General features: G+C 73.2%; 45 protein-coding genes, 1 tRNA gene and 2 pseudogenes (2 of these 48 cut by a window edge). 18 read left to right on the plus strand and 30 right to left on the minus strand.

Annotation, left to right across the window (positions count from 1 at the left end; all coding sequences use genetic code 11):
* Positions 1-1342, plus strand: the final stretch of a protein-coding gene (locus tag HDA43_RS09080) for a discoidin domain-containing protein (protein ID WP_179819296.1). The gene continues 2240 nt to the left of window position 1, outside the view; 1342 of the gene's 3582 nt are visible here — the last part of the coding sequence; its start codon lies beyond the left edge, outside the window; its stop codon occupies positions 1340-1342.
* 317 nt (positions 1343-1659) lie between these two features.
* Positions 1660-4017 (plus strand): DUF4132 domain-containing protein, encoded by a 2358-nt coding sequence (locus tag HDA43_RS09085; protein ID WP_179819297.1) that lies wholly within the window; start codon positions 1660-1662, stop codon positions 4015-4017.
* Positions 4018-4059: 42 nt separating this feature from the next.
* Here the strand turns inward: HDA43_RS09085 and HDA43_RS09090 are convergent, their stop codons facing one another.
* The 8 genes and pseudogenes from HDA43_RS09090 to HDA43_RS09125 all read right to left on the minus strand — a co-directional run bounded on the left by HDA43_RS09090 (position 4060) and on the right by HDA43_RS09125 (position 11455).
* On the minus strand, positions 4060-5040 hold the full coding sequence (locus HDA43_RS09090) for a carbohydrate kinase family protein (protein ID WP_179819298.1): 981 nt from the start codon (positions 5038-5040) through the stop codon (positions 4060-4062).
* Between the two features lie 70 nt (positions 5041-5110).
* On the minus strand, positions 5111-5653 hold the full coding sequence (locus HDA43_RS09095; RefSeq protein WP_179819299.1) for an RNA 2'-phosphotransferase: 543 nt from the start codon (positions 5651-5653) through the stop codon (positions 5111-5113).
* A 339-nt stretch (positions 5654-5992) separates the two neighbouring features.
* Positions 5993-7396, minus strand: coding sequence for an alkaline phosphatase PhoX (locus HDA43_RS09100; RefSeq protein WP_179819300.1), 1404 nt, complete (start codon positions 7394-7396; stop codon positions 5993-5995).
* 184 nt (positions 7397-7580) lie between these two features.
* Positions 7581-8054 carry a nuclear transport factor 2 family protein gene (locus tag HDA43_RS09105; protein WP_179819301.1) on the minus strand — a complete coding sequence of 158 codons (474 nt, stop codon included), beginning with the start codon at positions 8052-8054 and terminating at the stop codon, positions 7581-7583.
* A gap of 158 nt (positions 8055-8212) precedes the next feature.
* Positions 8213-8866: an NUDIX domain-containing protein gene (locus HDA43_RS09110; protein ID WP_179819302.1), complete on the minus strand. Its 654-nt coding sequence runs from the start codon at positions 8864-8866 to the stop codon at positions 8213-8215.
* A gap of 78 nt (positions 8867-8944) precedes the next feature.
* A pseudogene (locus HDA43_RS09115) lies at positions 8945-9712 on the minus strand (epoxide hydrolase family protein); the annotation flags it as partial.
* Positions 9713-9740: 28 nt separating this feature from the next.
* Positions 9741-10970: an MFS transporter gene (locus HDA43_RS09120; protein ID WP_179819303.1), complete on the minus strand. Its 1230-nt coding sequence runs from the start codon at positions 10968-10970 to the stop codon at positions 9741-9743.
* 155 nt (positions 10971-11125) lie between these two features.
* Positions 11126-11455 (minus strand): HAD family hydrolase, encoded by a 330-nt coding sequence (locus tag HDA43_RS09125; protein WP_179819304.1) that lies wholly within the window; start codon positions 11453-11455, stop codon positions 11126-11128.
* Between the two features lie 52 nt (positions 11456-11507).
* Between HDA43_RS09125 and HDA43_RS09130 the strand changes: the two genes are divergently transcribed.
* From HDA43_RS09130 to HDA43_RS09140, 3 genes are all read left to right on the plus strand, one after another.
* Positions 11508-12716 carry an ROK family transcriptional regulator gene (locus tag HDA43_RS09130; protein ID WP_218911659.1) on the plus strand — a complete coding sequence of 403 codons (1209 nt, stop codon included), beginning with the start codon at positions 11508-11510 and terminating at the stop codon, positions 12714-12716.
* Positions 12717-12817: 101 nt separating this feature from the next.
* Positions 12818-13519, plus strand: coding sequence for a hypothetical protein (locus HDA43_RS09135; RefSeq protein ID WP_179819305.1), 702 nt, complete (start codon positions 12818-12820; stop codon positions 13517-13519).
* Positions 13520-13626: 107 nt separating this feature from the next.
* Positions 13627-13971 carry a hypothetical protein gene (locus HDA43_RS09140; protein WP_179817690.1) on the plus strand — a complete coding sequence of 115 codons (345 nt, stop codon included), beginning with the start codon at positions 13627-13629 and terminating at the stop codon, positions 13969-13971.
* A gap of 270 nt (positions 13972-14241) precedes the next feature.
* On the opposite strand, the gene HDA43_RS09145 is transcribed toward HDA43_RS09140, so the two are convergent.
* Positions 14242-15339 (minus strand): ImmA/IrrE family metallo-endopeptidase, encoded by a 1098-nt coding sequence (locus HDA43_RS09145; protein ID WP_179819306.1) that lies wholly within the window; start codon positions 15337-15339, stop codon positions 14242-14244.
* Between the two features lie 28 nt (positions 15340-15367).
* Positions 15368-15691 carry a type II toxin-antitoxin system RelE/ParE family toxin gene (locus HDA43_RS09150; protein WP_179819307.1) on the minus strand — a complete coding sequence of 108 codons (324 nt, stop codon included), beginning with the start codon at positions 15689-15691 and terminating at the stop codon, positions 15368-15370.
* 132 nt (positions 15692-15823) lie between these two features.
* Here HDA43_RS09150 and HDA43_RS09155 point away from each other — a divergent pair, with 132 nt between their 5' ends.
* Positions 15824-16468, plus strand: coding sequence for an ATP-binding protein (locus HDA43_RS09155; protein ID WP_179819308.1), 645 nt, complete (start codon positions 15824-15826; stop codon positions 16466-16468).
* Positions 16469-16702: 234 nt separating this feature from the next.
* Here the strand turns inward: HDA43_RS09155 and HDA43_RS09160 are convergent, their stop codons facing one another.
* The 6 genes from HDA43_RS09160 to HDA43_RS36645 all read right to left on the minus strand — a co-directional run bounded on the left by HDA43_RS09160 (position 16703) and on the right by HDA43_RS36645 (position 27263).
* Positions 16703-17500 carry an endo alpha-1,4 polygalactosaminidase gene (locus HDA43_RS09160; protein ID WP_179819309.1) on the minus strand — a complete coding sequence of 266 codons (798 nt, stop codon included), beginning with the start codon at positions 17498-17500 and terminating at the stop codon, positions 16703-16705.
* Between the two features lie 102 nt (positions 17501-17602).
* Positions 17603-18655 (minus strand): aldo/keto reductase, encoded by a 1053-nt coding sequence (locus HDA43_RS09165; protein ID WP_179819310.1) that lies wholly within the window; start codon positions 18653-18655, stop codon positions 17603-17605.
* Between the two features lie 221 nt (positions 18656-18876).
* Positions 18877-24399, minus strand: coding sequence for a metallophosphoesterase (locus HDA43_RS09170; protein ID WP_179819311.1), 5523 nt, complete (start codon positions 24397-24399; stop codon positions 18877-18879).
* A gap of 898 nt (positions 24400-25297) precedes the next feature.
* The gene (locus HDA43_RS09175; RefSeq protein WP_179819312.1) at positions 25298-26038 is read right to left on the minus strand and encodes a lytic polysaccharide monooxygenase; all 741 of its coding nucleotides are present in this window, start codon (positions 26036-26038) and stop codon (positions 25298-25300) included.
* A gap of 340 nt (positions 26039-26378) precedes the next feature.
* Positions 26379-26819, minus strand: coding sequence for a hypothetical protein (locus HDA43_RS09180; protein WP_179819313.1), 441 nt, complete (start codon positions 26817-26819; stop codon positions 26379-26381).
* A gap of 156 nt (positions 26820-26975) precedes the next feature.
* Complete coding sequence (locus tag HDA43_RS36645) at positions 26976-27263, minus strand: helix-turn-helix domain-containing protein (RefSeq protein ID WP_376770463.1); 288 nt, start codon at positions 27261-27263, stop codon at positions 26976-26978.
* Positions 27264-27529: 266 nt separating this feature from the next.
* Between HDA43_RS36645 and HDA43_RS09190 the strand changes: the two genes are divergently transcribed.
* Both HDA43_RS09190 and HDA43_RS09195 read left to right on the plus strand, forming a co-directional pair.
* Positions 27530-27772 (plus strand): hypothetical protein, encoded by a 243-nt coding sequence (locus tag HDA43_RS09190; RefSeq protein WP_179819315.1) that lies wholly within the window; start codon positions 27530-27532, stop codon positions 27770-27772.
* A 7-nt stretch (positions 27773-27779) separates the two neighbouring features.
* Positions 27780-28208: a site-specific integrase gene (locus tag HDA43_RS09195; protein WP_179819316.1), complete on the plus strand. Its 429-nt coding sequence runs from the start codon at positions 27780-27782 to the stop codon at positions 28206-28208.
* 390 nt (positions 28209-28598) lie between these two features.
* On the opposite strand, the gene HDA43_RS09200 is transcribed toward HDA43_RS09195, so the two are convergent.
* Both HDA43_RS09200 and HDA43_RS09205 read right to left on the minus strand, forming a co-directional pair.
* Positions 28599-28868, minus strand: a complete 270-nt coding sequence (locus HDA43_RS09200; protein ID WP_179819317.1) for a hypothetical protein — start codon at positions 28866-28868, stop codon at positions 28599-28601.
* A 133-nt stretch (positions 28869-29001) separates the two neighbouring features.
* Positions 29002-31032: a heavy metal translocating P-type ATPase gene (locus HDA43_RS09205; protein ID WP_376770465.1), complete on the minus strand. Its 2031-nt coding sequence runs from the start codon at positions 31030-31032 to the stop codon at positions 29002-29004.
* A gap of 65 nt (positions 31033-31097) precedes the next feature.
* Here HDA43_RS09205 and HDA43_RS09210 point away from each other — a divergent pair, with 65 nt between their 5' ends.
* Positions 31098-31499, plus strand: coding sequence for an ArsR/SmtB family transcription factor (locus tag HDA43_RS09210; protein ID WP_179819318.1), 402 nt, complete (start codon positions 31098-31100; stop codon positions 31497-31499).
* Between the two features lie 437 nt (positions 31500-31936).
* Entirely contained in the window at positions 31937-32314 is a 378-nt protein-coding gene (locus tag HDA43_RS09215; RefSeq protein ID WP_179819319.1) for a nuclear transport factor 2 family protein, read from the plus strand.
* 71 nt (positions 32315-32385) lie between these two features.
* On the opposite strand, the pseudogene HDA43_RS09220 reads toward HDA43_RS09215, so the two are convergent.
* Positions 32386-33110 (minus strand): annotated as a pseudogene (locus tag HDA43_RS09220) (helix-turn-helix domain-containing protein).
* Between the two features lie 381 nt (positions 33111-33491).
* Here HDA43_RS09220 and HDA43_RS36650 point away from each other — a divergent pair.
* Positions 33492-33746: a GNAT family protein gene (locus HDA43_RS36650; protein WP_376770496.1), complete on the plus strand. Its 255-nt coding sequence runs from the start codon at positions 33492-33494 to the stop codon at positions 33744-33746.
* Between the two features lie 156 nt (positions 33747-33902).
* On the opposite strand, the gene HDA43_RS09230 is transcribed toward HDA43_RS36650, so the two are convergent.
* Positions 33903-33977, minus strand: a tRNA-Arg gene (locus HDA43_RS09230).
* Between the two features lie 102 nt (positions 33978-34079).
* A complete protein-coding gene (locus tag HDA43_RS36355; RefSeq protein WP_218911660.1) occupies positions 34080-34454 on the minus strand; it encodes a C40 family peptidase in 375 nt (124 codons plus the stop codon).
* An 894-nt stretch (positions 34455-35348) separates the two neighbouring features.
* Here HDA43_RS36355 and HDA43_RS09240 point away from each other — a divergent pair.
* Entirely contained in the window at positions 35349-35738 is a 390-nt protein-coding gene (locus HDA43_RS09240; protein WP_312873134.1) for a response regulator transcription factor, read from the plus strand.
* 41 nt (positions 35739-35779) lie between these two features.
* Here the strand turns inward: HDA43_RS09240 and HDA43_RS35845 are convergent, their stop codons facing one another.
* Positions 35780-38704 carry a helix-turn-helix transcriptional regulator gene (locus tag HDA43_RS35845; protein WP_312873135.1) on the minus strand — a complete coding sequence of 975 codons (2925 nt, stop codon included), beginning with the start codon at positions 38702-38704 and terminating at the stop codon, positions 35780-35782.
* 13 nt (positions 38705-38717) lie between these two features.
* Positions 38718-39479, minus strand: coding sequence for an alpha/beta fold hydrolase (locus tag HDA43_RS09250; RefSeq protein WP_179819322.1), 762 nt, complete (start codon positions 39477-39479; stop codon positions 38718-38720).
* A 274-nt stretch (positions 39480-39753) separates the two neighbouring features.
* Between HDA43_RS09250 and HDA43_RS09255 the strand changes: the two genes are divergently transcribed.
* A complete protein-coding gene (locus HDA43_RS09255) occupies positions 39754-40323 on the plus strand; it encodes a TetR/AcrR family transcriptional regulator (RefSeq protein ID WP_179819323.1) in 570 nt (189 codons plus the stop codon).
* Positions 40324-40364: 41 nt separating this feature from the next.
* Here HDA43_RS09255 and HDA43_RS09260 read toward each other — a convergent pair whose 3' ends face one another.
* The 4 genes from HDA43_RS09260 to HDA43_RS09275 form a co-directional block, all read right to left on the minus strand.
* Positions 40365-41603 (minus strand): hypothetical protein, encoded by a 1239-nt coding sequence (locus tag HDA43_RS09260; protein ID WP_179819324.1) that lies wholly within the window; start codon positions 41601-41603, stop codon positions 40365-40367.
* Positions 41604-41653: 50 nt separating this feature from the next.
* A complete protein-coding gene (locus HDA43_RS09265; protein ID WP_179819325.1) occupies positions 41654-42040 on the minus strand; it encodes a Rid family detoxifying hydrolase in 387 nt (128 codons plus the stop codon).
* 151 nt (positions 42041-42191) lie between these two features.
* On the minus strand, positions 42192-43313 hold the full coding sequence (locus tag HDA43_RS09270) for an alanine racemase (protein ID WP_312873136.1): 1122 nt from the start codon (positions 43311-43313) through the stop codon (positions 42192-42194).
* Positions 43314-43544: 231 nt separating this feature from the next.
* Positions 43545-45068, minus strand: a complete 1524-nt coding sequence (locus HDA43_RS09275) for an N-acyl-D-amino-acid deacylase family protein (RefSeq protein ID WP_179819326.1) — start codon at positions 45066-45068, stop codon at positions 43545-43547.
* A gap of 259 nt (positions 45069-45327) precedes the next feature.
* Here HDA43_RS09275 and HDA43_RS09280 point away from each other — a divergent pair, with 259 nt between their 5' ends.
* Positions 45328-46713: a family 8 glycosyl hydrolase gene (locus HDA43_RS09280; protein ID WP_312873137.1), complete on the plus strand. Its 1386-nt coding sequence runs from the start codon at positions 45328-45330 to the stop codon at positions 46711-46713.
* Here HDA43_RS09280 and HDA43_RS09285 read toward each other — a convergent pair.
* From HDA43_RS09285 to HDA43_RS09295, 3 genes are all read right to left on the minus strand, one after another.
* A complete protein-coding gene (locus HDA43_RS09285; RefSeq protein WP_179819327.1) occupies positions 46682-49420 on the minus strand; it encodes a DUF4153 domain-containing protein in 2739 nt (912 codons plus the stop codon). The two genes, HDA43_RS09280 and HDA43_RS09285, sit on opposite strands and share 32 nt — an antisense overlap.
* Positions 49421-49496: 76 nt before the next feature.
* Positions 49497-50186, minus strand: a complete 690-nt coding sequence (locus tag HDA43_RS09290; protein WP_179819328.1) for a response regulator transcription factor — start codon at positions 50184-50186, stop codon at positions 49497-49499.
* A gap of 100 nt (positions 50187-50286) precedes the next feature.
* Positions 50287-51231 carry a GNAT family N-acetyltransferase gene (locus HDA43_RS09295; RefSeq protein ID WP_179819329.1) on the minus strand — a complete coding sequence of 315 codons (945 nt, stop codon included), beginning with the start codon at positions 51229-51231 and terminating at the stop codon, positions 50287-50289.
* A gap of 393 nt (positions 51232-51624) precedes the next feature.
* Between HDA43_RS09295 and HDA43_RS09300 the strand changes: the two genes are divergently transcribed.
* The 4 genes in view from HDA43_RS09300 to HDA43_RS09315 are tightly spaced (each overlapping or abutting the next) and all read left to right on the plus strand, a layout consistent with a single transcriptional unit that may run on beyond the window.
* Complete coding sequence (locus tag HDA43_RS09300; RefSeq protein WP_179819330.1) at positions 51625-53259, plus strand: serine/threonine-protein kinase; 1635 nt, start codon at positions 51625-51627, stop codon at positions 53257-53259.
* Complete coding sequence (locus HDA43_RS09305) at positions 53256-54860, plus strand: serine/threonine-protein kinase (RefSeq protein WP_179819331.1); 1605 nt, start codon at positions 53256-53258, stop codon at positions 54858-54860. Before HDA43_RS09300 ends, HDA43_RS09305 begins: the two co-directional genes overlap by 4 nt.
* Positions 54853-56352, plus strand: a complete 1500-nt coding sequence (locus HDA43_RS34315) for a serine/threonine-protein kinase (protein WP_218911661.1) — start codon at positions 54853-54855, stop codon at positions 56350-56352. Before HDA43_RS09305 ends, HDA43_RS34315 begins: the two co-directional genes overlap by 8 nt.
* A protein-coding gene (locus HDA43_RS09315) for a serine/threonine-protein kinase (protein ID WP_179819332.1) crosses the window boundary here: on the plus strand, positions 56345-57671 show its 5' portion. The gene runs 8 nt beyond the window's last position; the window shows 1327 of its 1335 coding nt (coding positions 1-1327); the start codon lies at positions 56345-56347; the stop codon falls past the right edge of the window. The genes HDA43_RS34315 and HDA43_RS09315 overlap by 8 nt, the downstream gene beginning before the upstream one ends.

The raw sequence follows: 57671 nt of genomic DNA on the forward strand, positions 1-57671 counted from the left end.
GAACTCCCCGTCCATGGGCGGCCCCCGGCACATCTACGACGAGGCCAACATGATGCTCAACTCGACCGTCCCGAAGGGCAGCAGGATCAGGCTGCAGAAGGGCACGGCCAACACCACCACCTACGCGATCGACTTCATCGACACCGAGCAGGTCACGCCGGTCCCCAACCCCGACCCCGCGCGGTACGTCGTCCCGTCCGGATTCACCCACCAGGACGTGCAGAACGCCCTGGACAGGGCGCGGATGGAGAACGGGTGGCTGGGCGTCTACCTGCCGCCGGGCGACTACCAGACCGCGCAGAAGTTCCAGGTGTACGGCAAGCCCGTCAAGGTCGTCGGCGCGGGCCCCTGGTACACCCGGTTCCGCGCCCCCGTCACGCAGGAGAACACCGACGTCGGCTTCCGCGCCGAGTCCTCCGCCAACGGCTCGGCCTTCACCGGCTTCGCCTACTTCGGCAACTACACCTCCCGCATCGACGGCCCCGGCAAGGTGTTCGACTTCCAGAACGTCGCCGACATCGTCATCGACGGCATCTGGAGCGAGCACCTGGTCTGCCTCTACTGGGGCGCCAACACCGACCGGATGACGATCAGGAACTCCCGCATCCGCGACATGTTCGCCGACGGCGTCAACATGACCAACGGCAGCACGGACAACCTCGTCAGCAACAACGCGGCCCGCTCCACCGGTGACGACAGCTTCGCCCTCTTCTCGGCCATCGACGCGGGCGGGGCCGACATGAAGGGCAACGTCTACGAGAACCTGACCGCGATCCTCCCCTGGCGCGCCGCCGGCATCGCGGTGTACGGGGGCTACGACAACGTCTTCCGCAACATCTACATCGCCGACACGCTCGTCTACTCCGGCATCACGATCAGCTCGCTCGACTTCGGCTACCCGATGAACGGCTTCGGGGCCGACCCGCCCACCAGGTTCGACAACATCTCGATCGTCCGGGCCGGCGGCCACTTCTGGGGGGCGCAGACCTTCCCCGGCATCTGGGTCTTCTCCGCCTCGAAGGTGTTCCAGGGCATCCGGGTCAGCAACGTCGACATCGTCGACCCCACCTACCACGGCATCATGTTCCAGACCGGCTACTCGGGAGGCAGGCCGCTGAACCCGGTCAAGGACACCGTCTTCACGAACATCTCGATCACCGGCGCCCACCGGAGCGGTGACGCCTACGACGCCAAGTCCGGCTTCGCCATCTGGGCCAACGAGCTGCCCGAACCCGACCAGGGACCGGCCGTGGGGTCGGTGACCTTCAACAACCTGAGGATGAGCGACAACTCCGTGAACATCAGGAACACGACCTCGACGTTCACCATCACCGTCAACTGATCCACCGAACCGGTTCATCGGACCGGTTCATCGGACCGGCCCACCGGCCCCGGCGGCCTTCCGCCGGGGCCGGTCCCCGCCGGCCCTCCGGCGGTCCTCCCCGGTGCTCCGGCGGCCCCCGCCGGTTTTCTGTCGGTGGGACCCGGCAGGATCGCGGCACGCGCGAACCCGCCGCGGACCGGGCGGCCGCGGACGCCCCGGCGGTCACCCGACCGCCGGGGGCCGGACGCGACCGCCCGGCCCCGGTGCGGCCGCGCGTCCCCGGCCGCCCGCGCCGGGGTCACCGGCCCCCACCATCAGACCGAGGATCGCCCCGGATGGAGCTCTCCCCCGCCGCCCGCCGGCTGCTCGCACTCATGACCGACCCGGCCGCGGAGTACCCGGCCACCTGGCCCGGCCGCGCCGAGCTCGGCCCCCACGACCTGGGGGCCCTGCTGCCCTTCGCCTACCGCGCCCCCGCGACCCCCGCCGGGACGTCGGCGAGGTTCATGGTGGAGGACGAGGCCCGGGAGCGCCAGCCGGCGTTCACCCCCGAGTCCTGCGCCGAGCTGTTCGCGGCGCTGGTCGACGGGCTGGCCACCCGCAAATGGGCCGACCTGCACCTCGGCGCCGCCTCGCTGGTGCGCTGCCCGGACGGACCGCCCCTCGCCGCGCTCGCGGCCCCCGCACGGACGCTGGTGCGGTTCCTGCTGGACACCGGCCGGACCGACCAGCCGTACGCGCTGCTGGCCGTCGCGGGGCTCGCCGGATGTGACGGGCGAGATGACGACGGACTCGGCGCGGAGGTGACCGGGACGATCGAAGCGGGCCGGGGCCCGATCGGCGCCGACGAACTCCGCCTGCTCGCGAGCTGGGACGCCGGACACCGGGCGCTGTTCCTGGAAACCCTGCGGAACAGGTCGTACGGCTCCCCGCCGCCGCTGCCCGGCGTCTGGGAACGGCTGGCGGACATCCCCGGGTACACCGCCTTCGCCCGCGCGGCCCTGGAGACCGCCGCCGCCCGGGTCGCCGCGATCCACGCGGGCGAGATCCCCTACCGCGCCGACCGCGCGTTCGAGGCGTCGGAGACCGAGGCGCTCGGCCGCGCCGTACGGCTGGCCCTGGCCCGTGACGAGGAGTGGCTGCCCGGCCTGCTCACCCCGCTGCTGACCGGGGTCGCGGTCGCCCCCGGCCCGGCGCGGACCCTGCCGTCGCAGGCGCTGCTGTACGAGATCGCCCGGGCCGTCGAGGACTTCCCGACCCCCGAGGCGGTCACCGCGCTGCGCGCCGCGCGCGGGGCGACGCGGCACGCGGGCGTGCCCAGGCAGCTCGACCGCATGCTCAAGCGGATCGACCACGCGCTGGCCGACCGGGTCGAGGTGGCCTTCCGGATGCCGGACCTCGGCTTCGGACCCGGCGGTGTGCTCCGCGTGCCGGCCGGCGAGCACACGGGCGTGATCACGATCGGCGACGACGTCGAGCTGACCTGGCAGCGGGGCGAGAAGCGGTTCAGGAGCGTCCCGGCGGCGGTCCGCCGCGACCACCCCGGCGAGGTGAAGCACCTGCGCCAGCAGGTCCAGCAGGTCCGGCGGCAGCTGACCACCCTCGTCCGCGCGCTGGAGGGCGGCTACCCCGGCGAGACCGTCCACCCCTACGCCAGGTGGCGGGCCGAGATCGCCGACCATCCGATCACCGGGGCCGTCGCCGGCCGCCTCATCTGGGAGTTCGAGCACTCCCCCGGGCGGTGGCGGAGCATGATGGGCGCCGAGCCCCGCGACGCGGCGGGAGAGCCGGTGGCCGCGCCGCCGCCCGACGCCCCGGTGCGGCTGTGGCACCCGGCCCGCGCCCCGCTCGCGGAGGTGACGGCCTGGCGCGACCGGGTGACCGGGGAGAGGATCCGCCAGCCGTTCAAGCAGGCGTTCCGCGAGGTCTACCTGCTCACCCCCGCCGAGGAGGCCGCCCGCTTCCACTCCGCCCGCTTCGCGGCCCACGTCGTGGCGTACCGCACGCTGTACGCCCTGTTCAGGCAGCGCGGCTGGACGTCGTCCATGCTCGGCCCCTGGGACGGCGGCGGGGAGGACGAGGCCCGGCGGGTGCTCGCCGGGGGCCGGTGGCGGGTCTCCCTCCTCCACTCCTACCTCTACGGGGAGACCGAGGAGCGCGCGGTCACCGGCCGGATCCGCTTCCACCGGAAGGTCTCCGGCGAGTGGTGCGAGGCGCCGCTCCCCGAGGTGCCGCCGCTGGTGTTCAGCGAGGCCATGCGCGACGTGGACCTGTTCGTCGCCCTGACCTCGATCGCCACCGACCCCGCCTGGACCGGCGACGACGACGGGCACCGCGACTACCGCCACGCGGCGTCCTCGGCTCCCCTGTCCCCGTCCGCGGAGGTCCGCCGCGACGCCCTCGCCCGCCTGCTCCCCCGCACCGCCATCGCCGGCCGCTGCACCCTCACCGACCGCCACCTCGTCGTCCGCGGCGACCTGCGCACCTACCGGATCCACCTCGGCAGCGCCAACGTCCTCATGGAACCCGGCGACGTCTACCTGTGCGTCGTCGCCGCGCCCGCCGCCGGGAAGGGTCTGTTCCTGCCCTTCGAGGACGACGGCCGCCTCGCCCTCATCCTCAGCAAGGCGTTCCTCCTGGCCCACGACACCGACATCACCGACGAGTCGATCCTCCGCCAGCTCAAGGGCTGAACCCGTACCGGCCCGCTCGGCGGCCGGGGCGTCCCGGTTCGGTTACGGGGTGAGCGGTGCGAGGTCGCCGAGCTGGTGGTGCCAGGGCGGGTTGGCGCCCGCGACCTCGCAGGTGAGGGCGGCGACGCGGACCGCGAAGGCGAGGGCGTCGGACAGGTCGCCGGCGGTGAGGCCGGTCAGGCGTCCGCCGAGGAGGCCCCGGGCGCCCAGCCGGTGCAGCAGGCCGGCCGTGAAGGCGTCCCCCGCCCCGACGGTGTCGGCCACGTTCACCGCGGGGGCGGGGGACGCGAGCCGTACGCCGTCGAAGGAGGCGGTCACGCCGTCCGCGCCCCGGGTGAGCAGGACGAGCCTTGCGCCGGCCGCGTGGCACTCCTCGCGGAACCCGTCGAAGTCGCCGAGGTGGTCGAGGTCCTCCTCGCTCACCTTGACGATGTCGGCGAGCGCCGCCCAGCGGGGCAGGCGGGCCCGGTAGACCGCCGGATCGACGAGCCCGGGACGGACGTTCGGGTCGATGGAGATCGTGGCTCCGGCGCGGGCGCCGACCAGGAACTCCTCGATCCGCGCGGCGCCGGGCGCCATGACCAGGGCCAGGGAGCCGGTGTGCACCGCCGCGACCCCGCCGAGGTCGCGGGTGGCGAGCTCCTCCGCCGTCCACTGCCAGTCGGCGGTGCCCTCGGCGTGGAAGGAGTACTCGGCCCGGCCCTCCGTGTCGAGCGTCGCCACCGCCAGCGTGCTGGGCTCGGCGGCGCGCACGACGCCGGACAGGTCGACGCCGGAGGCGGTCAGGCGCTCGTGGAAGAGGCGGCCGAACGGGTCCGCGGAGATCCTGCCCAGGTAGCGGGCGGGGGTGCCGAGCCGGGCGAGCGCGACCGCGGCGTTGGCCGGGCCGCCGCCGGGGATGACGCGCAGCGCGAGCTCTCCCCGCCGGGACGCCCCGGGGTCGGCGAAGGCGTCGGCGACGCACTCGCCGACGACGGCCACGGCCGGGCCGGTCGTCCTCGTCCCCTCGGCTGGGGTGGTCATGTGCCTCCTCTTCGGTCGGGCCTCTCGGTCTCCGGAACTCCGGCGGTCCTCACGGGAGAAGGGCCGCAGGTCATCCGGGGAGGCGGATGAAGGCCGGCGGGACGTGCCCGGCCAGCCAGACGCCGTTGGCGCTGAGGTGGAAGACGTGCCCGGCGGCGTGCATGGCGGCGGCGTCCACGACGAGGACGACCGGCCTGCCGCGCCGGGCCCCCACCTTCTCCGCCGTCCGGCGGTCGGGTGACAGGTGGACGTGGTGGCGGCCCATCGGCCGCAGCCCCTCGGCGCGGATCGCGGCGAGGTTCGCCCCCACGGTGCCGTGGTAGAGGATAGGGGGCGGCTCCACCTCGGGCAGACCGAGGTCCACCGGCACCGAGTGGCCCTGGCTGGCGCGGATCCGTCCGCCCTCGATCGCGTACCGGCGTTTGTCGTTGTCCGCGACGACCTGCTCCAGCTCCGCCCGGGAGATCGGGAAGCCGTGCCCGGCCGCGGCGGCCAGCAGCGTCTCGATCTCCACCCAGCCGTGCTCGTCCAGCTTGATGCCGATCCGCTCGGGCCGGTGCCGCAGGTGCTTGGCGAGGTATTTGGAAACGCGCACCATCCGGCTCTCGTCCATCGCGTCCCTTCCCGGCCGCCCGTGGCCGTCACACGACTGGAAGATCCGCTCTCCTCCGGGCCGTCTGTGCTCACTGTTTCACGATCCGCCCGGGATCGAGGAACGGGGATTCCCGCCTGGCGGGAGCCGCCGGAGGCCGCAGGACGCCGCCGGACGCCGCTGGACGTGCCGGACGCCACCGGAACCAGAAGCCGCTGGAGGTCGCAGGACGCCGCCGGACGCCGGAACGGCCCGCCGCGCCTTCCGAGGAGGACGCGGCGGGCCGTTCCGCCTCACCGTCGAACACCGCGCGGCCGGCCGGCGTCCCGGTGGACGGCGCCGCCCGGCTCTCGCCGTGCGTCAGTGCGCGCCGTTGCCGGGGCGGCCCCACGGGCCGGTGATCGAGAAGACGTGGCCCGGGGTCTGGATGCAGGCGAACAGGATCCTGCCGTCCTGGCTGAAGGTCGGGCCGGTGAACTCGCTGTCGTTGAGATCGTTGCGGGCCATCGGGTAGGACTTGCCCTGGTCGGTGACGCCCACCAGGTGCTGGACGCCCTCGCCGTCCTCGGCCAGGATGACCCCGCCGTACGGCGAGACCGTGATGTTGTCCGGCCCGTCGAAGGCGCCGTCCTCGTCGGGGTCGGTGTTGACGCCGAAGATGGTCTTCAGCGTGACCGTCTGGCTCTTGGGGTCGTAGAACCACACCTGGCCGTCGTGCTCGTTGAGGCTGCCGTCGCTGTGCCGGGCGAAGCTGGCCACGAAGTACGCGCCGCCGTCGGCCCACCAGGCGCCCTCCAGCTTGCGGCTGCGGGTGACCTGGTCGTCGGCGAACTGCTTGCGCGTCGAGACGCTGCGGGCGTCGCGGTCGGGCACCGGGACCCACCGGACCCGGTAGCGGGTGCCCGGCCGGGTGGCCTGCGACAGGTCCTGGATGTGCTCGGAGCCGTGGTAGCAGCTCATCGCCTCCAGGGTGCCCGCGGTGTCGCCGCCCTCACTCTGGGCCAGGGCCTTGAGCGCGCCCTTGCCGCCCCGGAAGCGCGCGGGCGGGGTCCAGCGGTAGTACAGGCCGTTGGGACCGGAGGCGTCCTCGGTCTCGTAGATCGTGAAGTTCCGCGGATCGACGGCGACGGCCTCGTGCGAGTAGCGGCCGAGGAACTTCAGCGGCACCGGGTTCTGGTTGGCGTCGCGGTCGAAGGGGTCGACCTCGAAGACGTAGCCGTGGTCCTTCTGGTACTGCCCGCCGGCCCTCTGCTCGGTCTCCTCGCAGGTCAGCCAGGTGTTCCACGGGGTCTTGCCGCCGGCGCAGTTGTTGTGCGTGCCGGCCAGGCTGACGTACTCCCGGACGCGGTCGCCCCGGACGTCCACGTCGATGTTGGTCGTGCCGCCGCCGGCGCCCGGGTCGTAGGTGAGGCCGGGCAGGGCCGGCACCCGGTACGGCTCGCCGCCGCCGACCTCGTGGTTGTTCACCAGGGTGGTGCCGCGGCCGTGGGGGAAGGCTCCGGTGCCGTCGGGGTCGCTGGGCGTCGGCTCACCCGTCTCCAGCCTCGTCACACCGGCCTGAGCGACGATCTTGTAGGAGAAGCCCGCGGGCAGGGCCAGCAGACCGGCCGGGTCGTCGGCGAGCGGGCCGTACCCCAGCGCGGGCCGCGTCGCCGCGAACGCCGCGGGGCCGGCGATCGCCTCGATGCTGCCGGCGAACACGATGCCGAGGCCGCCTGCGGCGCTGCTACGAAGGAAGTTGCGGCGGGAAACGGGTGAGGACACGGATATCGCCTCCAGTTTGGAACGCTGACACCGATAGACCCAACTATGTGCAGGAAACACCCTTGTTGTCCCATTGTGTTCGCCGGATGAATCCCCGATGAACACTCCGTCCTGTGTACGGCCCGCCTCTGTCCGCCTTCGCGCACCGCCGCCCCGGCCCCCGCCCCGGCGGCCGCGGCGGATGTCAGGCGGTCTCCACGGGCGTTCGGACGCCCAGCGCCTCCGCGACCGCGATCGTGTCCAGGTAGAAGGGGCGGATCTCGGTGATCAGGCCGTTCCCGAAGGTGATGAGCTGCATGACCGCCGTGTCGAGGACCCGGCCGGTGGCGCGCGCCCGCAGCCGGCCGAGGTTGAAGACGGCGACCCTGTCGCCGTCGACCACGTAGCGCTGCTCCATGAATTCCAGCGAGTCCCATGCCTCGCTCATCGCGGCCATGAACCCTTCGATGCCCTCCGGTCCGCGCCACGTGCCACCGTACGGAAGCCCCTCGGCCTGGTACATGATCACCTCGGGATCGAGGCAGGCCGCCATCTCCGAGAAGTCCGCCTTACCGGGTCCACCGGCGGCGATGTACCGCGCCTCGGCGGCGTAGAACCGCTCCAGCAGCGCCCGGGCCGTCCGCCCGCCGCCGTTGTCGTTGTCGTCGTTCAGCGTCATACGGGCAATCGTGCCGGGCCGGGGACGGCGGGATATGGCGGTGACCGGACCTCGCACTCACGAACCGGCGGTCACCCGTACGGGCGCGCCGCCGCGGGCCGGCGACGGCACGCCCCGGGACCGGCCTTTCCGGACGGGGGCGGCCGGTTCCACGTCCCCTAAAGGGGAGGCTCCGGGTGGTGCCAGGGCAGGATCAGCGGCTCCGCCGGGAGGTCGCCGGTCAGCAGCCTGTCGAGCAGACCGGGGAGGCCGGACGGGATGACGTGGTCACCGGTCGCCCGCAGTTCGGGAAGCGGCCACCAGCGGAAGGTGTCCAGCAGGGAGCGTTCGAGGTCCTCCATGCCGGAGAGGTCCACCGTCGGCTCGGGGACGCGCAGCAGGAAGTAGTGATCCCAGGCGTAGAACAGCCGGTCGTCGTTGTCGGCCCAGTGGCCCCGGGAGACGGCGACGACCTGGCCGAAGTCCTCCGGGGGGACTACCTGGCCCGTCTCCTCGCGCAGCTCGCGGGCGGCGGCCTCGGCCAGTTCCTCGCCGGGGTCGACACCGCCGCCCGGGGTGAACCAGGCGAGGCCGGAGTTCTTGACCAGGCCGCGGCCCCGGAACAGCAGGACCCGGTCGTGGCCGTCGAGGAGCAGGACGCGGGCGGAGGGACGCACGACGACGCCGGGCAGCGGGTCGCGGGGAACCGCTCCGGGCGCGGAACCGCCGGCCGCCGTTCCGGGGAGGGGGCCGCCGGGCGCCGCGCCGGGACCGCCGGGTGTCTCTTCGGGCAGGGGACCGCCGGGCACGGCGCCGGGATTCGCTTCGGGCATGGTGGCGAGCATAGGAGGCCGCCCTCCCTTTCCGCGATCTTCAGCGCCTCCGGCCCGGCCGGCGTCGGCCCGTCGCCGTCAGCGGACCAGGCGGAAGAACGCGCGGACCTCTTCGACGAACAGTCCGGGCTGCTCCATCGCGGCGAAGTGGCCGCCTCGGTCCGGTTCGCCCCAGTGCCGGATGTCGGTGAAGCGTCTGGCGGCCCATCGCCGTGAGGGCCGCGGGTTCTCCTTCGGGAAGATCGAGCATCCGGCCGGCACCGCCACGGTGTCGGTCACCTCGTCCGTGAAGACGCGCCGGATCCGCTCGAAGCTCTCCCAGTAAAGCCGCGCCGCGGAGGCCCCGGTTCCCGGCAGCCAGTAGAACATGAGGTTGTCGATCAACTCGATCCACGCCGCGGCGATCCGCTCGACGTCCCAGCCCCGGCCGGCCGGTTTGTCACTGAAGCCGTAGCCGGGCGGTGACGGGCACACGACGTGGAAGGCGTCGCGGGCGTCGCCACCGTGGGCCGGCGGATCGGTCAGCGGGCCGATCACCTTCAGGAACTCCACGACGGAGCCGGGCCAGCCGTGCGTGAGGACGACCGGCAACGCGTCGTCGTACGGCGAGCGGACGTGGAGGAAGTGGACGCCGAGCCCGGCGATCACGGTACGGAAATGCGGCAGGGCGTTCAGACGCCTCTCGGTGACCCGCCAGTCGTACTCTCCGGCCCAGTAGCGGCACAGGTCCCGCAGGTAGCCGAGGGGAACGCCCTGCGACCAGTCGTCGACGGTCTCCTTCTCCGGCCATCTGGTGCGCGTCAGGCGCTCGCGCAGGTCGCGCAGGTCGGACTCGGGGATGTCGAGGCGGAACGGGGTCGCCGGTGGGCGGGGGTCACGTTCGTGAACGCGCGAGAAGAGGGGGAAGCGCGGTGGCCGCGGCCAGACCGGCCGCCAGGGGAAGGACCGCGATGAGGAGGGCGGCCCTCAGCTCCAGGGCCGCTCCGAGCACGGCGATGCCCGTGGGCGCCGCCAGGATCGCGGTGCCGGAGGCGAGCGCGCCGTACGCCGCCGACCTGGCCGCCGTGAGACCGGGGACGCCGACGAGCCTGGCGAGCGTGACCGGGTAGAGCGGCGCGACGCCGAGCCCGGCCAGCGTGAGCCCCGCGGCGACCGGGGCGGGAGCACCGGGCAGCGCGACGAGGAGCGTTCCGGCGGCGGCGAGCCCGCACCCCACGGGGATGACCGGGAACCCCCGGCCGACCAGCCTCGCCGCCGCCAGACGGCCCGCCGCCATCCCGACGAGGAACGCCGTGGCCGCCGCGGCGGACCCGCCGTCGGACAGCCCTGTGTCCCGCAACCGCGCCGTGGCCCAGATCGTGAAGCAGAACTCGATGGACACGGCGGCCACGATCGCCGCCCACGCACCCGCGGTCCGTCGCGTCCGGCCGCGCGTCCCCGCGTCCGCCGCCGGAGCCGGCGCACCGGACGGGTCTTTCCCCGCCGGGGACGTGTCACCTGACCGGTCTTCCCCGGCCGGGGACGTGTCACCGGGCCGGTCGACCACGGAGAAGGGCGCCGGAGTGGAGCCTTCGGCGTCCACTGGGGACGCCGCACGCGGGCGGGTGTCGGCCGCGAGGAAGAGCAGCGGCGGAACGGCCAGCAGGAGGGCGAGCCGTCCGTCGGCCCCGGCGGTCTCCAGAGCGCCGATGGCGGGCGGGCCGAGCATCGCGCTGACGCTCCCGACGGCGTTGGCGCGGGCCAGGCCGGCGGCCGCGCCCGGACCGCGGAGCAGGGCCGGGGTCACCAGGACGATGCCGGCCGCGCCCAGCCCCAGCAGCAGCGCCCCGGCCGCCGCGACGGCCGCGGCCGCTCCGGTCGCCAGGAGGACGGCTCCGGCGGCGGTGACGAGGGCCGCGGCGAAGAGGGCCGGCCGGCTGCCGGAGCGCAGGAGCATGCTCCCGGCGGCCCCGACGGCGAGCAGGCCGGCTCCGAAGGACGACGCCAGCCACGCCAGGTTCTCCGGCGGAGTGCCCAGATCACCGGCGAGCAGCACCAGGCACGCGCCGAGACTGTTGACGCTGAAACCCAGCGCCGCCTGCGCGACTCCGACCTGCCGGGTCACGCTCCGCTCCCCCGCCGGGACCCGCCGGCCCGTCCGCCGCTCTCCGGTCCCGGAAGCACCGGCCCCGCCCTTCCGGGTCTCCCGCGCCGCTCCGGCCGCCGAGGGCCCGGCGCCGGGACGCCCCGTGCCGTCCGGACCGGCCGGCTCGTTCCCGCTCACAGCGCCGCCGGCAGAAGCGCCTGGCCGCGCCGGGCCGCCGGCAACCGGATGACGGCGTTCAGGTGCGAAGCGGGATCACCCGCCTGTCCCTCGACGGTGCCGTCGCCGAACGACGGCAGATAGACCTGGTGGCCGACGGCGGCGTCGTCCAGTCCGGGCAGCAGCAGGCGCACGGTGCGATCCGCCGGATCGCCGTGGGCGTGCGCGAGCACCGCCTCGGCGGGCACGCCGTACTCGCGCGCCCAGGTCCTCCAGGCTCGCTCGACCAGGGTGCCGTCCATGTCCAGGAGCACCGTCCCGACCGTCCGCAGGTCCAACCGCGGCATGGGCCCTACCCCCTTCCTATAAACTCGCCTCACGAGAATAAAGGGGGAGACAGTGTCGACCGCAAGCCCCGCGAGCCGATCTCTTTCGTTCCGCACCCGCGACTCCCGCTGGCGCGGCGCGCTGGCCGTACTCCAGGAGATGCGGCGCGAGCCCGGTGTCACCCGGGCCGCCGTGGCACAGCGGCTCGGCCTGAGCAGCGGCTCGGCCACCGAGATCACCGCCAGGCTGCGCGAACTCGCGCTGCTCGCCGAGACGCCCGCCGCGGCGTCGGGGCGCGGCCGGCCGACCACCGTGCTCGGCCCGCACCCGGACGGCCCCGTCGTCGTCGCGGTGGACCTGCGGCAGGAGGACTACCGATGCGCCGTCGCGGCGCTCGACGGCAGACCCGAGGTGCTGGAGGCCGAGGCCCACGCCGACCGCGCCGCCGGCCGCGCCGTCGGCACGGTCGCGCGGGCGGTGCGCCACGCCTGCGACCGCTACGGCGACCGCGTCCGGTTCGTCTCGGTGGCGGTCGCCGCGACCGTGCGGCACGGGAGGATCGCACAGTCCGCGGCCCTCGGCTGGGACGCCGTGGACCTTGGCGCCCTCGCCCCGCACCCGGGCGTGCCGCTGCTGGTCGGCAACGACGCGACGCTCGCCGGCGTCGCGGAGTCCCGGTACGGCGCCGCCGCCGGCACCGCCGTGGCCCTGCACGTCACGATCGAGGTGGGTGTCGGCGGCACATTGATCGTCGACGGCCGCCCCGTCGAGGGGATGACGGGCGCCGGCGGCGAGTTCGGTCACCTCCCGTTCGGCGACCGGGGGCTGCGCTGCCCGTGCGGAGCCCGGGGCTGCTGGGACCTCGCCGTCGACGGCCGGGCCATCGCCCGCCACCTGGGCGACCCCCCGCCCCGCGACCCGCGCACCTACGCCCGGACGGCTCTGGACAGGATGGCGGAGGACGCCGCCGTCCGGTCCGCGGTGAACCGTGTCGCGGGTGACTTCGCCTCCGGCCTGGCCGGGCTGGTCAACGCCCTCGACCCCGGCGTCGTCACGCTCGGCGGTCTCGCGGAGCCGCTCCGGGCGGCGGCCGCGCCGAGGTTCGCCGCCGCCCTGCGGGACGGGCTCATGAGGTTCCGCCGAGCGGATCCGCCACCCGTGGTCGCCGCCGCTCTCGGTGAGGACGGCGCGCTGCACGGGGCCGCGGCCGTCGCGCTGGACCGATTCCTCACCGAGGAGGGCCTGGCCGCGTGGGCGTCCGCACGCGCCGGCCGCGGGTGAGGCCGGTGGCCGCGGGACCGGCCGGGGTGGTGCCAGGACCACCCCGGGGTCTCCACTCCGCGCCAGTGCGCGGCGGATGCCGCGCCGGTTGGGTCGACGGTATGACAACGACCTCGTTCGACTTCCCGGGCCGCTGGGTGGAGGGTGCCGGGCTCGTCCTCGGGCCTTCCCTGATGCTCGCCGGCGTGCTGCTCCGCGCCGGCTTCGACGGCTTCTTCCCAGAGCAGCTCGCGGCGTTCGCCGAGAATCCCGTCCTGATGACCGCCTCCTACGGCGCCTTCGCCGTGGGGAACGTCCTGCTGTGGCCCGCCGTCATCGCGCTGGTCCGGCGGGTGTGGGCGGTACGGCCGCGGTGGGCGCTGTGGGGCGGCGTGATGGTCATGTCCGGCCTGCTCGCCCGCTCCTTCCACTCCGGGGTCAGCCACCTGGCCTTCCAGCTCGTCGACGTCCAGGGGATCGGGGCGGCCCAGAGGGCGGTGGCCGACTCCTACGGCGCCTTCCACCCGTTCCACCCGCTGTCTCCCGCGATCTTCTTCGGCTGGATCGTGCTGGCCGTCGGGGCGTGGCGGGCGGGTGTGCTCGGGATCGCCAGGTCCGTCGCCCTGGCCTTGACGAGCGCGCTGCCGATCGGCGTGCTGAAGGGGACGGGGCCGATGTCGGTGGTCGCCGTCCTCGGCCTGTGCGCGGCGCTGGTACCGCTGGGGATCGGCGTCCTGCGGAACGGCCCCGCACCCAGGTGGTGGGCCTACCCGCTGGCGCTGGGGGTGGGCGCCGCCGCCGTTCTCCTCGGCATGGCCGGTTGACGCCACCTCTTAGCGCCGAATGATGGTATTGCCGATTTATGGGGTTACGTGGCCGGTCATCCGGCATGGAGCGGGTAAGGAGGGGTGGCCGGAGGAAGGGGGACCCGATGAGCGAGCAGGACGACCGGAGAGAGCGCCTGGAGAAGATCGCGCACGAGCACGTGGAACACCTGTCGGGCGAGACCGCGCTGGGTCACACCGACCCGGCGGCGCGAGGAGAACGCGTCACCGAGGAGACTCCGGGCGCGACGGGGGGCGGCGAGGGCCAGGTCCAGGGCATCGGCGACATGGCGGGGACCGGCACCCGCGCTCCCCTGGGCGATGAGAGCACCGGGGGAGAGGCCGCCCGCGAGGCGATCGGCGCCGAACCCGGCGAGTCCGGCGAGGTCGAGGACCGCAGCACCGGGGAGGCGTCCCGGGAAGAGGTGACCGGAGACCAGGGCGGCGGCTGACGGGCCGGGCACGTCGGCGGATCGTCCGCCGGGCGAGAAGCGGCGACCATGGTCACGGCCGCGGCGCCAGGACGGCGTCCGCGGCCGTGACGGCGGGGCCGGAGCGACGGTGTCGATCGCGGCGGTACCGGCCGGGCCCCGAGACGGGCATGATCTTCGACGCCCGAACCGCCACGGGCGTGGTCCCGGCATCCGGTTCGCCAGGGCGTGGTTCCCGGCACAGCGCTCCGGTCCGCGTGGCGAACCGCAGCCACCGAGACCCGAGGATCGTCAAAGGCCGGTCTCCAGATCGACCCTCTCCTTCAGGTCATCGCCGTAGCCGGCGGGCCAGATGCCGTCGTGCTGGAGCCGCCCCGCGACGATGCCGGGTGACACTCCGATCTCATGGGCGAACGCGCGGGCGGAATCCGGAGATGTGATCGTGCGCAACCGTGAGGAGTGCTCTTCGGGAATCAGCAGGTCACACGCGAACCGATCGGCCTCCCCTTCCCTCGGGTCGTCGGCGGATCCACCATCGTCGATCCACGTGTCGCCCTTCCCGTGCAGCAGGATGTGGCCGATCTCGTGGAAGAAGGTGAACCAAAGGTGATCGTCTGTTCTGCGGCGAAGACTCAACAGGAGTGTGACCTTGTCACCGGACACCCATCTTGTCGCTCCGCTGACGCGCGCGCCGTCGAACTCCCTGACGAAAACCATCGCGACCCCGTACCGCGCGCAGACGTCCCGCATCATCGACGCGGCGAGTTCGGGGGGCTGAGAGGTCAGCCGCCGCAGACGAGGCAGCGCACGCCGAAGACCCGGACCGTCGAACGGCCCGCACTCGATGTCGCGTGCCGCGAGCTCTCCCAGCCGAAGCCAGGCGGCGACCGCACCGGGGCGGGTCACGGACGGCTCCGCCCTGCGGAAGGCGGCGGCCGGTCGCTCGTACAGTTCACGCCATGTCGCCAGATGCGCGACCCCGAAGAAGGCGAGAAGCTGCTGCACCCGGGAGATGTCATCCGTCGGCTCCTCGGGGAGGATCCCCCGGACCACCAGTTCGCGAACCGGTATCTCATCCAGCCACGGAACCGCTTCCAGCAGCTCCTTTTCCAGCCTGAGCCGTTGCAGGGCGGACCGGTAGTCCGCTTCCAGGCGGTTCCAGAGCCTGGCGGGCATACCGGTCACGAGTTCCAGCCGCTGCGCGATCTCGTGACTCAGCGGTACCAATCCCTGGACCAGCCTGTTGAGATGCTTCGCGCTGAGTCCCAGCCTGGTCGCCAGCTCACGCTGGGTCATGCCGAGTTCGTCGAGGTACTCGCGGATCGTCTCCCCCGGCGGCACGGCGTAGTCGGGGGCGCCAGAAGGATGGAACTCGGTCGCCGGCATCATCTTCCACGCTCCTTTCTCGCTTGGCGGTTCATCCGTGGTAGTCGACGATCTCTATGACCAGCGCGGCTTCTTCCTCCGCCAGCCCCTGGTCGGCCTTCTCCTTGGGCGTCATGAGCCGGAACACGAGACGCCAGCCCCGGTGAAGGTCCATCGCGTGGCAGCCCGAGTAGTTCCCGCGCAGGGGGTGGCAGCGCCCCGGCATGCAGAAGAGGTCGTCAAGGGTGTTCGCGACACGGAGGGCCTGCAGCCGCTGCCCGAGCTTCCGGGCCCCCTCGGCACCATAGGCCGCGCGCATCTCCCGGTCCGACTGGCAGACGAGCTGGAGACGACGGTCCGCATAGAACACCTCCAACTCGCCGGCCTCCTCTGAGTATTAACCAGATTGGTAAACGAGGAACTCCCCTTGCGGACAAGATAACGTCACCGGACGTGCTCGGCGACCCGTTCGCCCAGGGCGGAGAGTTCCCGGCCCGTCCTGAGATTCATGGAACAGGCACACCTCACCGGCTGGACAGCCGACCGGCCCGCGACCGGCTCAGGAGCGCCCGTATGTGACGTACCGTGCCGCGGGGGAAGGCTGCAGGAAAGGGCGGATCTCGGGCCGCGGTGCCGGCTGCCGTCCTCGGACCGGGGAGGCATCACGGACCTGGAGGTCGCCGTCCTCGTCGGGCTGCAGGCGTCGGGCAAGTCCACCTTCTACCGCCGCTGCCTGGCGGCGACGCACGTCCATGTGAGCAAGGACGCCTTCCCCACCGCCCGCCACCGGCAGCGCCGCCAGCTCCGGCTGATCGTCGAGGCGCTGGAGGAGGGGCGGCACGTGGCGGTGGACAACACCAATCCCTCCGCCGAGGAGTGGAGTCCGCTCATCGTGACGGCCAGGGAGTACGGCGCCAACCCGGTGGCCTACTGGTTCCCTCCCGACCTCGCCGCGTCCCTGGACCGCAACGCCGTACGGCTCGGCCGCGCGCGGGTACCCGAGGTCGGCGTCCACGCCACCTTCAAACGGCTCCGCCGCCCCCGCCTGTCGTACGGGTTCGACGTGGTCCACATCGTGACCTTCGACGGCCACGGCGGCTTCACCGTGCGAACCCTGGAAGATCCGCCTGATCCTCCCCTGCGCCTGCGATGATCCGAGGTGGTACTCACGAGGTCGGATCGGCGCTCCCGCGGCTCCGCCACCGTGAAGTGCCCGTTCATCGTGCTCTTCCTGTCACGCGGGACAGGATGGCCGGTCGCGGGAGGTGCTCTCGGAGCCGAACCGCGTTCTGTGGATGACTTCCGTCACCGCCCGCAAAAGTGCCGATGCCCTTACGCCGGCGTGTGGGGGCCACGGCTCACGACGGTCGGCGTGGCCCCGCCGAGATCAGGCGGGGCAGGTCCCGCGCTTGGCGGTGAGGTCGAGGGTCTTCTTGATGGAGCTCAGACCGAGCCGCTTGGACTCCGGGCAGAACTTGCCGAGCGCCACGGAGTACTCGGCGTGGAAGACCGGCTTGCCCGCCTTGATGAACGGGGTCAGCGCGGAGCACTCGCGATACTCGGCGCACTGCTCGTTCACCGCGAAGTCGAAGTCTCCGACCAACTGCGGGATCTGGTCGAGATCGTTCTTCAGCCCGATCGCGAGGCCGCGCTCGTGCGCGACCTCGGCGAGCATCCGGTTGAAGGCGAGCTGGTGCTTGGCGGTGACCGGGAAACCGGAGTCCTGCTGGTAGGCGTCCACCAGGTCGGCCTCGACGCCGTCGAAACCCTTGGCCTTGCACTGGTCGAGCCGGGCCGACCAGATGCGCTTGACGACGTCGACCTGCCGGATGTCGACCCACCGCTCCTGCGGCCAGCCGTCGACCGGCTTTCCGAGGACCGACTTCGGGAAGTTCTTGAAGTCGGGACGCCCCTGCTCGGCCGCCCCGATGTCGATGTAACAGACGACCTTGCGTCCCATGCCGTGCAGGGCGGTCACCGTCGAGGCAGGTGTGTCGAACATGTCGACGTCGTACACGTCGGCCTTCACCGAGGTGTCGATCTTTCCGGAGAGCTGCCACTGCCAGGTCAGCCCGGCCTTGGGTTGCCATCGATCGCCGGGGGCGGCGTGCGCCGGGGCCTGGAGGGCGGCGACGCCGACCGCGGCCAGGGCCAGGGCCAGGATTCGAGGGGTCTTGATGATCATGAAACGGGACTATAGCCGGGCGGCGATGGCGAATCCCCCGGAACCGAGAGGTTCGCCGTCACCCCGCCGGCCGTCCACCCGTCGACCGTCGCGAATCAGGGGTCACTGAGCGGCGGCACGGTCCGCGAGCGGGCGACGGCGCCGCGCGGCGTCGGTCAGCGCGACCGGGCGCCAGGCGCCGTCCGGCTGGTAGACGTCGGTCCCCGGCGGGACGATCTCGTCGATCCGGTCGAGGGTCGCGTCGTCGAGCGTGAGCGTGGCGCCCTTCAGTGACGCCTCCAACTGCTCCATCGTCCGCGGCCCGAGGATCACCGAGGTGACGCCGGGATGTGCCGCGGCGAATGCCACGGCCAGCTCCGGCAGTGAGCAGCCGATGTCGTCGGCGACCTCGATGAGCCGTTCCACGACGGCCAGCTTGGCGGCGTTCACCGGAAGCGAGGGGTCGAAGCGTGCCGGCATCAGCGCCGCACGGCCGGTGGTGAGGTCGATGGGCCGGCCCGCGCGGTACCTTCCGGTCAGGAACCCCGAGGCCAGCGGACTCCACGTCAGCACGCCCATCCCCAGCCGCCGGCAGACCGGCAGCACGGAGGTCTCCACGCCCCGGGCCAGCAGCGAGTACGGCGGCTGCTCGGTCCTGAAGCGCAGCAGGCCCCGGCGCTCGGCCACGTGGTACGCCTCGACGATCTCGTCGGCCGGGAACGTGGAGCAGCCGAAGGCGCGGATCTTCCCCTGATGGACGAGGTCGCTCAGCGCGGAGAGCGTCTCCTCGACGTCGGTCGCGTGGTCGGGGCGGTGGATCTGGTAGAGATCGATCCAGTCGGTCCCCAGACGCCTGAGGCTGTCCTCGACCGCCCTGATGATCCACCGCCGGGAGTTGCCGCCCCGGTTGGGGCCCTCACCCATCGGGAAGTGCACCTTGGTGGCGAGCACGACGTCGTCACGACGGCCGCGCAGCGCCTTCCCGACGATCTCCTCCGACTCCCCCGCCGAGTACATGTCCGCGGTGTCGACGAAGTTGATCCCCCGGTCGAGGGCCGCGTGGACGATGCGGACGCACTCGTCGTGATCGGGATTGCCGACGGCGCCGAACATCATGGCGCCGAGACAGTGGACGCTCACCTCGATGCCGGTGCCGCCGAGGACTCGGTAACGCATGCCCGGACTCCCTGGGGATCGCAGACGGAATGATCGCAAGTCGGACCCTAGGTCCTGGAGCGCGCTCCACGGCAAGCCCCTCCCGCACGCGTGCCCGAGGTTCCGGCCCTCCGTTCGCCCTCCGCACGCCGCCTGTGGCGCCCGCAGGCGGGGCTGCGGGCGCCACAGGTTCGGGAGTCACCGCGAAGGCCGTGGCCTCGGCGGTTTCGGCGGCCGGTGCGTCACGGGCTGACGGTCACCCGGACCGCCGGAGCCGTGCCGACCCGGACGTCCAGGATGATCGGCTTGCCGGCGCGGAGTGCGGCGCGGGCGTCGCCGCGGAGGTCGAGCTTCAGGTCCCGGGTCATACCGGGCTGGAGCGTGACCTTTTCGGTGTCGAGCGGGTCGCCGTCGTAGGTGACGGTGACCTGTTCCCGGCACTTCTCCTCTCCGGCGCAGACCAGGGTGATCACCGCCTGGGCGGGGGCGTTCCCCTGTGTCTTGACCGTGGCGGTGACGCTGTCGTCGAGCACTCTCATCCCCGGAGTCCCCGGAGTCCCCGGAGTCCCCGGGACGAGCGGGGCGACGTGGCGTTCCGTGTCTCCGGAGGTGTTGAGCGCGAGCGTCGTCCCGTCCGGCCGGCTCAGGAGGACGGTGAGCGCGGCGCCGCCCTGGTCGTCGAGGCGGACCTCGCCGAGGTGGGCGATGTCGTCCTCGGCCGGAGCCGACGCAGAGGCGCCGGCCTTCAGCAGGAGGAACGACAGCTGCTCGCCCGCCCCGGCGGTTCCGGCGGACACCGTCACGGTGACGGTGCCGTCGCCGTTCACGACCGCCTCGTGGCGGATGCCAGCGGACTCGGACGCCTCGGCGGCCGGCGGGTTCGCGGCGGCGCGGACCGCCCCTGCCTCGACAGGGGCCTCACCCGCGGCGGCGGGCCGTACCGCTGCCGCCTGGGTGGCGGGCGCCGCGCTCGCCTCGGCGGCGGGTGCCGCCGGGCCGCGCAGAACGGGCCGGCCGAGGCCGGCGTCCCACTGCCATACGGACTCGAAGTCGAAGCCGAGTCTGTCGGCCCAGAAGGCCTGGTCGCCGACCTCGTCCCGGGTCGCGGTGGCGCCGTTGAGCGTGGCCGGGCCGGTCGCGGTCTCGGTCTGCGACCGCGCCACCACGGTCTCGGCCGCCCAGTTGCCGCTGAGCGTGGCGACGTTGTTCGCCAGCACCCGGCCCAGGAAGCGGTGCGCCCAGGAGGGCGCGGTGACCGCCGGGTTGAGCGCGATCGAACCGCGGATGGTGGTGCCGGTGTAGCCGTAGCCGGCCACGCCGCCGTCGTTGCGGGTGTCCGCGGTGACGGTGCCCGTGGCGAAGACCCGCTCCGTGGTGGAACCGGCCAGGGCCACGCCGATCACTCCGCCCGCCTCGGTGGTGAGCGCGCGCACGTTCGCCGTGGAGTAGGAGTCCCGCACGATGCCCTGCGAGTCGCCGACGAGGCCGCCCACGCGCGAGCCCGCGGTCACGGACCCGGAGACCCACACGCGTTCGACGGTGCCGGTGCTGCTGCCGGCCAGAATGCCGACGCGCGCGGTGGTGGTGTTCACTCTGGCGTCGAGGACCGCGAGGTCGTGGACGTGCCCGGAGATCTGGGTGAACAGCCCGCCGGTGGTGGACGTCAGGCCCGTGATGGTGTGGCCGGCGCCGTCCAGTTCGCCGGTGAACGGCCCCGGCAGGCTGGTGAACGGCGTGCCGGTCAGGTCGAGGTCGGCGGCGAGCACGTAGTCGTAGGACGGGTGCCTGCCCATCAGGGTCAGGTCCTCGACGCTGTCGACGACGTGGAAGCCGCGCCCGTCGGCCGGCAGCCCGGGCCCCGGGGCCGGTTCGAGCGTCTCGGGCGCCATCCGCAGCGTCGGGCGCCTGGCGACGCCGTCCCACTGCCAGACGGTCTCGAAGTCCCAGCCGCGCTCCTCGTAGAAGGTCTGCCTCTGGATCTCCGAGGTGGCGACCACGTTGCCCTTCTGGTTGTCGGCCGCGGGCGGGTCGGTCAGCGACTGCCCGCTGATCGGCACGGACCGGCTGACGTGGTTGTCTTCTAGCGTGGCGGTCTGCCCCGTGTAGACGCGGCCGACGATGGCGTGCGCGTGGCTCGACGCGGAGATGTTCGCGTTCAGCGCGACCGTGTGGCTCACCCGGGTGTCGGTGTAGCCGTAGGCGGCCACGCCGCCCGCGGACGCGCCGCCCGCGGAGACCGCGCCGGTGGCCAGGACGTTCTCGGTGACCGACCCACCGACGGAGACGCCGACGGCACCGCCGGCGTACTGGGTCGCGGCGCGCACGTTCACCGTGGAGACGCTGTCGCGGACGGTGCCGAAGTGGTGACCGGTGATGCCGCCGGCATAGCTGTTCGCGGTCAGCGACCCGTCGGCGCGGACCCGCTGGATCGTGCCGTGGTTCTGGTCGGCGACCAGTCCGGCGGTCGAACGGTCGGTGGTGGCATCACCCCGGACCACCAGGTCCTCGATCGTGCCGCGGTTGTCGGCGAACAGGCCCGGCCCCTGGTCGGGCAGGGCGGCCAGTCCGGAGACCGTATGCCCGTCGCCGTCGAAGACGCCCGTGAAGGCGGTGGTGCGGCCGATCTGGGCACGGGCGAGCCCGGTCAGGTTCAGGTCCGCGGTCAGCCGGTAGTGACCGGCCGGGTCGTTGTCGACCTTGGACAGGTCGTCCGGGGAGTCGATCAGGTACGGGGACTTCTCGGTGCCCTCGCCGGCCAGGCCCTCGCGCAGGGTCACGGCGGGCCGCAGCGGCTTCCCGGACGCCAGGGAGTCCCAGGTGAACAGCTTGACGGTCGAGCTCGGCGCCACCGGCAGCGGAGTGCCGAAGCGGACGTACTGCTCACGGCCGAGGTGGTCGAGTGCGACGTCGAGGGTGCGCACGTCGATCATCCGCTGCTGCGAGCTGTCGTACGCCGCGGCCATGACGGTGACCTTGTCCAGGCTGCCCGGGGAGGACAGGAGCCCCACACCTTTCAGCTCACGGTTCTCGATCCCGGCCGAGGAGACCTTCCAGGAGCCGTGCGGCTTGGCGACGGTCACCTCGTCGACCAGGCGCCCGTCGATCGTGTACGTCGACAGCCGCAGTCCGGCGTCGGTCACCTTCAGGACGCCGCCCATCTGGACGTTCTCGTCGAAGACCTTGTCGTCCCACCAGAACCGCTGGTTGTCGTAGAACTTCGGGCCGGACGACCCCATGGTCACGAACGTGGTGCCGGCGACCTCCTCCTCGGGGGTCCTGGCCAGGCGTCCTTCGTAGATCGTGGATCGTTTGTAGACGTGGTCGTGCCCGCCGACGTACAGGTCGACGCCGAGCCGGTCGAGCACGCGTGTGACCTTCTCCCGGTCGATGTCCATGCCGCCGTCGTCGGCGTGCTGGCCGCCGTAGTAGGAGAAGTGCCCGATGACGACGTTCCACGTCGCGTCCGAGGCGCGTACGTCGTCGACCAGCCAGTCGAGCTGCTCGTCCAGGCGCACGTTGGAGTTCAGCACGGAGAAGTGGACGTCGCCGCGGTCGAAGGAGTAGTTGCTCTCACCGATCACACCGTTGCGCGGCAGCGCGAACGTGTTGGTGAAGATCGCGCCCGGCTGCCTGCCGACCGCGTCGTAGTCGAGGTCCTCGTAGGTCTCGTGGTTGCCGACCAGGCCCGCGTACTGCAGGTCGAGCCCGGACAGGAAGGAGCCGTGGATCTCGGCCCACTTCTCCCCCCTGCCGCCGCGGTCGACGAGGTCGCCGACCTGGACCACGGTGCCGCCGCCCGGCGTCCGGCTCCTCAGCCGGTCGAGCACCCGCCGCGGCAGGGTGAGGTCGCCGGCGTTTCCGTCGGGCACCTGCACGTCGCCCAGGACGTAGACCGGCTCCCCCTTGGCGCCGCCTGCGAGGAACTCGCCCCGCGCGCCGGTCCAGGCCGACGCGTCGGCGGGTGCGGGGGCGCGGCCGTCGCGGGCCACGCCGAACCGGAACCGGTAGGTCGTGCCGACCTTCAGCCCGGTCAGGCGGAACTCGTGGGAGCGCAGCGTCTGGCCCGTGATGGAGTGCTGGTAGACGGGCTCGCCGTCGCCCACCACGTTGACCTCGTACGGGCGGTCGTTCGTCGAGGTGAGCACCTCCGCCCCGGCCCAGTCGTCCGAACCTGCGGGCAGGACCTGCGCGTAGACCCGCTCGACGGCGCGGTCGGTGGTGACCGCGATTCCGGCGGAGCCGGGTTTCTCACCGACGGACGCGTTGCCGCCGAAGCGGAACACGCCCGCCGGGTCCGGCGCCTTCCGGGAGACCTGGATGCGGAGCAGCTCGGCGTTGGTGTTACCGAGGTCGTCGGTCGCCTTCACGACCACGAAAGCGTCGTCGTAGGAGCGGATCCGGAAGGCGTCGCCGGAGACCGGTACCCTGCCCGCCGAGTCGAACACCTCGAACGTGATGGCCGGCTGGGCTCCGGAGTCGTCGGTGGCCGTCGCCTGCGGCAGGGTTATCGTGTCGCCGTACCGCGCCGTGGCGGGGAAGTCGCCCGGGACGGTGATCCGCGGGGCGTAGTTCGCGCCGCGGACGGTCTTCCCGATCCAGATCGGGGCGGAGACCAGGAAGTTGCCGTCGGCCTGGTCGGCGCGGACGTAGTAGAAGTCGCCGTCCCGGACGTCCAGCCTGGTCTTCAGCGTCAGGTCGTTGCCGCTGATCCCGCCGAAGTCGTGGGCGACCGCACCGCCGTTGGTGATGAGGCGCGCGGAGGTGAAGGAGTCCCCGGCGTCCGGGTCGGTGAGGCGGAGGTCGACGTCCAGGGTGGCGGTGCCGCCCGGCAGGATCGTGCCCATGAGCTTGTCGTTGCCGCCGAACGCGAGGACCGCGTTGACGTCGGCGGTCGAGTAGAGGCTGCGGTCCCGCATCGCCGCGTACAGCGAGTCCAGGGAGTGTCCCCCGGCCCACACGCCGGTGATCGACGGGTTCCCGGACACCCAGGTCGCGGAGTGCTCGTCGCCGTTCCACGTCGGGGCCAGGTGCCAGCCTGCGTCCAGCGCCTTCTGGAACTCGCCCACCGCGTCGGCGGACTTGACCTCGATGAGCTCCATCCGTTCGTCGGCGGCCGGGTCCAGGCCCTTGAAGCCGAAGAACTCGCCCTTGGACGTGGTGGACGGGTGGTTGAACTGGCCGATCGCCTTCGGGTCCCGCTTCAGCCGCGCCAGGAACGTGAAGTAGTCGTATTTCATGTCGCCGGTGCCGAACGCGTTGCCGTACCCGTCGACGCTGCCCTTCTCGGTCGCCCGCGCCGTCACGTGCCAGTCGGCGCCGAACACGTTGATGTGACCGGTGCCGTCGTACCAGGTGTTCTCGATCGCCGGGACCGCGACCAGGCCGTCCTGGCCCGCGTTGAACTTCGCGGCGCTCTCGTGCAGATAGCGCCATTCGGCGGAGTCGGCGTCCCGCCAGTCCTCGACGAAGTCGTCGCCGTTGCGGATGTCCCACATGACGTCGTGCTCGGACACCGCGAAGAAGTCGGCGTCGGTCTCGCCGCGGACGTGTTCGTAGGCGTCCGGCGGCAGCTCGACACCGTCGCTCACCGAGGTGTGCGCGTGGAACTCGCCGGTGTACAGGGATTTGCCGAGGTAGACCGGCCGTTTCTCGTCGGCCGCCGTGGCCGGGGAGACCGGCATGAGGGCCAGTGCGCCGGCCACGAGCGCGACCGCGGTGATCGCGCCGGACCAGGCGGGTGTTCGGGATGCGCTGCTGCGCGTCATGTTTCTACCGTTTCAGGTGGTTCCGGTGTGCCGATCACAGAAATCACAGCAGACGAAACGGCTTGTTTAGAATACGGGCAATGAAGATGAACGAGCAGTTAATTCTGACAATGCTCGCATTTTATCCAAAATCCGCAGTTCGCCCCTGAAACGGCTCGCCGAGTAGGGGATCACCGCCGCGACGGCCGCGACACCGCCCCTCCGGCGCCCTCCGCCGCGCCCCCTCGCGGCCGCCATGCCGGGCCCGGCGGACGGGTCCGGCTCCAGCCGCCGGCGCCGACGACACCCCGCCCGGTGAGGTCGTTGCCGTCGCGTGGCGCGACAGGTGACCACGAAGGGCCTTCCGGGCCGAGGGCGGGCCGGGGCGAAACCTTTTCACCGGAAGCCCCGCGCCCGTTTCCGGGCATCGCGATTCATCCCGGCCCAGGCGCGCCGACGCTCTTCCGATGACATAAAGAGAGAAATGCCCGGGTTGATCTTATTGGAATCGACCCGGCGGCGGAAATTTCGACCATCGCCGGAAGTGACCTCATGGGCTCGATCCCCCCGCACGATATCGGTAAATCCGAACGGCCTGCGAGCATACGACTCTCGAACCGGTCGGCCCCGCCTTTTTCTCACCGGCACACGCCGAACGATAACGCCCGGCGGCCGCGCCGTCTCTCAATCGAAAGGATCTGGAATCATGGCCCGCCGTACGGGCCGGCCGAATCACCAATGCGCCGAAGATACGATCGACCGATTTCCGGCGCAAGGCTTTTCAGCCCAGCCCGAAAGGCGCAGGTGGTTGCCGGTCGCATCAGGCCCGGCGCGGATCCTGCGGGCGTCCCGCGCTACGCGCCGATGCGGGACGCCCGCAGGTGTGGCCCGGTGGTCTACCGGGCCGTTCGAGGAGGGGTCACGCGGGCTGCCAGAGCGCCGGGACGTTCGACGGCTCCCAGCCGGGCAACGCGGTGTGCGCCTGGAGGCACCGGTAGGTGCGTCCGCTGTAGGTGACCAGGTCACCGGCCTTGTAGGCCGTGCCGGAGGTCCAGGCGCCGCCGGGCGTCGCCGAAGGAGTCGGGGTGGGGGTCGGCGTGGGGGTGGGGGTGGGCGTCGGGGTCGGGGTCGGCGTCGGGTCCGGGCCGCCGGGGCCCACCTGGAGGTCGACGCAGTTGTAGAAGGCGTTCTCGGTGTCGGCGATGTTCCAGATGGCCAGCAGCTTGATCCGGCCGGTCCGTCCGCCCAGGTTCACCGTGTGCGTGACGACGGACCCCGGCTGCCTACCGCGGTCGTCGATGACCGCGATCCGCTCGTTGCCGATGTAGTACTCCCACGTGCTGGTGGCGTGGCGGGCCTCGATCAGCCACTTGAAGGTGACCGTGTTGCCGACCGTAGTGGCAGGCCAGGCCTTCCTGTCGTCGTCGAGCGGAGCCCATCGGGGGTCACCGGCGCTGCAGTTGCGCTGACCCTTGGGGCCTTCGACGCTCTGCGGCTCCCAGATGATCTGCCCGCAGTTGGGGACCTTGCCGGCGGCACACCATGCCTGCCGGCTCGGCGGGTCCGAGATGTAGCCGTGGGCCGAAGCGGGCGAGGCGATCACCACCACCGATGTGGCGGCGACGATGAGCGCTGCCAGGGGTGCTAACAGTTTCCGCATGTCACCCTTCCTCTGTTGGGGGGTAGTAATGCGAATATAAAGGAAAGTTTCCTAACAATAAACCACATTGTGGAATCCCGACACAGATGGATGTCAGGGAGGTGAACGCCATGGATCCGGCCCGAAACACCGCCCACCGCCGGTCGTGCGCCCGGTCCGCACCCCGAGCACGCCACCGCGTGGGGGTCGTGACCGCGCCGCCGCGACGGCGAGGAGCCGTCGCGGCGGGACAGGTCCAGACATCCGTCGGCACCACCGAGACCGGACCTGTGCGCACGCCGGCACAGGCCATCGGCACCGATCCGGCTCCGGAGCCGCCCTGACGTCAGGGGTGCCCGAACTACTCGGGCGAGGCCGAATCGAACCGGCAGCGGGGCATGTTCGGCGGGGGATGGGCGGAGACGTCGACGTGTTCGGCTCCGGCGAATCCCCACCCCTCCCAGCGCTCGCCGCCCGCCTCCGTGCGGTCTCCCTGCGTGTAGTACCAGACCGTCGCCTCACCGCCCTGGACACGCCCGAGCTCCCAGCAGACGAACCAGCTTCTCCGCGTTTCCAAGGTCCCTATCCTCTCCGTGCCGTCCACGGTGAGGTAGAGGGGTGTCTCGGATCGGTTGGCGCACACGAAGTCTCTGGTCCACGCATAGCCGTCGTGTCCGGCGTCGGTGTGCTTGACTCCGCCGCGCTCGGTGCAGGACTTCACGCTCTCCGCATCGGCCCCGAAGCGGTCGCCCAAGCGCCAGACCAGGATCCCGCCCATGACCAGGACCACCAGCGCCGCCACCGACCATGCGCGACTTCTCCGCAGGACCGACCGACGTCCACGCGCGTTCCCCGGCGAAACCGGCAGAACCGACGAGTCCGATGGGTCCAATAGGTCTGATGGGTCCGGCGGTGCGGGGAGAGCCCGATCCGGAGACGTCAGGTGGTCATCCGGCCGCTAGACAGGCTGCCATGGCCCGGGTTCCGCTTCGGGGATCTGAACGGTCTGTACCCGCACCCACCGCCGGTGCAGTTCGAGTATCTGTGTTCGGCTCGCCTGGCATTCCCTGGCGAACTGCTCCAGAAGCATGAAGCTCGGCGGCACGCCCTCTCCTGAGCAGTAGCGGTGGAGAGTGGATTTGCTGACACCGAGCCGCCTGGCGAGAGCGTCGTAACTACGGCCGGTCTTTTCTCTCATATGGCGTAGATGCGCGGCTAATTCTGCGACGGCGGATGGCTCTGACAACTCCTGCTCCTTGAGTTGCGGCCCGATCTTAACTCCCGAAGGGCAACAGCGGAGTCGGCAGAGTTTCCCGCCCGAATCCCATTACGGTCCCATCGCGTGCGGGATCGCGCTGGTCGACGCGGTCCGCTGTCCCATCGTTTCCACGCCGTCCCAGATCTCTTGTCCCGGGGTGGAGGGCCGGTCATGGTGAGACCGCCGGGCCGGCCGAGATCCTCAACCATGCCCACTCCCCACCGGTCGCAAGGACCGCCGCTCTCAGGAGACGCATGACCATGCCTCCGTTCGCTTCCCCGCGCTCCAGGTATCAACGAACAGCGCGTTCCGCGCTGGTGAGCGCGGCGGCCGCCGCCGCGCTCACTCTTCTCATCGGCGGCCTGCCGAGCCTTCCGGCGCACGGCGCGACCTCCGCGGACACCGCCGTCCAGCGGACCGCGCTGGCCGCCCCCAACCTGCAGTTGCCTTTCCCCTGCGGGCAGCAGCCCCACCGTAGGAACCGAGTGGACCGATGACGGCCAGGTGCAGGAGGACCGCGGGCTGAAGGGGCGTCCCCGCAGGGCCAAACGCCCCGTGCCGATCCCGTCCGAGCCGGTGGCGATCCTGCGCGGGCACATCGCCCGGTACGGCACGGCCCCGGACGGGCGCCTGTTCCGCACTGAGCGCGGCGGGGTACTCCAAGCGTCGGCCTACTCCCGGACCTGGGAGGCCGCGCGTTGTCTGGCGCTCACGCCGTCCCAGGTGGAGAGCGAATCGGCGCGACGGCCGTACGACCTGCGGCACGCGGGCGTGTCTCTCCGGCTCGACGCCGGAATCCCGGCAACCCAGGTAGCCGAGTGGGCGGGGCACAGCGTGGAAGTCCTGCTCAAGATCTACGCCAAGTGCGTGGACGGCCATGACCACGTCTGGCACGGCATGCTCGACCGCGCGCTCGGAGACGACGCCGGTTAAGCCTCCTCCAACCGGGGCCAGTCTCCCCGAAGAGCCGTCTGGACCCAGGGGGTGCGCCTTCCAGGTCTAGAGGGCTGTCTGGAGACCAATTCGGTGCTCTACCAGCGCTCCAGGGGCTAGAGGCCCCCCCCGAAAAGCCCGGAAGGGCCCTTCGTCCCTTCAAAGACGTGTATCTAAAGATCAGTATCGAAGCCGGAAAGGACATGGATTGATCACCCGTCTTCCCCGTGATCCCGTCACCCTCATCAGCCTGTCGGAGTTGCCGTCCAGCACCCCCGGCCGCAGTGCTCGCGAGTGCCCCTGCGGATGGAGCCGGTACCTAGTGCGGTGACCACAACCGTTCACCGGGCTTACCGGCGGGACGATTCCGACGGGCGGTCTTTGCTATCGCTACGATCTGTCCACGGATCGACCCGCCTCCCCGAGGGTGTGCAAGAGCCGCTCCCGGGCGGCATCCAGGCGTCCGCTGTAGTCCGGCATGAAGACCTCGACCAGTGAAGTCTCCAGCGTCCCGGCGATCAGGTGTAGCGGTGACCAGACCGCACGGTCCTCGCCAACCAAGTCGTCGAACTCCGCAGTGCCGATCACGCGGTCGAGCCAGTCAGAGAGCACCAGGGCCTGATCCTGCGTCAGCTTGATCGTGAACTCTCTATCCACCATCCTGCCGAGGGCAGCGTTGCTCGGCGCGGCGGACGTTTGCGGTCACCGCACCAGCTGGGAACCTAGGCATCCGCCTAGGTGATCTTCCCTCTGGGCGATCCAGCATCGGCGGCCGCGCGGCCCTGAGGGCGCATCAGATCGCGGCGGCTCGCTTCCAGGCGGCATCGCGCAGCAGGCGCAGACCGTTGAGACCGACGATGACGGTAGAGCCTTCGTGCCCGGCCACGCCGAGCGGCAGCGGTAGCTCACCGAGCAGGTCCCAGGCCACCAGTACGGCGATGAACGTGGCGGCGATGACGAGGTTGGCGATCACCAGGCGGCGGGCGCGGCGGGCCAGAGCGAGGACCGCCGGGACGGTGGCCAGGTCGTCGCGGGTGATGACGGCGTCGGCGGCTTGCAGGGTGAGGTCGGCGCCGGAGCTCCCCATCGCGATCCCGGCGTGCGCACTGGCCAGAGCGGGGGCGTCGTTGACGCCGTCGCCGACCAGGGCCAGCCGGGCGCCGTGCTGCCGCAGTTCGTGAACGGCGTTGACCTTGTCCTGCGGCAGCAGCTCGGCCCGCACGTCGGTGATGCCCGTCTGTTCGGCCACGCGGGCCGCGGCGCGGGGATTGTCACCGGTCAGCAGGACGGGGGCTGTGCCGGTCAGGCCGGTCAGCTGCGTCACCGCCTGTGCCGCGCCGGGGCGGATGCGGTCGGCCAAGGCGAGCGCCGCGACGGGGCGGCCGTCCAGGAGCATCAGCACGGCGCTGTGCCCGTCGTCTTCGAGGCCGACCACGACTTGGCGGGCCCGCTCGGCATCGCCGGACATGGTGCCGGTTACGGTCTGCTTCAGCAGGTGGGCGGGGCTGCCGATCTCGACCAGGTGCCCATCGACGCGGGCACGCACGCCGCGTCCGGGCAGGGCGGCGAAGTCGGCGGCCTCGGGCAGCGACAGTCCCTTGCGGTGGGCGGCGGCGACGATGGCGCGGCCGAGCGGATGTTCCGAGCCCTGCTCGGTCGCGGCCGCCAGCATGAGCAGCCGGTCGGCCTGCGCCTCGGCCCCACCCTCTGATCCACTTGCCGCGGTGGTCGCCGCGCCGGGCAGGACGCGCAGCCGGGTCAGATGCGGGCTGCCTTCGGTCAGGGTGCCGGTCTTGTCGAAGGCGACCCGGTCGACGTCGGCCAGGTGCTCCATCACCACCGCGGACTTGACCAGCACGCCGTTGCGGCCGGCGGTGGCGATCGCGGCCAGCAGCGGCGGCATGGTGGCCAGCACCACCGCGCACGGCGAGGCCACGATCATGAACGTCATCGCCCGCAGCAGGGCCTCCTGCACCGGGGTGCCCCACAGCAGGGGCAGCGTGAACAGGGCGAGGGTGGCGGCCACCATGACGATCGAGTAGCGCTGCTCGACCTTCTCGATGAACAGCTGGGTGCGGGCCTTGGTGGCGCCGGCCTGCTCGACCATGGCCACGATCCGGGCGATCACCGTCTCGCCGGCGGGCCGGGTGACCTGGACGCGCAGCGCGCCGGTGCCGTTCACCGTCCCGGCGAACACCTCATCGCCGCTCTGCTTGTCGGCCGGGAGGCTCTCGCCGGCGATGGAGGCCTGGTCGACGTCGCTGGCCCCGTCCACCACCCGCCCGTCGGCGCCGATGCGCTCGCCGGGCCGCACCACGATGACGTCGCCGACGCGCAGGTCGGCGGCCGCCACGATCTCCTCCTCGCCCGCGGCGGACAGGCGGGCGGCCTGGTCGGGCGCCAGGTTCAGCAGGTCGCGCACCGAGTCCTCGGTGCGTTTGGTGGCCACCGCCTCCAGTGCGCCGGAGGTGGCGAAGATGACGATCAGGAGTGCCCCGTCGAAGACCTGACCGATCGCCGCGGCGCCGATCGCGGCGACGACCATGAGCAGATCGACGTCCAGGGTCTTCTCGCGCAGGGCCTTCAGCCCGGCCAGGCCCGGTTCCCAGCCGCCGGCGGCGTAGCAGGTCAGATACAGCGCCCACCGCAGCCAGGCAGGCGCGCCGGTGAGCTGCGCGGCGCCACCCGCGGCGAACAGCGCGGTGGCCGCCAGAGCCCAGCGCACCTCGGGCAGCGAGCCCGCTCCCGAGCGCCACCAGCGCAGCCGCCGGGACGCGGGTGCCGGCCGTACGGCGGCCTCGAACGTGGTCAGATCAGTCGTCACCAAAGCATCTTATATGCGCAGTAACGCAGATACGCATGCAGTGAGGTTCGAGGTAGGCTGGCCCTATGCACACCTCGCTATCCGACTTCGACATGCCGAACGAGGAGCAGGTGCATCTGGCCGCCGAGGCCTTCCGCCTGCTGTCCGACCCCACCCGCATCAAGATCCTGTGGGCGCTTCTGCAGGGCGAGTCCAACGTCGCCTGCCTGGCCGAGCTCGCCGACGCCGCCCCCACCGCGGTCAGCCAGCACCTGGCCAAACTCCGGCTGGCCGGCCTCGTCAAAGGACGCCGCGAGGGCACGTTCGTGTACTACAGCGCCGCCGACGAGCACGTGCGGCGCCTGCTGGCCGAAGGGCTGTTCCACGCCGACCACCTCGACCGGGCCGGTCATGCTGATGAGGTCGGCCCCGCCGAAGCCCAGCCGGACGAGCCCCTGGCCGAACGAGCGGCCGCGCACACCCGCTGACCCCGTCCAGTCGGCGGCACATGGCCTGTCAGTAAGGATCTTGTCACCTGGTACACGCGACAGTTCCGACCGATCAGAACGTCAGCTCTGCCGGGTCTCCCGAAATCACATCCGTCCAGGTCAGCGCCCTAGGACGCCCGAACGCCATGATCCGGCCACCGCCCCGCCCCGGTTGTCCACAGCCGTGACCACTCCGGCCGCCACCCGCCGTCCGGGCCCTCTGACCAGCGCAGACGCTCTACTTCGCGCCTGGTGACACCGACCCGAGCGCCGGGCCGAAAAGGGCCGCTTTGCCGCCTCCACCGTCTATGACCCGCACGGAAGCCACCCAGGCGTTCACCTAGCCAGGAACCTAGTGCTGTGACCGGGGAGGTTCACCGTGATCGGAAGGCGGCTCGTGAGACGAGCGCACGCGAAACCCCTGGTATTACTGGGGCATGCCGGAAGAGACCGCACGCTCCGCGATCGACACGTTCATCTCCGCGTTCAACGCCTCGGACGACAGCCATGTGACCGCCCTGCTCTCCCGGGCCCTGACCTCAGACGTGGTCTTCTGGGGGCCGTTGGGGCGCAGCGAAGGAATCGGGGCGGTCGAGCGGTTCGTGCTGGACATCCGACGCCACCCGGCGGGGACCGGCACGATGGTGCGCTGCTCAGCGGTGGACATGCCTGACGAATGGGCCCGGTACCAGTGGGTCTTCACCACGCCTGATGGAGGCCCCCGCCTGGCGGGAACGGATGTCGTCCATCTGCGACGGAGCCTCATCGACCAGGTCATCGTCTTCGCGGGGGAGATCGAGCCGTTCGCCTCCTGAGTCATCCTTCTGTCGCCGTCCTTCTCCTGAACCTGCCCCGTCGGCGTTCGGGGGCCGCTGTTCGCGGTTGGTCAGGCCGCGGTGTTGAGGGGGCGTCCGCCCCAGCGAATGCCCTCTTCGCTGCGGGTGCGGGCGCGTTCCTTGCGCTGGGCGGCGAGTACGTCGGGGTGGCGGGCGTTGGTGTTGCGCCAGCGCAGGTAGCAGGAGCCTGCGGTGGGCCGGATCCCCAGGGGCCGAACTCGTCGAAGGCGAAGACCCGGTCCGGGAAGCGTTCCAGCACCTGCTCGACCCGGTCGAGCTTGGCGTCGCGATCAGGGTCGGGTGACTCCTTCCAGGTCTTGGTGCGCTGGAAGGTGATGCCGCGGCGCCGGAGCAGGCACCGTAAGGCTTCACGGCCGATGCGGATGACACGTCCGTGCACTTTCCGCGGGTAGGCGGCGAGCTTGCGCAACGACCAGCGGGTGAAGGGCTGGCCGAGCTTGGTGGGGCGGGTGGTGGCCGTCTGGATGACGAAGCCTTCCTCGTCAGGGCTGAGCCGGCGGGGACGGCCTCCCGCCCAGCGAGGGTCCAGGCAGGCCAGGCCGATCTCGTTGAACCGGTGGATCACGTCCCGGACGGTGTCCTCGTCGGCCTGGCCCAGCTGGGCGGTCACAGGCACCCGGTTCCCGCCGGCCGAGGCCGGCAGCATCATCGCGCGCCGGTAGCGCACCGAGTTGGTGCTGCCCCGGCGCACGGTCTGCTGCAGCTTCTGCCCCTCCTGGTCGGTCAGCCTGCGTAAACGGACAGGCTCAGCCACCGCGCCTCCAGCGCTCGGATCGGACGTCACCGCACATCCAACCGTCACGATCACCAACCCGGTGAACCTTCCGGGTCAGAGCACTGGACGACGAGCACGAGCACGTTCAGAAGCACTTCGAGTGGGGTCATGGCGTAGCCCCTAACACCCTGAAGCCAAGATGGCAGTGGGACCTCGGGATAGCCGTTGTTCACAGCACCTCCCCCACGCCCTGGCGCAGACTCGCCTACGGGATGACCAAGCTCGCCCAGCGGGAAGGTGGCTATGACGTCCCCACGGTCCCCGACCCGTTCGCCGGCCGCCCTTGGGACGACTCGGACCGCCCTCGGATGGTGCCGTATCGCCATGACGACCGAGTCCGTGGTTTTGCCTGCCTTACGGATGCGCCCACCGTCGGGCGCCTACTCCCCCTCAGGGGAGTTCGCCGAGATCAGCGATGGACCTGTTCGTGCCGGCATCGCTTTGATCTGGGTGGCTTATCACCGGCGAGGCCAAGGAGTCGGTGCCGCCCTCGTAAGGGCCGCCGCTCATCACGCCGGCACTGTCATCACAGACATGTCTTGGAGCGTGCCCTTCACAGAGTCAGGCAGAGCGCTTGCCGCCAAGATCAACCCGGATGGGTCCTGGCTTGCCTGAGTCCCTACCTGTCCAGACACCCTCGGCAAGATCGGTACACCCCTGGTACGCGACCAGTGGCACACGGCTGGATCCGGTGGCACAGGGCGGCACACCCCGGAAAGCGAAACGACCTGCGTTGCCGCAGGTCGTTGAGGGTTTCCCCTGGTAGATCGCTGGTGCCCCCTGCAAGATTCGAACTTGCGCTCCCGGCTCCGGAGGCCGGTGCTCTATCCCCTGAGCTAAGGGGGCCAACGAGTGAAAGATTACCAGGTTCTGGAGGTGGACTGATACTCGAAGCGCGGAGGGGAGATCACAGGAGGCGAACGGCTTCGTCCGGCGGGGCGGATGGCGTCACCGAGGGCTCGGGCGGACGGCTCCTCGGTAGCGGGCGCGGTAGTAGGGGGAGACGGCGAAATTCGTCATCCTGACGACGTCGCCGGTCTTGGGGGCGTGGACCATGACGCCGTCCTTGACGTAGATGCCCACATGGGTGGGGTCTCCTGTGCCGCCTCCGAAGAAGACCAGGTCACCGGCCCGGAGCCGGGAGAACGGCACCCGGCGGCCCTGCCTGAACTGGCTGCCGGTGTAGTGGGTGAGCGCGACGCCCGCCCTGGACCAGGCGTGCAGGGCGAGCCCCGAGCAGTCGAAGCCGCCACCGGTCGGCCCCGCGCCGGACCCGCCTCCCCAGACGTACGGCCTGCCGAGCTGGCGGAGGGCCGCGGTCACGGCCGTCCGGCCGGATGAGGTACGGCGCGGCCGCGGAGAGGGAGCGGGTGAGGCGGGGCGTGACCGCGGAGAGGGGGCGGACGAAGGGCCGGACGAGGGGCCGGGCTTCCCCGCCTCGCCGGATGGTCCGCCCTTCTCATGGGACGGCCCGGCCTCGGCCGCGCTCGGGGGCACGGCCCCGATCACGCCCGGATCAGCGGCCCCGGGCCCGGCGGGGCCCGTGCCGGGAACCTTCTCCGGCGGCTCACCCCCGGAGCCCGGAACCCCCCGTGGCGGCGTGGAGGGTGGAGGCGCCCACGGCGACACGGAGCCGAGAGCCGGAGGCGCCGGCGGCGCGAAGTCGTGGGCCGGAGGCGCCGGCGGCGCGGAGTCGAAAACCGGGGGCGCCGGCGGAGTGGGGGCCGGAACCGCCCGGCGGGCCTCGCAGGCGGCGACGAGGGCGTCCCGCACCTCGCTCTCGATCCATCTCCGGATGCCGTCCGGCATCCCGGCCCCGAGGAGGGGGCGGATGCTCAACAGGAGCCGCACGGCGTCGGGGCAGTGCCGGGCCGGAGACTCCTGCGGCGCTCCCGCCAGGGTCGCCGTGAGAGCGGTGGCGGCGAGGAATGCGGTGATCATGTGTCCTCCCAGGTTCGGCGGATGACCGGGGCCCAGGATCGGCCGGAACATGTGATCACCAAGGAGCCGAACGGGATTCTGTGGACAACGCGGCACCGCCCACAGCGGGTGACGCGCCGCTGCCCGCCGGTTTCATCGCCCGCGGGCACGGTGGCGTCCCCAACGGCGGGCGGCGCGCCTTCCGGCCCTCGGCTCCCGCGGCTTTTCCGGGCGCCGCCGGTACGCGTCCGGCGAAAACCACGCGTGGCCCCGCTCCCACGGGTTAGCCTCACGGCCGTGGGCGAGGTTCTGGGCAAGGTACTGGTGGTGGATGACGACGAGGTCATCCGGCAGCTCATCGCGGTCAACCTGACCCTTGAGGGGTTCCAGGTGGAGACCGCCTTCGACGGGCAGGACTGCCTGGACAAGGTGCGGGACGTGATGCCCGATGTGATCACGCTGGATGTCATGATGCCCCGGCTCGACGGCTGGATGACCGCCACGAAGCTGCGGAGAAACGAGGGGACCAGTCACATCAAGGTCGTTCTGATCACCGCGCGGGCGCAGGAGGACGACAAGCGGCGCGGGTTCGGCATCGGGGTCGACGCCTACCTCACCAAGCCGTTCGACCCGGCCGAGCTGATCCAGGTCGTCCGCGACCTGGCCGTCTCCACCCGGAGCCGCTGACTCCCCGGCCGCCGCGCCGGTTCCCGATGCCCGCGGGGTCCCTACAGAAGGCCCTCCCTGCGGGCCACGGCGGCGGCCTGGGTGCGGGAGGAGACGCCGAGCTTGCCCAGGATGTTGGAGACGTGCACGCTCACCGTCTTCTGCGCGATGAACAGCCGTTCGCCGATCTCGCGGTTGGCCAGGCCCTCGGCGACCAGCGTGAGCACCTCCCGCTCCCGCCCGGTGAGCGCGCCCGGGCGCGACCCGGCGGGCGTCCGCCCCCGCGTGCCGTCCCGTGTCTCCCGCCCCTCGGCGGCCCCTGACCCGGACCCCGCCGCGGCTCCCGCCACCGACCCCGCCACGCCCCCGAAAGCGCCCCCGGAAGCGTCCCCGGGCCCGGTCCCGGAAGCGGCCCCGGACGGCGCCTCGGACTCGGCCGCGGGGAATCGCGCCCGGCGGCCCAGATCGGCCAGGGCGTCGCCCAGCGGCCGGGCGCCGAGCGACGCGGCGACCCGGACGGCCCGCCTCCACTCCTCAAGAGCCGCGGCGTGGTCTCCCGAGACGAGCAGCGCCTCGGCCAGCCGCCACCGCGAGCGCGCGGTCTCGTAGACGAACCCGTAGTCGAACGCCTCGACCGCGGCCCGCCAGGCCCCGACGTCGGCGCGGCCGTGCGCGCGGTGCCATTCGGCCTCGGCCCTCGCCAGCCAGGCGTGCCCCTCGGCCCCCATCCCGGGCCGGACCGGGCCGCGGGCACGGGCCAGCAGCTCGTCGGCGCCGTCGGTACGGCCCAGCTCGGCCAGCGCCCACAGCCCGACCGCCCCGATGCGGATGTTGCCCATGTAGGCCGGGTCGAGGGCGTCGAGGACGGCGGTCACGTGGTCCAGGGCGAGGGCGGGGGCGCCGTTCCACAGGGCGTGCTCGGCGGCCAGCGCCCGCGACATGTAGACGACCAGGGAGTCGGACCAGAAGGGACGCACCCAGGTCAGCCGCTCGTCCACCTCGGGCAACCCCATGGCGACCTCGACGTACAGCGCGAAGGACGACAGAATCGCCTCATGGTTCGTGCCGACGCGCACGCCGAACCCCGAGCCCTCTCTGCGGGCCCGCACCCAGTCCCCCGCCGTGTAGTGGATCAGCAGCTGGAGGAACCGCAGGTCGGTGCCGAAGGTGCTCCAGGACAGGCCGCTGTCCTCGGCCAGCCGGACGCCGCGCTCGGCGATCACGGCTGCCTCCGCCATCGAGCCGTGCTCGAACGTGAGCCGGGCGTGCTGGAAGATCGCCCGCAGGTCGACGGCCAGGTCGCCGGACTCCTGGGCGGCGGCGGCGCCGAACAGCTCCCCGGCCCGGCCGGGGTCGCCGTCGTACTCGGCGCAGGAGGCGAGAGTGATCATCGCGCTCTTCTGCGCGTCGCGGGCCCCGGTGTCCCCCGCGATCTCCAGGGCGCGTTCGGCGAGCGGCCCGATCTCCGCATCGCGGGCGGTGGGGATGAGCGTGCGGGCGAGGGTGGCCAGCGCCCGCGCCAGTACGGCCGTGCCCGGGGCGGCCGCCGCCACGGCCTCCTCCGCGGCGGCGACGGCCGCCGGCACGTCGTCGGAGTCGTAGAGGTAGTAGGCGAGCCGCTCGCGGGTCTCGGCCGTCGGGGGCAGCTCCCGCAGCTGGGCGATGGCCCGGTGGTTGTCGCCCATGTCGGCCGCGGCGGCGGCGGTGCGCATGGCGAGCCGTACGCGGTCCGTCCCGGCGCGGCGCTCGGCGTCGGGGACGCGGTCCCAGAGCCCGAGCGCCTGCTCGAAGTGGCGGTGCGCCTCGGCGGGCGCGCCGAGGCGCTCGGCCCGCCGGCCCGCCTCGACGGAGGCCGACATCGCCTCGGCGAGGTCGTGTCCGGCGAGGTAGTGGTAGGCCAGCTCGGCCGCGGCGCCCTCGCGGGCGGTGAGCAGCCGGGCGAACTCCGAGTGCATCCGGGTCCGCTCGCCGGGCAGCAGGTCGGTGTAGACGACCTCCTGGAGCAGGGCGTGGCGGAAGGCGTAGCCGTACTCCCCGTCGGGGCGGAGCAGCCCCTGGGAGACGATCTCCCGCATGGCGTCCTCGAAGGCGAGGTCGTCCAGGCCGGACGCCTCCTGGAGCAGGGCGTGGTCGACGCGCCGCCCCGCGACGGCGGCGGTGCGCAGCACCCGCTGGGCGGCGTCGGAGAGCGGTTCGACCCGGGAGAGCAGCAGGTCGGCCAGGCCGTCGCTCATCGAGCAGCCGTCGGTCACCGCCTCCAGGAGCTCCTCGGCGTAGAACGGATTTCCCTCGGCCCGGTCGACGACCTCGCTGATGACCTGCGGATCCGTCCCGCCGAGTTCGGAGAGGTGGTCGGCCATCTCGTCGGGACCGAGCGGGCTCAGCTCGACGGCGGTCACCGAGGGGAGGCGCTTGAGCTCGGCGAGGACGCGGCGCAGCGGGTGGCGGCGGTGCAGGTCGTCGGTGCGGTAGGTGCCGACCAGGCAGACGCGCTCGGTCTGCAGCATCCGGCTGAGGAAGACGAGCAGGTCGCGGGTGGAGCGGTCGGCCCAGTGGAGGTCCTCCAGGATCAGCAGCACGGGCCTCGTCGCCAGGAAGCCCAGCATCGAGCCGAAGAGCTGCTGCTGGGTGAGGGCCGAGGCTGTCTCGGCGCCGAGGTCGACACCGCCGGGCAGCAGCCTGCCGAGTATCGGGCGTGCCTCGATCTCCGCGCGCAGCTCCGCGGGCGCGCCGCGCAGGGCGTCGGCCAGCGGGAGGTACGGCAGCGCGTCGCCCAACTCGGCGCACTGCCCGACCAGTACGGCGAAGCCGGCCGCCTCGGCCCGTTCGGCCAGCTCAGTGACCAGGCGGGTCTTGCCGATCCCGGCGTCGCCACCGATGAGGGCCACCCCGGCCAGTCCCGCGGCTGCGGAGTCGAGGACCGCGGCCAGGCGGGTGAGCTCCGCCGATCGCCCGATAAGCGCGTTCAGCGCCTTTTGCCAGCCCACGACGGCGAGTATGTCATGACTCGCCGATAGCGCCCTTCGGCCGGTCGCCCGCCGGCACGGGCGCGCCCGCGTCGCCGTCCGGCCGGTCGCAGGACAGGTCTCGCAGGTCCTCCAGCAGGCGGGCCAGCGGCCCCGGCGCGGCCAGCGCGCCCAGGTGTCCCCGGCGGGGCAGCAGGATCAGCCGCCCGTTCCGGCAGGCGCGCAGGAAGTCGCGCTCGTTCGCCCGGAGCGGGTCACGGGCGCCGTTGACCAGCCACACCCGGCCCGGGTAGGCGGCCAGCGCCGCGAGGTGGTCGTACCCGGTGACGGCTTCGACGACCTGCGGCAGCACCTCGCACGACAGTCCCCCGGCGACCATCGCCGCACCGGCCGGGCCGGGCAGGAGGCCGCGGAGGAGACGGGCGCTGACCCGGTCGGCGCGCGCCGGGTTCCGCGCGGCCAGGGAGGCGGCGAACCGGTAGGGGACGGTCGTCAGCCGGCTGTTCGAGGTGCATCCGAGGGCGGCCAGCCCCGCGACCCGCCCGGGGAAGCGGCCCGCGGCGGCGATGCCGACGTAGCCGCCCAGGGAGAGCCCGGCCACGAACGCCCGGCCGCCGAGCGCGTCGATCGCGTCGGCCACCGCCGACGCGGCTCCCTCCATCGTGAACGGCTCGCCCCGGCGCGAGCCGTGTCCGGGCAGGTCGGGAGCGGCGACCGGGCCGCCGATCCGGGCGGCCACGGGGTCCCACATGGTCGCACTGACCCGGATTCCATGGACGAGGACGACCGGCAGCATCACTGACCTCCACGCTTCGAGGGCGTACCGAGCGGACTGCAACGCAACGATGCGTTGCAGTTCGGTATGCCGCCATTAAAACACAACGCACCGTTGCGTGGTTATAGTCGGTACGGCACGGCACCGGCACCACACCGCCGCGGGACCGCACGGGACCCTCCACGATCGCGCGGGACCTGACGGCATCGGGCGGCGTCGGGCGGCACGGGACGGTGAACCCGAACGGCACCGCACGGGACCGCGGAGAGCGAAGAACAGGGAGCAGGGAGCAGGGATGGCACCGCGCAAGGAGCAGCAGATCTTCCGGGCCACGCTGGACCTGCTGGCCGAGAAGGGCTACGACGGGCTGACCGTCGAGGGGGTGGCGGAGCGGTCGGGGGTCAACAAGACCACGATCTACCGGTGGTGGCCGTCGAAGGCGGCGCTGCTGGCCGCCGCGCTGGTGGAGGCGGACCTGCTGACGCTGGAGCAGCCCGACACCGGCAGCCTCAGGAAGGATCTGGAGGCGCTGGTCACCGGCATGGCCGGGCTGCTCACCCGCCCGCCGTCGGCGGACGTGGCGCTGGCCGCGCTCGGCGCCGCCGTACGTCATCCCGAGATGGCCGCCGCGGCCCGGCGCTTCTTCACCGAGCGGCTCGCCGGGGAGGCGGAGATCTTCGAGCGGGCGCGGCGGCGCGGCGAGCTGCCGGCCTCGGCCGACCCGCTGCTGATCATGGACCTGCTCGGCGGCGCGGTGTGGCTGCGCGTGGCCTTCCGCGGCATGCCGCTGGACGACGGTTTCGCCGCGAGGGCGGTGTCCGCGGTCCTCGACGGGGTGGTCCGCGAGGACGGGACCTGCCCTTGACCCGGGACGACGGCTGACGACGTCGACGCGGACGGTGCGGGTCAGCCCGCGAGCGCGGCCGTGACGCGGTCCAGGATCGGGTACGGCACCAGCCCGTAGGCGTGGAAGTCGACCGCGTCCGCCCCGGCCGCCCGGGCCGCCCGGACCTTGGCGGCGAGCCGGTCGGCCGAGTCGGTGTCGGGCGGGCCGGGCCGCAGCACGACCCGCAGCTCCCGCTCCTCGCCCGCCGAGCGGCGGTAGGCGCCCACGTCGTCGGCCACCCGGACGGCGTCGCGGGCGTAGCCGAACGCGCCGAGCGAGGGCACCAGGTCGCCCAGCGCCACCAGGTCCACGCCGAGCTGCCAGGCGTCGTGCGCGGCGAGTCCGGGGGCGGGCAGACCGTCGTCGTGGCCCTTCACCGCGCCGGTCCCGTCGAGGAAGACGAGCCTGGAACCCTCGGCGGCGACGGCGGCGGAGACCTCCGAGACCAGCGAGGTCACCGCCTCCGAACGGGCCCTGGCGTAGGCGACCGCCTCGGGTCCGGCGTAGGCGGTCAGCGCCGCCCGGGTCACCTCGCCCTGCGCCGGCGGGTCGCCGCCGAGCACGCCGCCCACGATCCGCGCGCACTCCTCGCGCGCCGCCTCGGCGTTGACGCCCAGGTCGGTCGCGCGCCGCATGCAGAAGTCGCAGAAGCACAGGCCGAACAGGAACGCGTCCATCGGCCCGAGGGGGACGTGGCCGCGCCCGGGGCCGTGCCCCCGGCCGGAGCCGCCGAAGCCGCAGGGGCCGCCGAAGGCGCCGAAGTGCAGCGCCTCGGCGACCACGCTGTCCACCCCCTGCCTGGCCACCGCCCGGCCCAGCGCCGCCGCGTAGGAGCGGACGTCCGGGTGGGAGGGGCACAGGTCGGCGGGCGCGCCCCGGTCGCCGAAGCAGCTCCGCACGGTCACGTCGGGGGCGGCGAGGCCCAGCGTGGCGTTCCGCAGGAAGACCGCCCAGCCGTGCAGCCGCAGGCCGCGCCGGGCGGTGTCCGCGCGCAGGGCGGCCAGCGGCTCCTCGGCGGCCCCGGCCTGGACGGGCGGGGTCAGGCGCAGCCCGGCGAACAGGTCCGCGGGCGGTGTGAAGTGGACCCCGTCCGCGCGCAGCGTCACCCGGGCCGGGCCGTGGGGCGTGATGTCGCGGGACCGCTCGCCGGCCGCCGCCACGGTCACGCCCGCGACGCCGTACCCGGCGATCCGGTCGAGGACCGCCGCGCGGCCCTCCCCGCGCACGTCCTCGACGTGGACGCGTAGCGAGCTGTCCAAACCGCCGCCCTTCACCCGGAACCGGAGTCGGAGTCGAAGCCGGTCAGACTTCAACGCCCCTTGTAGGCGACGAAGTCGATCTCGACGAGGATGTCCATGAGGTCGGACCCGACGGTGGTGCGGACCGGGTAGGGCCGGGTGAAGTAGGACTTGTAGACCTCGTTGTAGGCGGCGAAGTCGCGCTTGAGGTGCTGAAGGTGGACGGTCGCCTTCACCACGTCGTCGAAGCCCAGGCCGTGGGCGGCCAGGATCGCGCCGAGGTTGCGCATGACCTGGTGGGTCTGCTCGGCCACGTCGGTCCCGACGACCTCGCCGGTCTCGGGGTGCAGCGGCCCCATGCCGGAGGTGTAGACGAAGTCCCCGACGACGAGACCCTGGGAGTACGCCCCGACCGGCGCCGCACCCTCGGCGGTGCGCAGCTCCTGCTTGACGCTCATCAACTACCTCCAGCGTGGGAACCCGGCCCGCGGGGCCGGGAGGAGGCACGGCACGGCGCCACGCCTCCGATCGGGTCGCATGTCCGCGCCCACCGGCTCGGCGGGCGACGAACGATCGAAAACAACTTAAACAGAGGGAAATATACGGAATTCAGAAGAAAGTGGTAACAAGATCGACGACACGGTAGTCGTCGTCCACCACCGGGATGACCCGCCACTTGTCGAAGGCGGTGCACGGGTGGGAGATGCCGAACGGCACCAGCTCGCCCGGCGTGGCCCGCGATCCGGGTGCCAGCCGTACGACCGCGTGCTGGTCCTGCATCCTGATCACCTCCGAGCCCGTGAGGACTCCGCGCGGCACCGGGAACCCCTCGTCGAAGGGGGCGTCGCGCTTGCCGAGCCCGACGACGGCCAGCCCCGGCTCGGGGGTGCTCAGCACGTGCGCCCAGACCTCCAGCGCCGCCTGCAGCTCGCCCTCGATGCGGTTGTACGGCGTGTGCTCGCGGTAGTGGCCGTCGTCGTGGGTGACGTAGGCGCCGCTGCGCAGCACGATCCTGGCCTGGCAGGCGGCGAGCTCCCGGCCGACCACGTCGAACCACTGGCTGCCGCCCACCGACAGGATCGGGTCGCGCACCCGCAGGTGCGCGAGCGCCTCCAGCATCCGGCCGAGGTAGGCCCGCACCTCCTCGGCCGTGCCCAGCACCCCTTCGTACCCGGCGACCCCGGCGAGCTCAACGCCCTCGGCCGCCTGCGCCGCCCCGGCGACCTCCAGCAGCTCATCCAGCGTACGGCTGCCGCACCGCGCGCCCGCGACACCCAGCTCGGCCAGCACCCGGAACGGCCTGGCACCCGCGTGCGCCGACAGCGTCTCCACCCCCGCCACCGAGTCCACGAAACACAGGAACTCGGCCGCGGGGTCCTCCTCCAGCCACGCGGCGACGGCGTCGAGCCCGGCGGGGTCGAAGAACTGGTTGGCCAGGACGATCCGGGAGACCCCGAACTCGCGCAGGATGAGGACCTGGCTCGGGGTGGCGGCCGTCATCCCCCACGCGCCCGCGTCCAGCTGGGCGCGGACCAGCTCGGGGGACATGGTCGTCTTGGCGTGCGGGGCGAGCAGCATGCCGTGCCGCGCGGCGAAGTCCGCGAGCGTGGCGATGTTGTGCTCCAGCGCGGAGCGGCGCGCCACCATGACCGGGAAGCTGAAGGCCCCGCCGAACAGCGAGGACCCCACCGCCTTCGCGGGGTCCACGATCCCCTTCACCGTCGCCGTCACCGCACGCTCCCTTCGTCTCCCCGCAGTCCCGGAGGACGGTGCCTCCACGCCGCGAGGGTCCTGGTGATCCCGCGGGCGCCGGACGCCGCCGGTCCCGCCGACCCTATCCTCGCGGTCCGGGGGGCCACAGGGGAAACGGACGCCGCGCGGGAGGCGGAGCCGGGCCCACCGGGACCGCCGGGGAGGCACGGGGCCGGGTCCACCGGGACGCGGGGGAACGAACGGAGCCGCTCACGGCCGCAGCGCCCGCCCGGGGGTGGCGCCGGTGAGCCGTCCCGCGGCCAGGACCGGCACGCCGGAGACGAGGACGTCGTCCACGCCGGCGGCCGGGACGCGGGGGGACTCGTAGGTGGCCAGGTCGCGGACGGCGGCGGCGTCCACGACGGCGAGGTCGGCGATCTGGCCGGGGCGGACCAGGCCCCGGCGGGGCAGGCCGAAGCGGCGGGCGGGGTGGGAGGCCAGGTGAACGGCGGCCTGCGCGAGGCTCCAGTCGCCGGTCTCGCGGACGTGGTGGCCGAGCATGCGGGCGAACGCCCCGTACCCCCGGGGATGGGGGTGCCCGCCGACGTAGATGCCGTCGGAGCCGCCCGTGTGGGCCGGGTGGCGCAGGATCGCGCGGACCGACTCCTCCCCCTCGGGGCCCTCGTCCGGGCGGGCCGTCACGCAGCCGGCCGAAAGGCGGGTGTCGAGGAGGATCCGGCGGCAGAACTCCCCCGGGCCGGTCCCGGCCTTCGCGGCGGCCTCCGGGAGCGTCATCCCCTCGGCCCACTCGGCCCCGGGCACGTGGGAGAGGGTGATCCTCGGCCAGAGGGATTCGTCCCATTCGACCGGCTCGGAGGCGAGGATCTCCAGCGCCCGCTCGGTGTCGGCGGCCGGGATCCGCGCGGGCAGCGCGACCATCGCCAGGATCGTGCTGCCGCGCAGGTAGGGGTAGCTGTCGAAGGTGACGTCCAGCCCTTCGTCGAGGGCCGCGTCGAGGGGCGGCAGCAGGACGGACGCCGGGCCGTGGTAGTGCGACACGTGGACGGCGGCGCCGGACGCGCGGGCGATGGCGGCCACCTCGGCCATGCCGGTCGCGGCCCGCTCGCCGTACGCGCGCATGTGGGTGACGTACGGCAGGCCGCCCAGCGGCGCGCACAGCGCGGCGATCTCCGCGGCGTCGGCGTAACGGCCGGGGGCGTACTCCAGCCCGGTGGACAGCCCCGCCGCGCCCTCCTCCAGGCCGCGCTCGACCCGGGCGAGCATCGCGGCCAGCTCCTCCCGGGTGGCGGCCCGCTCGGCGGGGCCCATCACGTCGTAGCGGATCGTGCCGTGCGGCAGCAGGTAGGCGGTGTTGAGCGCGGTCGTCCTGTCGTGGCCGTCCAGCAGCTCGCGGACGCTCAGCGGCCCGTCGGCCCAGGGGTGGACGCCGTTGACGGCCGCGAAGTAGCGGGTGACGTAGGCGAGGGTCCCGGGGGTGGTGGCCGGGGCGAAGGACAGGCCGTCCTGGCCGAGGACGAACGTGGTCACGCCCTGGCGGAGCGCGGCGAGCTGCACCGCCGGGTCGCCCGCCAGGGCGTCGCCGTGGACGTGGCAGTCGACCAGGCCGGGCATGACGTGCCGTCCCGAGGCGTCGACGACCGTGGCGGCCTCGGCGCCGTCCAGCCTCCCCACCGCGACGATCTCGTCCGCGACGACGCCGACATCCGCGGGGAAGGCGGGGGCTCCCGTGCCGTCCAGCACCCGGCCGCCCTGAACCAGCACATCAAAGATCATGCCCGGATTGAACCATCCGCCGCGCTCCGGCGCACTCCCCCGCCCGCGCCGGGCCTTCGCGGGGCCCGCGGATGAGGACCAGGTCGTCGCGGCGCGCTCCCCCGCCCGCGCGGGGCCTCGCGACCCGGAAGCCCACGGCGTCCGCGCGGGGTCCTCTCCCCGGCCGGTCCCCCACCGACGGGCCGGTGACGCCCGGAGCCGGTGGGCGATGGCATCCTTCAAAGGCCAGGAACCTCCCCCGCAGGAAGGCCGTCGTCCCGTGCGCACAAGGCAGTTCCTCCCTCGCCCCCGCCGTCCCCGCGACGCCCCGGTCCGGGCCGCGGCCCCGATGGCGGCCCCGATGGCGGCGGCGCTGGCCGCGGCGGTGCTCGCGGTGGCGGGCTGCGCCGCGGACGGCGGTACGGCCCGCGGCCCCGGCTCCGCCGCCGCCCGGACCCCCGCGGCGAGCGGGACCGGCGGGGCGACCGGCACACCCGCCCCGGCGGGGACGGACGCGCCCCGCGTGCCGTTCGGCGGGCACGCGGGCCGCTACGCCGCCGGGACGCTGCGCCCGAGCGGCGACCAGGCCGCCCTCGACGCGAAGGTCGTCGAGCACTACCGGCGGTGGAAGGCCGCCTTCGTCAGGCGGGACTGCGGCCGCGACCGGTACCAGATCCTCTCCCCCGACGCCGACCACCCGTACGTGGCCGAGGCCCAGGGCTACGGCATGGTCGTCACCGCCACCATGGCCGGGGCGGACCCGGACGCGAAGAAGATCTTCGACGGGCTCCTGCGGTACGTCCTGGCCCACCCCTCGTCGATCACCCCCGGCCTGCTCGCGGCCGAGCAGGACGCCTCGTGCAAGAGCGTGAACGGCGGCGACTCCGCCACCGACGGCGACCTCGACGTCGCCTACGGCCTGCTCCTGGCCGACCGGCAGTGGGGAAGCTCGGGCGCCTTCGACTACCGCGGGCTGGCGCTCGACCGGATCCGCGCGATCAAGGAGGGCGAGATCAACCCGGTCACCAGGCTCACCAAACTGGGCGACTGGACCGACCGCGGCGACGAGTACTACTGGGTCAGCCGGTCCTCCGACTGGATGATCGGCCACTTCCGGGCCTTCCGCCGCGCCACCGGCGACCCGTTCTGGGACGCCGTGACCGACGCCCACCAGGACCTGATCGCCGCCCAGCAGGCGCGGTACGCCCCGGGCACCGGGCTGCTGGCCGACTTCGTGGTCGGCACCCGCACCGCCCCGAAGCCCGCGCCCCGGGAGGTCCTGGAGGACCCCCACGACGGCGCGTACTGGTGGAACGCCTGCCGTACCCCCTGGCGGATCGGCGACGACGCGGTGACCTCCGGAGACGCCCGGTCGCTCGCCGCGGTCCGCCGGATGAGCGCCTGGATCAGGAAGGAGACCGGCGGGGACCCCGGCCGGATCGGCGCCGGCCGCACCCTCGCCGGCCGCCGCCTCTCCGGCGACACCGAACTCGCGTTCTCCGCCCCGTTCGCGGTGGCGGCGATGGCCGACCCCGGCGGCCAGGCGTGGCTGGACGCCCTGTGGGACGAGATGGCCGCCACCGCGTTCACCCGCCGGGACTACTTCTCCGCCAGCGTCACCCTCCAGGCGATGATCACGGTGTCCGGCAATCGCTGGACGCCCTGACCGGGTGGCGGGCCAGCACCTCCCTGGCCCGCTCCCTGGCGAGGTTCCAGCCGTTCCACGGGTCCGGCGAGGCCAGCTCGTTGCGTTCGACCACGGTCCGCAGCACGCAGCTGCGGACCGGCTCGGGCAGCCGGTCCAGCACCGGTACGGCCTCCGCCCCCAGGCCGCCCAGGTAGCGGTGGTCGATCCGGTCCGGGCCCCGGACGGCGATCTGGGTCTCGGCGACCCGCAGGTCCGGGTTCCACGCGGCGAAGGCCAGCAGCGCCCCCCCGGTCATCGCGACCATGGTCCTGGGCAGCCACCGGGCGGCGCGACGCCGGACGAGCCGTACGGCGCCGGCCACGAGCACCAGCGCGAAGACGGCGCCCAGCCACCAGATCGCCGCCTCCACCGAGGCCCGCAGCCGGGTGAAGCCGTAGGCGCCGACGTACAGGTCCAGCCGGTGCAGGGCCGAGACCAGGACGACCATGGTCAGCGCGCAGAGCGGGCCGAGCAGCCCGGCCATCAGCCAGCGCTCCCGGCCCCGCAGCCTGAGGGCCCCCGAGGCGACCGCCACGATCGCCAGCACGAACACGCTGACCACGGCGAGCTGGAAGAACCCCGAGCGGGCGTACTGGGCGTAGGTCAGGCCGGTCGCCGACACCAGCCACCTGGAGGTGCCGAACAGGACCGTGAGCTGCATCGCCACGAACACGCCGAACAGCAGGTCGAGCGCGACGAGCGGCAGCACCCACAGCCCCCGGCTCACCGCCGGGCGCGTGCCCGGCCCCTCCGGCTCGGCCGCCGGCCGCAGACCGACCAGCACGGCGGAGGCGGTCACCGCCGCGAAGAGGCCGAACAGCAGGATCCGCAGCGGCAGCGCCCCCGCGCCCAGCAGGTCCCGCACGCTGAAGACCCGGGCGACGGCCTCGGCGAAGACCGCGTCGGCCGAGGCGAACAGCGCGCCGAACACCGCCACCAGCACGGCGCTCAGCGCGACCCCGGTGAGCACCGGCATGATCCGCCGCCGCAGCGGCAGCCCCCTCGCCGGCCGAACCGGCGCGGCCAGGAACCACGGCACCGGCAGCAGCCCCAGCACCACCGACGCCCCGCCCCGCAGCACGTCCGCCCAGCCGCGCCCGGCCCCCGACAGGGCGAGCGCGGCCAGCAGGAACCCGGCCGGCAGGAGCGGCCCGGCGAGCCAGTCGGCGTCCCGGAACGCCGCCACCGCGACCAGCCCGTAGGCGATCAGACCGAGCACCGCCGACCAGGGGGTGACGCGACGCCGTACGGCGGGCAGCGCCGCCGCCCCCATGGCCACGGCGACCAGGACGAACCCCAGGCTCATCGCGCTGCCCGGGAGCGCGACCGCGGCGAGGAGCCCGACGGCGGCGCACGCCGGAGGCGCCCACCGGGGGGTGAGGGGCAGCTCGGGCCGGGGCAGCACGGGCGGCGCCACGTACTCCCCGGTCGTCCCCGGCGGGGCCGGGGAGGGCTCCGCCGCCTTCCCGTGCGCGGACGGGGCGGGCGCCGGGCCGGCCTCCGGTGGTCCGGGCAGTGGCCGGACCGGAACGGTGAACGTCACCGGTCGCCCGTCCGCGGAGGGGGCCGGGACCTCCCACCGGGACGGCCCCGGGATCTCCGGTTCCGACGGATCAGGGAGTCCGCTTCCGGCCGGGGCCGGGACGGGTAGCGGCCTGATCGGGACGGGCGCCGCCGTGGGCGGGACGGCGCCCGCGGCGGCGCGCCGCGGCAGGTCGACCGCGACGCGGCAGCCGGGGCCGTCCTCCACCCGGATGGAGCCGCCGTGCAGCTCGACGATCTCCTTGGTGATGGCCAGCCCCAGCCCGGCGCCGCCGTCGTCGGCCGCGCGGCCGGCGTCCAGGCGGGAGAACCGCTCGAAGACCCGGGTCCGCTCGGCCTCCGGGATGCCGGGCCCCTCGTCGGTGACGCGCAGCCGCACCCCGCCGTCCCGCGGGGCCGCCGCCAGCACCACGGCGCCGCCGTCGGGGCTGTGCCGTACGGCGTTGTCCAGCAGGTTGGCGAGCACTTGGGCCAGCAGGTCGGGGTCGGCGCGCACGCCCAGCCCCCCGGGCACCTCGCAGCGGGCGGCGACCCCGTCCCTGGCCAGCACGGCCTCGCGCAGCGCCTGCTCGCACAGGGGCCGCAGTTCGACGTTCTCCAGCTCGATCAGCCGGGCCCCCGACTCCAGCCGAGACAGGTCCAGGAGCTGGGTGACCAGCCGGCCGAGCCGCTCGGTCTGGGCCAGCGCCGTCTCCAGCGTCGCCTGGTCGGGCGCGGAGACGCCGTCCACCACGTTCTCCAGCACGGCGCGCAGCGCGGTGATCGGCGTGCGGAGCTCGTGGCTGACGTCGGCCACCAGCGCGCGCCGCTGCCGGTCCACCTCGCCCAGGTCGGCCGCCATGGCGTTGAACGCGCGGGCCAGCTCGCCCACCTCGTCGCGGGAGGTCGCGGTGACGCGCAGGCCGTACCGGCCCTTGGCGATGGTCTGCGCGGCGGCGGCCATCTCGCGCAGCGGCTTGGTCATCCCCCGCGCGAGGAGCTGCATGATGACCAGGGCGAGCACGGCGGCCACCGCGACGCGGACGTTGCGCGAGTAGCCGGAGTTGATGCCGACCTCGTTGACCACGAACGCCACCACCACGGCCAGCAGGATCACCAGCCCGAGCTTGACCTTGATCCGGCCCAGGAAGTCGAGGGGCCTCACGCGGAGCACATCCCGTGGTCGGTGGGGAGGGGGGTGGAGGCGGAGGGGCCCGGCCGGCGGGTGGGGGCGCCCACGGTCACGGGCGGACGAGGGCGTAGCCGACGCCGTGGACGGTCCGCACGACGCCGGGCCCCAGCTTGCGGCGCAGCGCCCGCACGTGGCTGTCGACCGTCCGGGTGGCGGCGGCCTCGGAGAAGCCCCAGATGTCGGAGAGCAGGCGTTCCCGCTCGAAGACCTGGCCGGGCCGCTCCGCCATGCGGCACAGCAGGTCGAACTCGGTCCGGGTGAGCTGCGCCTCGGCGCCCCGGGTGTAGACCCGCCGCTCGGCGACGTCGATCTCGACGTCGCCGATCCGGATCACCGTGTCCGGTCCGGCGAGCTGGGAGGCCCGCTCCACCCGCCGCAGCAGCGCGTGCACCCGGGCCACCAGCTCGCGCATGCTGAACGGCTTGGTCATGTAGTCGTCGGCCCCGACGCCGAGCCCTACAAGCAGGTCCGTCTCCTCGGCCAGCGCGGTGAGCATGAGCACGGGCACCGGCCGGGCCGCCTGCATCCGCCGGCACACCTCCAGACCGTCGAGGCCGGGCAGCAACCGGTCGAGCACCACCACGTCGGGCCGCGACCTCGCGTACGCCGCCAGCGCCGCCTCGCCCTCCCCGACGGCCCGCACGTCGAAGCCCTCCGCGGTCAGCCGGTGCCGTACGGCCCGCGCGATCGTCTCGTCGTCCTCCACCAGGAGGACGCGTCGTTGCTGAGGGGTTGCCATAGGCGGAGCGTAGACCGGGGCGGTGCAGACGATCCGCGGATAATTGTGAAGGTTTCGCGCACCCGCGCCGGGAGGGCGCGGGTGCGCGAAGACCCGGCGGTCAGATCATGATCAGCCGGCGACCGGTGATCCGGTAGCCGATCCGGGCGAACGCCGCCGCCATGGGCGCGTTGCCCACGTCGGTGCTGTCCCTGACCTCGGGCTCGCCCTCGGCGGTGAAGATGTGCAGCGTCTCGGCGACGAGATCGTCGATGTAGTGGCGGCCCCGGTACGCGGGGTCCACCCCGATGTAGCCGATCGTGGCGGCGGTGGCGTTGCGGGTGGGCATCGTGATGCCCACCACGTCGCCCGCGGCGTCGTAGGCCAGCCGCCAGCGGTGGCGTCCGCCGGGGAAGTCCGCGATGTCCTCCAGGGTCGCCTCCGCGGTCTTCCGCGGCCCCTGCTCGGCGAGACGGTGGCGGTCCCAGGCGTCGAGGCTGCCCTCGGTGATCCGGGTCAGCACGTCGAGGACGGCCTCGTCGTCGTCGGCCGGGGCGAAGGTGAGCCGGGTGGAACGGGGCGGCAGGCCGTACTCGGGGATCCAGCGCAGGTTGAGCCGCTCCACGGAGTGGCGCAGCCCGGCCCGCTCGGCCGCCTCGACCCGGTCGGCGACGTCGGCGACGGCGTCGGGGCGGTCGTGCCAGTCGGCGGGCAGGAACAGGTGGAAGTCGGGGCGGTCCCCGACGGGCGAGGAGTAGTCCGGCGTGACGAGCGCGGCGTAGGCGGCCCGCAGCAGGGCCGCACCCACCTCGACGCGGTCGGAGCCGGTGCCCGGGTCGAACCAGTCGAGGCTGAACGGGTGCTCCGCGCCGGGCGGGCCCCAGAAGGCGGCGCGGGCCACCACCTCCTCGCCGCGCAGCGCGACCCAGAGCCAGTCGGGCCGGTCGTAGCCCAGCTTCTCGAAGGGGGCGTGGCGGACGCCGACACCGGAGGCGGGCAGCGGGCCGTAGGCGTGGAAAAGGTGGAGGTCGTCCGCGGTGAGCGGGCGGAAAATCAGGTCAGACACGTTTTCTCCGAAAAAGCGGTGCGCTTTCCCGGGTCTCAGGCTTCCTGTCGCCTGAGGCGGGAGCGCGTGACGAGGGTGGACATCGGCTCCTCACCTCCTGTCTTCTGTCGCGTCGCCGGCCGAACCTCGGTCGGCGAGGCCGTAAGAGTATCGGGGGAGCGCCGGGTCATCAACCGGTCATCCGGCCGATGGGCGGACAACCGTTCCGCCGAGGCCGGCGGCCGGAGGACCGGGTCCGTTCCGCCGATCCCGACGACCTGTCGGGGTCGGTGGCCGGAGCTCCCGGTCGCCCGTTCCGTCCACCGGTATTTCGGTGATGCGAAAGATCCTGGTTCGTTGGTCCATATCGCGCTAAGTGACTATGTTTCTGTGCTCGATGGGACAGTGAACGGGGTGAACGGGATCGACACTCGACTGTTAGCGGGCCGCTACCGGCTGCTCAACCCGCTCGCCGAGGGCGGGATGGGCACCGTCTGGCTTGCCGCCGACGAGATGCTCGGCCGTGACGTGGCGGTCAAGGAAGTACGGCTGCCGCCCGACCTCGACCCCGCCCGGCGGCAGGAGCTGTGCGACGCGGCGCTGCGCGAGGCCAACCTGGCGGCCAGGATCAAGCACCCGTCCATCGTCACCGTCCACGACGTGATCGTCGAGCAGGACCGGCCGTGGCTCGTCATGGAGCTGCTGTCCGGCGCGTCGCTTGAGCAGACGGTCCGCGACGGGCGTCCGCTGCCGGTTCGCCAGGCCGCCAGGATCGGCGTGAGCGTCGCGGGCGCGCTCATCGCCGCGCACGCGGCCGGGGTGGTGCACCGGGACGTCAAGCCCGGCAACGTCTTCCTCACCAGGACCGGCCGGGCCGTGCTGACCGACTTCGGCATCGCCGTCGTCGAGGACGAGGCCACCGCGGCGCAGACCGGCCGCCTGGTCGGCTCGCCCAACTACATCGCCCCGGAACGGCTGCGCGGCGAGCGGGGCGGGCCCGCCTCGGACCTGTGGTCCCTGGGCGCCACGCTCTACTTCGCCGTCGAGGGCCTGCCGCCGCACCCGGCGGACACCCCCGTCTCGGCGATCAGCCGGGTGCTGACCGAGCCTCCCCGGCCGCCTGAGCGGGCCGGCGCCCTGGGCCCGCTGCTGCTCGGCATGCTCGCCTCCCGGCCCGAGGACCGGCCGTCCTTCGACGCGGTCGCCCAGGCCCTGCGCGAGCTCGCCGCGGGCCGGCCGGCCGCCGTGCCCCCCGGCCCGTCCCCCACCCCGCCCTTTTCCCCGGCCTCGGAACGGGACGCCTTCCCGCGGCACGGGAAGGGGCCGGAGCCCGCCCAGGCCCCCGTCCCCGCCGCGCGCGTGACGGACCGTCCCGGAGTCCGGGTCGCGCTGTGGGCGGCCGCCGAGGTGGCGGCGATCGCGGCCGTCATCGGGGCGACCATGGGCGTGACCCACCTCACCGGCGCCTCCGCCGCCGCCCCGGTCGAACCGGCCCGGCTGAGCGGGAAGCCGGGCGCCTTCGCCGTACCCGTGGACCTGTGCAAGCAGATCACCGCGGCCGACCTCAGGGAACTCCTGCCGGCGGTGAACGCCAAGGGGGTGCCGCTCAACACCGGCGGCTGCGCGTGGGCGGTCCCCGGGGTCGGCCTGCGGATCGACCCCCTCGGCAACGGCCAGGCCAAGCCGTGGGGCAAGAGCCCCCGTGAGGCCCACGAACTGCTGGTGAACCAGCGCAACGGCACCGTGCCGACCGGGACGATCCTCTGGAGCTGGTCGGAGATCAAGGCCGCCCCCCGGTCCACCCGCACCACCGGCCCGCTGCCGGTGAAGCCGGTCGGGGACGAGGCGTTCGGCTACGACTACTACGAGAACCGGAAGACCGGCCGCCTGGAGCAGAGCCACGTGGTCTTCCGCGTCGACAACCTGGTGCTGGACGTCGGATACACGGTGGTGGACGGCGGCAAGGACGCCCCGGCGATCCAGGCCGGCGCCCACACCGCCGCCGCCTGGATCGCGAACGCGCTGAACAAGCAGAAGGCGAGCGGATGAACGACCCAGACGTCACCCGGCCCCAGGGCAGGCGCGGCCGCAGGCACGCCGCCCCCGAGGCGGAGCCCGCCGCCGGGGCGGCGCTGCCCGCCGTGCTGGAGCAGTCCCCGGGTGAGCAGATCTCGCTGGAGCACGCGGTCGCGCGGGGCGGGCCGATGGCGCCGCGCCAGGCCGCGGCGGTCGGCCTGGCCGTACTGGACCAGATCGTCGCCGTGCACGGCCGGGGGACGCTCCACGGTGACGTGCGGCCTGGCTCGGTGCTGCTCGGCCCGAACGACCGGGTCACCCTCCTCGGGCCGACCTTCCGGTCGCCGACCTTCACCGCCCCCGAGGGGGTGACGGGCCCGGCCGCCGACCTGTGGTCGCTCGGCGCGACCGTCTACACCGCCGTCGAGGGCCGCCCGCCGGCCCCCGGCGGGTCGCTGGACAACGCCGGCCCGCTCGGGCCGATCCTGTCCCACCTGCTGTCCGGGGACCCGGGGCGGCGGCCCGACCCGGGGCCGCTGCGCAACGTCCTGCTGGAGATCTCCCTGACCGGCGCGGCTCCGGCGACGCCGTTCCAGCCGCCCGTCCCGGCCCAGGCCCTCCCGCCGGCCCCCGGTACGGCGCAGCGGGACGCCCAGGGGTCCCCGGCGGGCCCGCCGCCCGCGCTTCCCACCGGCTCCGGACCGGCGGGACCGGCCCGGGAGCAGGCGGGTCAGGGGAACGCGGTCGCGGACCCGCCGGACGACGACCCCGCCGCCAACCCCGAGGCGACCGCGCCGCGCCCGGCCATCACCGGTATGGGACCGGCGCCGGTGACGGCCGCCCCCGGCGTGCCCGTCCCGCACGAGGCGGGCCAGGGTCCGGGGGCGCCGGAGGCGGCGTCCGGGTCCGGGCGGGCGTCCCGCTCCCGGCGCCAGGAGGGTCCGACCGGCCCGACCGAGTACGCCCGGGGCAGGTCCGGGGTGCTGGTTCCCAAGCCGATCGTGGCGCTGACCGGCGTCCTGGTCGTCGGCATGGCGGCCGTCATCGGCTACCTGCTCGCCTCGGCGCCCGGCGACCCCGCCGCGGACGAGCCGGTCGCGTCCGCCTCCGCCGGGCCCGGGGGCCGGTTCGCCGCCCCGCCCCGCGCCTGCGACATGCTCGACGAGAAGCAGGCCGGGGAGCTGGTGCCGGGCTTCCGCAGCTCGGAGGTCGAGCCCGGCGTCTGCGACTGGCTCAACCAGCAGGACTGGCGCAAGCCGAGCACGCAGAAGTACGACCTGCAGGTGCGGCTGGTCGCCATGAAGCAGAGCGACTCCGGCGTGCAGCGGGCCAAGGAGTACCTCGCGGGCAAGAAGAAGGACTTCGTCAGGGACGCCGAGTTCGCCACCCCCAAGCCCGCCCCGCCCGGCGACCTGAAGGGCATCGGCGAGGAGGCGTTCACCACCGGCAAGTACAGCAAGATCAACCTTTACGGCGGGTCGTACAAGGTGAGCGTGGTCTTCCGGGTCAGCAACCTGATCGGCGAGGTCGAGTACGAACAGGGTGGCGTCGAGAAGGACGCCGAGGGCAGGCTCGCCGCGGGGGCGCAGAAGGCCGCCCGCTGGGTCGTCGAGTCCCTCAGGACCAATGGCTGATCCGGGCCTTCCCGTCCTCGCGGGCCGCTACCGGGCGATCGACCGCCTCGGCGCGGGTGGAATGGGCGTGGTCTGGCGCGCCCGGGACGAGCTGCTGCACCGCGAGGTGGCGATCAAGGAGGTCAAGCTCGGCCCCGGGCTGCCGGAGGCGCAGCGCGCCGAGATGCGCGAGCGCACCCTGCGCGAGGCCAGGGCCGCCGCCCGGCTGGGCCACCCGTCCATCGTGACCGTGCACGACGTCATCTCCCAGGACGGCCGGCCGTGGATCGTGATGGACCTCATCCGGGGCCGGTCCCTGCAGCAGGTGGTCCGCGCCTCCGGGCCGATCGACCCGCGGCGGGCCGCCGCCATCGGGGTGGCCGTGCTGGACGCGCTGGCCCTCGCGCACAGCCGGGGCATCATGCACCGCGACGTGAAGCCGGCCAACATCATGCTGGCCGACGACGGCGGGGTGCTGCTGACCGACTTCGGCATCGCCACGCTGGAGGGCGACGTCCAGCTCACCTCCCCCGACGCGCTCGTCGGCTCCCCCGGGTACATCGCCCCGGAGCGGCTGCGCGGCACCGGCGACGGCCCCGCGGCCGACCTGTGGTCGCTGGGCGCGGCCCTCTACACCGCCGTCGAGGGGCGCGGGCCGTTCCACCGGGGCTCCTCCGCCGCCACCCTCGGCGCGGTGCTCACCGAGGAGACCCCGGTCCCCGCGCGGGCGGGCGAGCTGGCCCCGGTGCTGCTCGCCGTACTGGACAAGGATCCCCGGCGGCGGCCCGGGGAGGCCGCCCTGCGCGCGGCCCTGCAGCGGGTGGCCCGGGGGCTGCCCGCCGGGCCGCTCTTCCCCGAGGAGCGGACGGGGCCGGCCCGGACGGCGAGGCGGGGCCGCACCGGTCTCCTCGTGGGGGCGGGACTGGCGGTGGTGGCCGCCGCGGTGGCCGGAACCGTGGTGCTGACCTCCTCGGACGACCCCGCGAGGTCCGCCCCCAGCGGGCCCGACCCGCGCGCCGGGCGGTTCACCACCGCCCCCGCCCCCTGCTCCCTGCTGACCCCCGCCCAGGTCCGGGCTGCGGGCCCGACCGGCAAGCCGCTCCCGATGGGCGCCATGGACGGCCACGGCCCCTCGTGCACCTGGGACGGCGGGCCGGGCGCTCCGCAGGTCCGCGTCACCGTCACCCACCACAAACCCGTGCCGGGGAAGACCGCGCCGGAGACGGCGCGGGCGTTCTTCGCCGCCGACCGCACCAAGACCGCCGCCGACGCCGGAACGGGCCTCGTCGGCTCGGTCGGCCCGCTGCGCGACACGGGCCGGATCGGCGCCGAGGCGTTCGCCTTCGACCTGGCCTCCCTCGACCGCGTCTACTCGACGGTCCACTTCCGGGTCAGCAACGTGCTGGTCGAGGTGGACGTGTCGCGGAAGGGAAAGCGGCCCGACGCCGCGCTGCGCGGGAACGCGCTCACCGTCGCGCGGCAGATCGCCGAGGAGCTGAACAGCCGTGACTGAGCAGACCCGCGCGCCCAGCAACCTGCTGGCCGGACGCTACCGCCTGCTGGAGCGCCGCGACCGCACCGGAACCGCCTGGCGCGCCCGCGACGAGGTGCTCCACCGCGACGTCACCGTCTCGGAGGTGCGGCTCCCGCCGCCGGGCCCGCACCGGGACTGGCTCCTCGGCCAGGTACGGGCCGCCGCCGACCTGCGCCACCCCGGCGTGGTCACCCTGCACGACGTGATCTCCGCCCCGGACCGGATGTGGCTGGTGCTGGAGTCGATCGACGGCCGCTCGCTGCTGCAGACCGTACGCGCCGAGGGGCCGCTCGCCCCCGAGCGGGCGGCCGATGTGGGCCTGCGGGTGCTGGACGCGCTGACCGCCGCCCACGGCAGGGGCGTCCGCCTGTCCGCCACCCCCGACACCGTGCTGCTCGGCGCGGACGGCCGGGTCGTGCTGACCGGCGTGGCCGGCCCCGTGTCCGCCGACGACCTGCGGGACCTGGGCGCCACCCTGTTCACCGCCCTGGAGGGCCGGGCCCCGGCCACGGGCTCCCTCCCGCCGCTGGTGGGCGGCATACCCCTGGCGGACCCCGATCCCACCACCGGGACGGTGACGCACGGCCCGCTCGCGCCGCTGGTGGAGGGGCTGCTGGCGGCCGACCCGGCGCACCGCCCCGACGCCACCTCGGTCCGCCTCACGCTGGAGCGGATCGCCCCCGCCCCTCCCGCGTCCCGGCGCAGGCACCTCATCACGGCCGCGGTGGCGGCCGTCGCGCTCCTGGCCGGCGCCGCGTTCTGGCTCTGGCCCCGCGCCTCCGGCCCGGCCACCCCGCCGATCACGCTACCCGCCTCCTTCGCCACCGCCCCCGACCCCTGCTCTCTGATCTCCAAGGAGCAGGCGGCCGAGCTGACCCTGACCGCCGAGCCGCGGCCCGTGGGGAAGACCGAGTGCGACTGGGGCACCGAGGACAGCAGCCTGCCGGAGAGCCTCCAGTACACGCTCACCGTCGAGGTCCTGCGCTACCCGACGGACGAGAGGGCCCACGCGGACCACGCGCGCTTCATGGCCTCCGAGGCGAAACAGGACAGGACCTCGGCCGGCGTCCCGCTGCGGCGGGTCAGGCCCGCGACCCCGCAGTCCGGCATCGCGACGGAGGCGTACACCTTCACCACCACCAACGGGATCACCTACAACAGCGGCGTGGTCTTCCGCGCGGCCAACCTCGTGGTCGCGGTCCAGTACCAGCGCGGCGGGGGCGCCGAGGACCCCGGCGACCGCACCCGCTCGGGATCGTTGCGGGCGACCCGGTGGGTCCTGGAAGCCCTGTCCCGGG

The sequence above is a fragment of the Streptosporangium sandarakinum genome, from assembly GCF_013409935.1.
GTDB classification, from domain to species: domain Bacteria; phylum Actinomycetota; class Actinomycetes; order Streptosporangiales; family Streptosporangiaceae; genus Streptosporangium; species Streptosporangium nondiastaticum.

What these genes read in the sequence shown, in the direction of transcription:
- HDA43_RS09085 (WP_179819297.1), top strand. Translation starts at nt 1,660, where the DNA reads ATGGAGCTCTCCCCCGCCGCCCGCCGGCTGCTCGCACTCATGACCGAC.
- HDA43_RS09090 (WP_179819298.1), bottom strand. Translation starts at nt 5,040, where the DNA reads ATGACCACCCCAGCCGAGGGGACGAGGACGACCGGCCCGGCCGTGGCC.
- HDA43_RS09095 (WP_179819299.1), bottom strand. Translation starts at nt 5,653, where the DNA reads ATGGACGAGAGCCGGATGGTGCGCGTTTCCAAATACCTCGCCAAGCAC.
- HDA43_RS09105 (WP_179819301.1), bottom strand. Translation starts at nt 8,054, where the DNA reads ATGACGCTGAACGACGACAACGACAACGGCGGCGGGCGGACGGCCCGG.
- HDA43_RS09110 (WP_179819302.1), bottom strand. Translation starts at nt 8,866, where the DNA reads ATGCCCGAAGCGAATCCCGGCGCCGTGCCCGGCGGTCCCCTGCCCGAA.
- HDA43_RS09125 (WP_179819304.1), bottom strand. Translation starts at nt 11,455, where the DNA reads ATGCCGCGGTTGGACCTGCGGACGGTCGGGACGGTGCTCCTGGACATG.
- HDA43_RS09135 (WP_179819305.1), top strand. Translation starts at nt 12,818, where the DNA reads ATGACAACGACCTCGTTCGACTTCCCGGGCCGCTGGGTGGAGGGTGCC.
- HDA43_RS09140 (WP_179817690.1), top strand. Translation starts at nt 13,627, where the DNA reads ATGAGCGAGCAGGACGACCGGAGAGAGCGCCTGGAGAAGATCGCGCAC.
- HDA43_RS09145 (WP_179819306.1), bottom strand. Translation starts at nt 15,339, where the DNA reads ATGATGCCGGCGACCGAGTTCCATCCTTCTGGCGCCCCCGACTACGCC.
- HDA43_RS09155 (WP_179819308.1), top strand. Translation starts at nt 15,824, where the DNA reads ATGGAACAGGCACACCTCACCGGCTGGACAGCCGACCGGCCCGCGACC.
- HDA43_RS09160 (WP_179819309.1), bottom strand. Translation starts at nt 17,500, where the DNA reads ATGATCATCAAGACCCCTCGAATCCTGGCCCTGGCCCTGGCCGCGGTC.
- HDA43_RS09165 (WP_179819310.1), bottom strand. Translation starts at nt 18,655, where the DNA reads ATGCGTTACCGAGTCCTCGGCGGCACCGGCATCGAGGTGAGCGTCCAC.
- HDA43_RS09170 (WP_179819311.1), bottom strand. Translation starts at nt 24,399, where the DNA reads ATGACGCGCAGCAGCGCATCCCGAACACCCGCCTGGTCCGGCGCGATC.
- HDA43_RS09175 (WP_179819312.1), bottom strand. Translation starts at nt 26,038, where the DNA reads ATGCGGAAACTGTTAGCACCCCTGGCAGCGCTCATCGTCGCCGCCACA.
- HDA43_RS09190 (WP_179819315.1), top strand. Translation starts at nt 27,530, where the DNA reads ATGACCATGCCTCCGTTCGCTTCCCCGCGCTCCAGGTATCAACGAACA.
- HDA43_RS09200 (WP_179819317.1), bottom strand. Translation starts at nt 28,868, where the DNA reads ATGGTGGATAGAGAGTTCACGATCAAGCTGACGCAGGATCAGGCCCTG.
- HDA43_RS09210 (WP_179819318.1), top strand. Translation starts at nt 31,098, where the DNA reads ATGCACACCTCGCTATCCGACTTCGACATGCCGAACGAGGAGCAGGTG.
- HDA43_RS09215 (WP_179819319.1), top strand. Translation starts at nt 31,937, where the DNA reads ATGCCGGAAGAGACCGCACGCTCCGCGATCGACACGTTCATCTCCGCG.
- HDA43_RS36650 (WP_376770496.1), top strand. Translation starts at nt 33,492, where the DNA reads ATGCGCCCACCGTCGGGCGCCTACTCCCCCTCAGGGGAGTTCGCCGAG.
- HDA43_RS09250 (WP_179819322.1), bottom strand. Translation starts at nt 39,479, where the DNA reads ATGCTGCCGGTCGTCCTCGTCCATGGAATCCGGGTCAGTGCGACCATG.
- HDA43_RS09255 (WP_179819323.1), top strand. Translation starts at nt 39,754, where the DNA reads ATGGCACCGCGCAAGGAGCAGCAGATCTTCCGGGCCACGCTGGACCTG.
- HDA43_RS09265 (WP_179819325.1), bottom strand. Translation starts at nt 42,040, where the DNA reads ATGAGCGTCAAGCAGGAGCTGCGCACCGCCGAGGGTGCGGCGCCGGTC.
- HDA43_RS09275 (WP_179819326.1), bottom strand. Translation starts at nt 45,068, where the DNA reads ATGATCTTTGATGTGCTGGTTCAGGGCGGCCGGGTGCTGGACGGCACG.
- HDA43_RS09290 (WP_179819328.1), bottom strand. Translation starts at nt 50,186, where the DNA reads ATGGCAACCCCTCAGCAACGACGCGTCCTCCTGGTGGAGGACGACGAG.
- HDA43_RS09305 (WP_179819331.1), top strand. Translation starts at nt 53,256, where the DNA reads ATGAACGACCCAGACGTCACCCGGCCCCAGGGCAGGCGCGGCCGCAGG.
- HDA43_RS34315 (WP_218911661.1), top strand. Translation starts at nt 54,853, where the DNA reads ATGGCTGATCCGGGCCTTCCCGTCCTCGCGGGCCGCTACCGGGCGATC.